The sequence below is a fragment of the Brevibacterium sp. LS14 genome (assembly GCF_012027885.1).
GTDB lineage: Bacteria > Actinomycetota > Actinomycetes > Actinomycetales > Brevibacteriaceae > Brevibacterium > Brevibacterium casei.
On sequence record NZ_SJXG01000058.1, the window covers coordinates 1 to 57,252 of the forward strand.

Annotated in this window: 53 protein-coding genes, 3 tRNA genes, 1 pseudogene and 1 other annotated feature (1 of these 58 only partly in view); of the genes and pseudogenes, 10 read left to right on the forward strand and 47 right to left on the reverse strand. The window is 68.1% G+C overall.

Annotated features, from left to right (window positions below):
- Nucleotides 1–55: 55 nt before the first annotated feature.
- A pseudogene (locus EZE58_RS13755) lies at nt 56–1,287 on the forward strand (IS3 family transposase).
- Nucleotides 328–456 (forward strand) — a sequence feature (AL1L pseudoknot). It overlaps the preceding pseudogene by 129 nt.
- A 599-nt stretch (nt 1,288–1,886) precedes the next feature.
- Here the strand turns inward: EZE58_RS13755 and EZE58_RS13760 are convergent.
- The 7 genes from EZE58_RS13760 to EZE58_RS13790 all read right to left on the reverse strand — a co-directional run bounded on the left by EZE58_RS13760 (nt 1,887) and on the right by EZE58_RS13790 (nt 9,353).
- A complete protein-coding gene (locus EZE58_RS13760) occupies nt 1,887–3,173 on the reverse strand; it encodes an MFS transporter (protein ID WP_063249763.1) in 1,287 nt (428 codons plus the stop codon).
- Nucleotides 3,174–3,188: 15 nt separating this feature from the next.
- Entirely contained in the window at nt 3,189–4,475 is a 1,287-nt protein-coding gene (clpX, locus tag EZE58_RS13765; protein WP_009375390.1) for an ATP-dependent Clp protease ATP-binding subunit ClpX, read from the reverse strand.
- 272 nt (nt 4,476–4,747) lie between these two features.
- Nucleotides 4,748–5,389, reverse strand: a complete 642-nt coding sequence (locus EZE58_RS13770; protein WP_063249760.1) for an ATP-dependent Clp protease proteolytic subunit — start codon at nt 5,387–5,389, stop codon at nt 4,748–4,750.
- A gap of 26 nt (nt 5,390–5,415) precedes the next feature.
- Nucleotides 5,416–6,012, reverse strand: a complete 597-nt coding sequence (locus EZE58_RS13775; protein WP_009375387.1) for an ATP-dependent Clp protease proteolytic subunit — start codon at nt 6,010–6,012, stop codon at nt 5,416–5,418.
- A 238-nt stretch (nt 6,013–6,250) separates the two neighbouring features.
- Nucleotides 6,251–7,615 carry a trigger factor gene (tig, locus tag EZE58_RS13780; protein ID WP_063249758.1) on the reverse strand — a complete coding sequence of 455 codons (1,365 nt, stop codon included), beginning with the start codon at nt 7,613–7,615 and terminating at the stop codon, nt 6,251–6,253.
- Between the two features lie 203 nt (nt 7,616–7,818).
- Entirely contained in the window at nt 7,819–9,126 is a 1,308-nt protein-coding gene (locus tag EZE58_RS13785; RefSeq protein ID WP_063249755.1) for a hypothetical protein, read from the reverse strand.
- Between the two features lie 153 nt (nt 9,127–9,279).
- A tRNA-Gly gene (locus EZE58_RS13790) sits at nt 9,280–9,353 on the reverse strand.
- A 126-nt stretch (nt 9,354–9,479) separates the two neighbouring features.
- Between EZE58_RS13790 and EZE58_RS13795 the strand changes: the two genes are divergently transcribed.
- Together EZE58_RS13795 and EZE58_RS13800 are read left to right on the forward strand one after the other, a co-directional pair.
- Nucleotides 9,480–9,553, forward strand: a tRNA-Pro gene (locus EZE58_RS13795).
- 120 nt (nt 9,554–9,673) lie between these two features.
- A complete protein-coding gene (locus tag EZE58_RS13800; protein ID WP_082834905.1) occupies nt 9,674–10,912 on the forward strand; it encodes a PQQ-dependent sugar dehydrogenase in 1,239 nt (412 codons plus the stop codon).
- Between the two features lie 86 nt (nt 10,913–10,998).
- Here EZE58_RS13800 and EZE58_RS13805 read toward each other — a convergent pair whose 3' ends face one another.
- The 3 genes from EZE58_RS13805 to EZE58_RS13815 form a co-directional block, all read right to left on the reverse strand.
- The gene (locus tag EZE58_RS13805) at nt 10,999–12,111 is read right to left on the reverse strand and encodes an alcohol dehydrogenase catalytic domain-containing protein (protein WP_167560735.1); all 1,113 of its coding nucleotides are present in this window, start codon (nt 12,109–12,111) and stop codon (nt 10,999–11,001) included.
- A gap of 37 nt (nt 12,112–12,148) precedes the next feature.
- Nucleotides 12,149–12,622, reverse strand: a complete 474-nt coding sequence (locus tag EZE58_RS13810; RefSeq protein WP_009375377.1) for a ribose-5-phosphate isomerase — start codon at nt 12,620–12,622, stop codon at nt 12,149–12,151.
- Between the two features lie 110 nt (nt 12,623–12,732).
- On the reverse strand, nt 12,733–13,338 hold the full coding sequence (locus tag EZE58_RS13815) for a disulfide bond formation protein DsbA (RefSeq protein WP_167560737.1): 606 nt from the start codon (nt 13,336–13,338) through the stop codon (nt 12,733–12,735).
- Nucleotides 13,339–13,503: 165 nt separating this feature from the next.
- Here EZE58_RS13815 and pepN point away from each other — a divergent pair, with 165 nt between their 5' ends.
- The 3 genes from pepN to EZE58_RS13830 are packed head-to-tail and all read left to right on the forward strand — an operon-like array spanning nt 13,504 to nt 17,793.
- Nucleotides 13,504–16,164: an aminopeptidase N gene (gene pepN, locus EZE58_RS13820; protein WP_167560739.1), complete on the forward strand. Its 2,661-nt coding sequence runs from the start codon at nt 13,504–13,506 to the stop codon at nt 16,162–16,164.
- 13 nt (nt 16,165–16,177) lie between these two features.
- Entirely contained in the window at nt 16,178–17,392 is a 1,215-nt protein-coding gene (locus EZE58_RS13825; RefSeq protein WP_167560741.1) for a mechanosensitive ion channel family protein, read from the forward strand.
- Entirely contained in the window at nt 17,389–17,793 is a 405-nt protein-coding gene (locus tag EZE58_RS13830) for a globin (protein ID WP_167560743.1), read from the forward strand. The genes EZE58_RS13825 and EZE58_RS13830 overlap by 4 nt, the downstream gene beginning before the upstream one ends.
- Nucleotides 17,794–17,857: 64 nt before the next feature.
- On the opposite strand, the gene EZE58_RS13835 is transcribed toward EZE58_RS13830, so the two are convergent.
- Both EZE58_RS13835 and EZE58_RS13840 read right to left on the reverse strand, forming a co-directional pair.
- Complete coding sequence (locus tag EZE58_RS13835) at nt 17,858–18,517, reverse strand: hypothetical protein (RefSeq protein ID WP_167560745.1); 660 nt, start codon at nt 18,515–18,517, stop codon at nt 17,858–17,860.
- Nucleotides 18,514–19,047: an acyl-CoA thioesterase gene (locus EZE58_RS13840; protein ID WP_119296290.1), complete on the reverse strand. Its 534-nt coding sequence runs from the start codon at nt 19,045–19,047 to the stop codon at nt 18,514–18,516. The genes EZE58_RS13835 and EZE58_RS13840 overlap by 4 nt, the downstream gene beginning before the upstream one ends.
- A gap of 85 nt (nt 19,048–19,132) precedes the next feature.
- Here EZE58_RS13840 and EZE58_RS13845 point away from each other — a divergent pair, with 85 nt between their 5' ends.
- Both EZE58_RS13845 and EZE58_RS13850 read left to right on the forward strand, forming a co-directional pair.
- The gene (locus EZE58_RS13845; RefSeq protein WP_063249816.1) at nt 19,133–20,044 is read left to right on the forward strand and encodes an acyl-CoA thioesterase II; all 912 of its coding nucleotides are present in this window, start codon (nt 19,133–19,135) and stop codon (nt 20,042–20,044) included.
- Nucleotides 20,041–20,289 (forward strand): hypothetical protein, encoded by a 249-nt coding sequence (locus EZE58_RS13850; RefSeq protein WP_063249742.1) that lies wholly within the window; start codon nt 20,041–20,043, stop codon nt 20,287–20,289. Before EZE58_RS13845 ends, EZE58_RS13850 begins: the two co-directional genes overlap by 4 nt.
- A gap of 198 nt (nt 20,290–20,487) precedes the next feature.
- Here EZE58_RS13850 and ettA read toward each other — a convergent pair whose 3' ends face one another.
- The 10 genes from ettA to EZE58_RS13900 all read right to left on the reverse strand — a co-directional run bounded on the left by ettA (nt 20,488) and on the right by EZE58_RS13900 (nt 30,186).
- Nucleotides 20,488–22,170, reverse strand: a complete 1,683-nt coding sequence (ettA, locus tag EZE58_RS13855; protein ID WP_009375351.1) for an energy-dependent translational throttle protein EttA — start codon at nt 22,168–22,170, stop codon at nt 20,488–20,490.
- A gap of 44 nt (nt 22,171–22,214) precedes the next feature.
- Nucleotides 22,215–22,868, reverse strand: coding sequence for a hypothetical protein (locus tag EZE58_RS13860; RefSeq protein WP_167560747.1), 654 nt, complete (start codon nt 22,866–22,868; stop codon nt 22,215–22,217).
- 246 nt (nt 22,869–23,114) lie between these two features.
- On the reverse strand, nt 23,115–23,942 hold the full coding sequence (locus tag EZE58_RS13865; protein ID WP_095375850.1) for a single-stranded DNA-binding protein: 828 nt from the start codon (nt 23,940–23,942) through the stop codon (nt 23,115–23,117).
- Nucleotides 23,943–24,118: 176 nt separating this feature from the next.
- Nucleotides 24,119–25,699, reverse strand: coding sequence for a GTPase (locus EZE58_RS13870; protein WP_063249738.1), 1,581 nt, complete (start codon nt 25,697–25,699; stop codon nt 24,119–24,121).
- The gene (locus EZE58_RS13875) at nt 25,696–27,393 is read right to left on the reverse strand and encodes a dynamin family protein (RefSeq protein ID WP_205772287.1); all 1,698 of its coding nucleotides are present in this window, start codon (nt 27,391–27,393) and stop codon (nt 25,696–25,698) included. The genes EZE58_RS13870 and EZE58_RS13875 overlap by 4 nt, the downstream gene beginning before the upstream one ends.
- A gap of 77 nt (nt 27,394–27,470) precedes the next feature.
- Nucleotides 27,471–27,544: transfer RNA gene (locus tag EZE58_RS13880), tRNA-Arg, on the reverse strand.
- A gap of 105 nt (nt 27,545–27,649) precedes the next feature.
- Nucleotides 27,650–27,859: a hypothetical protein gene (locus EZE58_RS13885; protein ID WP_009375340.1), complete on the reverse strand. Its 210-nt coding sequence runs from the start codon at nt 27,857–27,859 to the stop codon at nt 27,650–27,652.
- 68 nt (nt 27,860–27,927) lie between these two features.
- Nucleotides 27,928–28,248 carry a thiamine-binding protein gene (locus tag EZE58_RS13890; RefSeq protein WP_009375338.1) on the reverse strand — a complete coding sequence of 107 codons (321 nt, stop codon included), beginning with the start codon at nt 28,246–28,248 and terminating at the stop codon, nt 27,928–27,930.
- Between the two features lie 81 nt (nt 28,249–28,329).
- Nucleotides 28,330–28,728 (reverse strand): MOSC domain-containing protein, encoded by a 399-nt coding sequence (locus EZE58_RS17740; protein WP_346773189.1) that lies wholly within the window; start codon nt 28,726–28,728, stop codon nt 28,330–28,332.
- Nucleotides 28,729–28,995: 267 nt separating this feature from the next.
- Nucleotides 28,996–30,186 (reverse strand): acetyl-CoA C-acetyltransferase, encoded by a 1,191-nt coding sequence (locus tag EZE58_RS13900; RefSeq protein WP_095375847.1) that lies wholly within the window; start codon nt 30,184–30,186, stop codon nt 28,996–28,998.
- A gap of 219 nt (nt 30,187–30,405) precedes the next feature.
- Here EZE58_RS13900 and EZE58_RS13905 point away from each other — a divergent pair, with 219 nt between their 5' ends.
- On the forward strand, nt 30,406–32,007 hold the full coding sequence (locus EZE58_RS13905; RefSeq protein ID WP_167560751.1) for a cell division protein: 1,602 nt from the start codon (nt 30,406–30,408) through the stop codon (nt 32,005–32,007).
- A gap of 154 nt (nt 32,008–32,161) precedes the next feature.
- On the opposite strand, the gene EZE58_RS13910 is transcribed toward EZE58_RS13905, so the two are convergent.
- The gene (locus EZE58_RS13910) at nt 32,162–32,458 is read right to left on the reverse strand and encodes a hypothetical protein (protein WP_240941346.1); all 297 of its coding nucleotides are present in this window, start codon (nt 32,456–32,458) and stop codon (nt 32,162–32,164) included.
- Nucleotides 32,459–32,488: 30 nt separating this feature from the next.
- On the opposite strand from EZE58_RS13910, the gene nucS reads away from it, so the two are divergent.
- A complete protein-coding gene (gene nucS / locus EZE58_RS13915) occupies nt 32,489–33,184 on the forward strand; it encodes an endonuclease NucS (protein WP_009375331.1) in 696 nt (231 codons plus the stop codon).
- Nucleotides 33,185–33,297: 113 nt separating this feature from the next.
- Here nucS and EZE58_RS13920 read toward each other — a convergent pair whose 3' ends face one another.
- The 24 genes from EZE58_RS13920 to EZE58_RS14035 form a co-directional block, all read right to left on the reverse strand.
- Nucleotides 33,298–33,981, reverse strand: coding sequence for a hypothetical protein (locus EZE58_RS13920; RefSeq protein ID WP_167560753.1), 684 nt, complete (start codon nt 33,979–33,981; stop codon nt 33,298–33,300).
- A gap of 749 nt (nt 33,982–34,730) precedes the next feature.
- The gene (murA, locus tag EZE58_RS13925) at nt 34,731–36,044 is read right to left on the reverse strand and encodes a UDP-N-acetylglucosamine 1-carboxyvinyltransferase (protein ID WP_101623870.1); all 1,314 of its coding nucleotides are present in this window, start codon (nt 36,042–36,044) and stop codon (nt 34,731–34,733) included.
- Nucleotides 36,044–36,511, reverse strand: coding sequence for a DUF2550 domain-containing protein (locus EZE58_RS13930; RefSeq protein WP_040340974.1), 468 nt, complete (start codon nt 36,509–36,511; stop codon nt 36,044–36,046). Before EZE58_RS13930 ends, murA begins: the two co-directional genes overlap by 1 nt.
- Nucleotides 36,512–36,534: 23 nt before the next feature.
- Nucleotides 36,535–36,795: a F0F1 ATP synthase subunit epsilon gene (locus tag EZE58_RS13935; protein ID WP_009375325.1), complete on the reverse strand. Its 261-nt coding sequence runs from the start codon at nt 36,793–36,795 to the stop codon at nt 36,535–36,537.
- 3 nt (nt 36,796–36,798) lie between these two features.
- On the reverse strand, nt 36,799–38,250 hold the full coding sequence (gene atpD, locus EZE58_RS13940) for a F0F1 ATP synthase subunit beta (RefSeq protein WP_009375323.1): 1,452 nt from the start codon (nt 38,248–38,250) through the stop codon (nt 36,799–36,801).
- Between the two features lie 27 nt (nt 38,251–38,277).
- On the reverse strand, nt 38,278–39,210 hold the full coding sequence (locus tag EZE58_RS13945; protein WP_095375843.1) for a F0F1 ATP synthase subunit gamma: 933 nt from the start codon (nt 39,208–39,210) through the stop codon (nt 38,278–38,280).
- A gap of 31 nt (nt 39,211–39,241) precedes the next feature.
- Entirely contained in the window at nt 39,242–40,876 is a 1,635-nt protein-coding gene (gene atpA, locus EZE58_RS13950) for a F0F1 ATP synthase subunit alpha (RefSeq protein WP_167560755.1), read from the reverse strand.
- 84 nt (nt 40,877–40,960) lie between these two features.
- Nucleotides 40,961–41,767, reverse strand: a complete 807-nt coding sequence (locus EZE58_RS13955; protein WP_095375901.1) for a F0F1 ATP synthase subunit delta — start codon at nt 41,765–41,767, stop codon at nt 40,961–40,963.
- Complete coding sequence (locus EZE58_RS13960) at nt 41,767–42,318, reverse strand: F0F1 ATP synthase subunit B (RefSeq protein ID WP_095375842.1); 552 nt, start codon at nt 42,316–42,318, stop codon at nt 41,767–41,769. The genes EZE58_RS13955 and EZE58_RS13960 overlap by 1 nt, the downstream gene beginning before the upstream one ends.
- A gap of 11 nt (nt 42,319–42,329) precedes the next feature.
- Entirely contained in the window at nt 42,330–42,557 is a 228-nt protein-coding gene (gene atpE / locus EZE58_RS13965) for a F0F1 ATP synthase subunit C (RefSeq protein ID WP_095375841.1), read from the reverse strand.
- Nucleotides 42,558–42,636: 79 nt separating this feature from the next.
- Nucleotides 42,637–43,383 (reverse strand): F0F1 ATP synthase subunit A, encoded by a 747-nt coding sequence (gene atpB / locus EZE58_RS13970; RefSeq protein ID WP_167560757.1) that lies wholly within the window; start codon nt 43,381–43,383, stop codon nt 42,637–42,639.
- Nucleotides 43,384–43,646: 263 nt separating this feature from the next.
- Nucleotides 43,647–44,102 carry a hypothetical protein gene (locus tag EZE58_RS13975; RefSeq protein ID WP_095375839.1) on the reverse strand — a complete coding sequence of 152 codons (456 nt, stop codon included), beginning with the start codon at nt 44,100–44,102 and terminating at the stop codon, nt 43,647–43,649.
- Complete coding sequence (locus tag EZE58_RS13980) at nt 44,099–45,208, reverse strand: MraY family glycosyltransferase (protein WP_009375302.1); 1,110 nt, start codon at nt 45,206–45,208, stop codon at nt 44,099–44,101. The genes EZE58_RS13975 and EZE58_RS13980 overlap by 4 nt, the downstream gene beginning before the upstream one ends.
- The gene (locus tag EZE58_RS13985) at nt 45,209–45,859 is read right to left on the reverse strand and encodes an L-threonylcarbamoyladenylate synthase (protein ID WP_009375300.1); all 651 of its coding nucleotides are present in this window, start codon (nt 45,857–45,859) and stop codon (nt 45,209–45,211) included.
- Nucleotides 45,860–46,813: a peptide chain release factor N(5)-glutamine methyltransferase gene (gene prmC / locus EZE58_RS13990; RefSeq protein WP_167560759.1), complete on the reverse strand. Its 954-nt coding sequence runs from the start codon at nt 46,811–46,813 to the stop codon at nt 45,860–45,862.
- Nucleotides 46,797–47,870 (reverse strand): peptide chain release factor 1, encoded by a 1,074-nt coding sequence (prfA, locus tag EZE58_RS13995; protein WP_063249734.1) that lies wholly within the window; start codon nt 47,868–47,870, stop codon nt 46,797–46,799. Before prfA ends, prmC begins: the two co-directional genes overlap by 17 nt.
- A gap of 1 nt (nt 47,871) precedes the next feature.
- The gene (gene rho, locus EZE58_RS14000) at nt 47,872–49,833 is read right to left on the reverse strand and encodes a transcription termination factor Rho (RefSeq protein ID WP_167560761.1); all 1,962 of its coding nucleotides are present in this window, start codon (nt 49,831–49,833) and stop codon (nt 47,872–47,874) included.
- A gap of 243 nt (nt 49,834–50,076) precedes the next feature.
- On the reverse strand, nt 50,077–50,985 hold the full coding sequence (gene thrB / locus EZE58_RS14005; RefSeq protein WP_167560763.1) for a homoserine kinase: 909 nt from the start codon (nt 50,983–50,985) through the stop codon (nt 50,077–50,079).
- Nucleotides 50,982–52,103 carry a threonine synthase gene (gene thrC / locus EZE58_RS14010; RefSeq protein WP_346773190.1) on the reverse strand — a complete coding sequence of 374 codons (1,122 nt, stop codon included), beginning with the start codon at nt 52,101–52,103 and terminating at the stop codon, nt 50,982–50,984. The genes thrB and thrC overlap by 4 nt, the downstream gene beginning before the upstream one ends.
- Nucleotides 52,100–53,407, reverse strand: coding sequence for a homoserine dehydrogenase (locus EZE58_RS14015; protein ID WP_167560765.1), 1,308 nt, complete (start codon nt 53,405–53,407; stop codon nt 52,100–52,102). Before EZE58_RS14015 ends, thrC begins: the two co-directional genes overlap by 4 nt.
- Nucleotides 53,408–53,453: 46 nt before the next feature.
- A complete protein-coding gene (gene lysA / locus EZE58_RS14020; protein WP_095375834.1) occupies nt 53,454–54,917 on the reverse strand; it encodes a diaminopimelate decarboxylase in 1,464 nt (487 codons plus the stop codon).
- A complete protein-coding gene (locus EZE58_RS14025) occupies nt 54,918–55,781 on the reverse strand; it encodes a DALR anticodon-binding domain-containing protein (RefSeq protein ID WP_167560767.1) in 864 nt (287 codons plus the stop codon).
- A 46-nt stretch (nt 55,782–55,827) separates the two neighbouring features.
- Entirely contained in the window at nt 55,828–57,003 is a 1,176-nt protein-coding gene (locus EZE58_RS14030) for an MFS transporter (protein WP_095375832.1), read from the reverse strand.
- A 44-nt stretch (nt 57,004–57,047) separates the two neighbouring features.
- Nucleotides 57,048–57,252, reverse strand: the 3' portion of a protein-coding gene (locus EZE58_RS14035; RefSeq protein ID WP_167560769.1) for an FtsX-like permease family protein. It continues 2,333 nt past the right edge of the window; only the last 205 of its 2,538 coding nucleotides appear in the window; its start codon lies off the right edge, out of view; it ends in the stop codon at nt 57,048–57,050.

Genomic DNA, 57,252 nt, shown 5'->3' on the forward strand with positions numbered 1-57,252 from the left:
ATGAATCGCCCCGGGGATAATAGAGGCAGGGAGATTGGAAGAAGGAGATTCTCTCTTGCCAGTGAAATACACCGACGAACTCAAGGCTCGCGCCGTCGAACTCGTCATTCATGCTCAGGCCGATCCGGAGACGGCGAACGGGGCAATCACCCGTGTCGCCGGCGAGCTCGGTCTGAGCAAAGAGACCCTGCGAGTCTGGGTCCGTAAGCACAAAGACTCCGGCAAGGCCACACCGACTGAGTCAGTCGATTTGGAAGCGGAGAACCGTCGGCTGCGGGCGGAGTTGGCTGAAGCGAAGCGGGCCAACGAGATCTTGAAGAGAGCGTCGGCTTTCTTCGCGGCGGAGCTCGACCGCCCATCGAAGTGATTGTCGTCTTCATCGACGACAATCGTCACGAGTTCGGAGTCGAGCCAATCGTACGCGCCCTGTCCGGGACTGCGGCACGGATTGCTGTGAGCTCGTATTACGCGTTCAAGAAACGCGAACCATCGGCCAGGGCCCGCCGAGACCAGGCGCTGATGGTCGTCATCCAGGATGTCTATGAGGCGAACTACTCGTGTTACGGGGTGCGGAAGATGTGGAAGGCGATCAACCGCGAGTACGCGGATCAGTTCGGCCCGGTGGCCCGCTGCACGGTGGAGCGGTTGATGCGCCAGTTAGGCATCGACGGTATTCGACGCAGGAGGAAGCGCCCGAAGACGGCTTCGGCTAGGGCTGAGGAGTGTCCGGATGATCTTGTCGAGCGTGAGTTCGCAGCACCGGCACCCAATTGTCTATGGGTCGCGGACATCACCTATGTTCCGACGACTGCTGGGTGGGTATACACGACGTTCATCCTCGATGTCTTCCACAGGGAGATCGTCGGCTGGCAGGTGACGAACCACATGCGGGAGTCCCTGGCCAGGGACGCTCTGACGATGGCTCTCGCTGCGAAATATCGGGCCGGTGAAGACGTTTCCGGGCTGGTGCACCACTCGGATCGCGGGGTGCAATTCCGATCGATTCGCTATGGCGAGACCCTGGCGGAATCCGAGGTCGTGGCGTCGGTGGGGTCGCGTGGGGATTCGTACGACAACGCCATGGCCGAGGCGCTGAACTCGGTCTACAAGGCCGAACTCATCGACCGGAAGGGGTGGTCGGGGTTGATCGAGGTGATGGCGGAGACGTCGAAGTGGGTGGCTTGGTACAACCAGTCCAGGTTGCATTCAGCGATTAACTACCGACCGCCCGTCGAGGTCCATTCCGAATGGATCAACCAGTCCGGGACAGAACCCGCGGCTGCTTAGGAAACCAAGAATAGGAGCCTCTACGAAACCCGGGGCTTGACACTATCCAGCGACCGACGCGCCCAACCCGACTACACTCTCAGCTGCGAAGAGCCACTTTGATCCCGAACTTCTTGAGGTGCTCGTTCCTGAGCTCGCCGCTTGACAGGGATTCCTTCCGATCGTGAGTCATACGCACCTCACCTCCTTGATCGCTTTGTGCCGGTCATGGACAGCGATTCACCCGGTAGGCTGACCGGCTGACGCGATGTGCGCAGGGCCGATAGCGAGGGAGAGTGCGGCAACTGCTGCCGTAGCTGCGAAAAGCGTCCTTGGAAGTGTCATTCCTGTCGTTTCTTGTGAGGTGTTATGCACCAACGACGCTACATCGATCATTACCTGCTGGCGGCCCTGTTAAGGAATTGATGAAATATCGACGTCTCATGACAATCGCGCACATCCGCGGGCTTGTCAGGAAAGCGGAGATCTCACCAGCATTGGTTCCACAGGAACGTAATATATCCGCGACCTTCTCATCGATTCGTGTTCGGATATCGCTGTACATCAGCGTTGCTTCTCGCGTCGTCACCCCGAGGCGCACGTCCCCGCGGGGACGTCGGCTACGCCACGGTGCGAAGGTCGTCCGGTCCCCCGCGGTCGACGCTGTAGCGGCGGAACGCCGGGAAGACCGCAGCGCAGATGAGGACGAGGACGATGACGGCGATGCCGCCTCCCGCCGAGGCGATCGTCGTGTTCGTAGCCTCCGCTGCGTAGCCGTGAACGATGTCCGCGATCCGCGGGCCGCCGGCGACGACGACGATGAAGACTCCCTGCATCCGCCCGCGCATGTCATCGCTCGCCGCCTCCTGGAGCATCGTCGAGCGGAACGCCGCGGAGATGATGTCGGCTCCCCCGCCGAGGGCGAGGCCGAAGAGGGCGACGATGAGAGCCGCCGTCCAGAAGCCGGAAGCGAACTCGAGTGAGAAGCCGAAGATCCCCATCGCCGCACCCCAGACGAGGATCGCGACGATGACCGCGAGGCCTTGGCGTTCGACTTTCGACACCCACCCGGAGAAGATGCCCGCCAGAGCACTGCCTGCGGCAAGTGAGGCGAAGAGGAGGGAGAAGACGATGCCGCCTTCCGGGGGCCCGCCGAAGGTCTCGGTCGCGATCTGCGGGAACAGTGCTCGCGGCATCCCGAAGACCATGGCGATGACGTCGACGAGGAGGGAGACCATGACGACGGTGTTCGTCCCCAGGTAGCGGAAGCCGTCGACGACGCCCTTGAACCCGGAGCGCGTGTCCGGCTGCTTTCCTGGGATGAGCGCGGGCAGTTTCACCACGGCATAGAGGGTGGTGGCAAGGAAGAGCGCGTCGAGGATGTAGAGCATCTGATACCCGAAGACGGGGATGAGCGCTCCGCCGATGACGGGACCGGCGACCGCACCCAGGGTCGCGACCGTCATGTTGAGCGAATTCGCCGCCGGCAGGAGCGCGAGCGGCACGATCGTCGGCAGCAGCGCCCCTCGCGCCGGCTGGTTGAGACCGAAGAAGGCCTGTTGGAGTGCGAAGACGCTCAGCAGCAGCCACACATTGTCGATCCGGATGATCGCGAGCACCGCGAGCAGGGCACTGGTGACGATGAGCCCGGCGGTGGAGACGATGAGGAGCTTGCGCCGGTCGATGACGTCGGCGAGCGATCCGCCCCAGAGTCCGAAGACGATGAGGGGCACGAGGCCGAAGACCCCGCTCAGACCCACGTACCCGGACGAGCCGGTGATGTGGAAGATCTGGGCGGGGATCGCGACAACGGTCATCTGCGCACCGAGGACGGTGACGATGTTGGCCAGCCACAGCCGGCGGTAGTTGTCGTATCTGAGCGGTCTGGTGTCAGCGAACAGCTTCATCTGCGCGTGACACGCTCAGGCAGATTTCTTGCGCGTCCGCGTCTCTTCCCGGGGAACGAGGGTGGGGGCGACATTGCTCTCGACGACGTCCTTGGTCACGACCACCTCGGCGACGTCCTCACGGGAGGGCACGTCGAACATGATCGGCTGGAGGACCTCTTCCATGATCGAGCGCAGTCCGCGCGCACCGGTGCCGCGCAGGAGCGCGAGGTCGGCGATCGCCTCGAGCGCCTCGGTCTCGAAGCTGAGTTCGACGTTGTCGAACTCGAACATCCGCTGGTACTGCTTGACCAGGGCGTTCTTCGGCTCGGTGAGGATCGACATGAGTGCTGCGCGGTCGAGGTTGGAGACCGTCGCGAGGACAGGGAGGCGGCCGATGAACTCGGGGATGAGGCCGAACTTGAGGAGGTCCTCGGGCAGGATGTCCGCGTAGAGGTCCTCGTCGTCGTTCTTCGACTGGAGCAGCGCTCCGAAGCCGATGCCGTGCTTGCCCTTGCGGCCGGCGACGATCTCCTCCATCCCGGCGAAGGCACCGGCGACAATGAAGAGGACGTTCGTCGTGTCGATCTGGAGGAAGTCCTGGTGCGGGTGCTTGCGCCCGCCCTGCGGCGGCACGGAGGCCTGCGTGCCCTCGAGGATCTTCAGCAGCGCCTGCTGCACGCCCTCACCGGAGACGTCACGGGTGATCGACGGGTTCTCGGACTTGCGGGCGATCTTGTCGATCTCGTCGATGTAGATGATGCCGTGCTCGGCGCGCTGGATGTCGAAGTCCGCGGCCTGGATGAGCTTGAGGAGGATGTTCTCGACGTCCTCGCCGACGTAGCCGGCCTCCGTGAGCGCGGTCGCATCGGCGACGGCGAAGGGGACGTTGAGACGCTTCGCGAGAGTCTGGGCGAGGTAGGTCTTGCCGGAGCCGGTGGGACCGACGAGGAGGATGTTCGACTTCGAGATCTCGACGTCGGACTCGGACGACCCGAGCGTCTTCGCATCGTCACTGCCCTGGAGGGCGCGGATGCGCTTGTAGTGGTTGTACACGGCGACCGAGAGGGCCTTCTTCGCCGGATCCTGTCCGACGACGTACTCGTGGAGGAAGTCGAAGATCTCCCGCGGCTTGGGCAGTTCGAGCTCGGCATGGTCGGCCGTCGACTCGCTCAGCTCCTCTTCGATGATCTCGTTGCACAGGCCGATGCATTCATCGCAGATGTACACCCCAGGTCCGGCGATGAGCTTCCGAACCTGCTTCTGTGATTTGCCACAGAAGTTGCATTTGAGCAGATCTGCTCCGTCCGCACTGCGAGCCACTGTCACAACCTTTCGCCAGGGCACTTGGCCCCAACTCTACCGCTCGTGTTTCCTGTACCTCAATAGCTTCCCACATGACACTGACACAGTCCCTGCGCGGTGTCACACGGTGTGTCGTCGCATCCAGGGCGCCCGGAGCCGACGCTCCTGGTCGGACGGTATGGTCGGACCGTGCGCGGACGACGAGCGGGCCCGGGCGATCAGTGATCGCCCGGGCCCGCTGCGAGAGCGCTCGGACTCCCCGGCGGGAGGTCAGACTCCCCTGCGGGGAATCAGGCTCCCTTACGTGAGGTGAGCACCTGGTCGACGAGACCGTAGTCCTTCGCCTGCTCGGCGGTGAGGAAGAGGTCGCGTTCGATGTCGTTCGAGACCTGCTCGGCCGTCTTGTTCGAGTGGTTCGCGAGCGTCTGCTCGAGCCACTGGCGCATCCGCAGCACCTCGGCGGCCTGGATCTCGATGTCCGAGGCCTGTCCCTGTCCCTGACCCTGCATCGAGGGCTGGTGGATGAGGACGCGGGCATTGGGCAGAGCGAGGCGCTTGCCCGGGGTGCCCGCGGCGAGCAGCACTGCCGCGGCCGAGGCTGCCTGGCCGAGGCACACCGTCTGGATCTCCGGCTTGATGTACTGCATCGTGTCGTAGATCGCGGTGAGCGCGGTGAACGAGCCGCCCGGCGAGTTGATGTAGAGGGTGATGTCGCGGTCGGGGTCCTGCGATTCGAGGACGAGCAGCTGCGCCATGATGTCATCGGCGCTCGTGTCGTCGACCTGCACGCCGAGGAAGATCACGCGATCCTCGAACAGCTTCGTGTACGGGTCCTGGCGCTTGAAGCCGTAGGGCGTGCGCTCCTCGAACTGGGGCATGACGTACCGTGAGACCGGCATCTGGCCCGCGGCCCCGCCTGGCATGAGATTCATCGAGTTCATTCTTCTCTGTCTTCCCGTCAGTTGTCGGTGACTTCGGACGACTGGGTCACGACATCGTCGATGAAGCCGTATTCGAGGGCCTCCTCGGCGGTGAACCAGTGGTCGCGGTCGTTGTCTTTGAGGATCTGCTCGAGCGACTTGCCCGTCTGCTCGGCGGTGAGCTCAGCCATCTGCTTCTTCATGTGGAGGATGAGCTCGGCCTGGATCTTGATGTCCGTGGCCGTTCCTCCGATGCCGCCGAGCGGCTGGTGCATGAGGATGCGCGCGTGCGGGGTCGCGTACCGCTTGCCCTTGGCGCCGGAGGAGAGCAGGAACTGACCCATCGAGGCGGCCATGCCCATCGCGACGGTCGCGACGTCGGGCTTGATGTACTGCATCGTGTCGTAGATCGCCATGCCCGCAGTCACCGAGCCGCCGGGCGAGTTGATGTAGAGCCAGATGTCGGAGTCGGGATCCTCGGCTGCCAGCAGCATCATCTGCGCGCAGATCGCGTTGGCGTTGGAGTCACGCACTTCCGAGCCCAGCCAGATGATCCGCTCCTTGAGCAGACGGTTGAAGATGTGGTCGTCGAGGCCCATGCCCCCACCGGCGTCGAGGCCGACGGGCGCTGTCATGTCGTGTGCGCTCACGTTTCTCTCCTGATTGGTCGTGATCGGTTGCTATGGACTCTAACTGGTCGGCAGTCCCTTTTAGTCCCCCCGCTCACCCGTGTTCGCCCTCAGCGTGATACGGGGGTGATCCGGTGTGCGCGGGGACTGCGCCCCCGCCTCGGCGAGGGGTGTGAATGACGAAACGGCGGGCCCGGGTCTCCCCGTGCCCGCCGTCGCACTCACTCGCCGAGGCGGTCAGTGGTCACTTCTGCTCAGCGTCGTCCTGCTCGTCTGCGGCAGGTGCCTCGGCATCGTCGGCTGCGTCGTCCGCGGACTCCTCGGCGTCGCCGGCGGGAGTCGTGAACTCCTCCATGTCGACGACGTTGCCGTCGGTGTCCTTGACGACCGCGCCGGCCAGTGCCGCCGCGAGCGCCTTGCGCCGGGAGACCTCGCCGACGAGGGCGTTGACCTGGCCGGAGTTGTCGAGCATCTGCGCGAACTCGTTCGGGTTCATCCCGTACTGCTGCGAGGCGGAGATGAGGTATTCGATGAGCTCGGGCTGGGTGACCTCGACGTTCTCGGCTTCGGCGATGGCGTCGAGGACGAACTGCGTGCGCAGGTTGCGCTCGGTCTCCTCGGTGACCTCGGCGCGGTGCTCGTCGTCGTCGACCCGGTTCTCGGACTCGAGGTGGCGCTCGACCTCGTCGGCGACGATCTTGGCCGGGACCGGCACGTCGACGGCGGCGATGATCGCTTCGAGGACCTTGTCACGGGCCTCGGCACCCTGGGCGAACTCCTTCTGCTTGCCGGCCTGGACCTTGAGGTCCTCACGGAGTTCGTCGATCGTGTCGAACTCGCTGGCGAGCTGGGCGAAGTCATCGTCGGCCTCAGGCAGCTCGCGCTCCTTGACGGCCTTGAGGGTGACGGTCACAGCACCGGACTCGCCTTCGTGCTCGCCGCCGGCGAACGTCGTCTCGAAAGTCGTCGACTCCTCGGCGGAGAGGCCTTCGAGGGCCTCGTCCATGCCCTCGAGCATGGTGCCGGCGCCGACCTGGTAGGAGATGTCGGAGGCCGAGTCGATCTCCTCGTCGTCGATCTTCGCGACGAGGTCGAGGGTGACGAAGTCGTCCTTGGCGGCCGGGCGGTCGACAGCGGTGAGGGTGCCGAAGCGCGAGCGCAGCTGCTCGAGCTCGTTCTCGACGTCGGCGTCGGTGACCTCGATGGGGTCGACCTCGACGGTGATCGAGTCGTAGGCGGGCAGGGTGATCTCGGGGCGGACGTCGACGTCGACGGTGAAGACGAGGTCGCCGTCCTCGGTGCCGTCGAGGCCGGGGACCTCGGAGATCTCGACCTCGGGCTGGCCGAGCGGCTTGAGGTCGTTCTCCTCCACCGCGTCACGGTAGAAGCCGTCGAGTCCGTTGTTGATCGCTTCCTGGATCACCGTCGGGCGTCCGATGCGCTGGTCGATGATGCGCGCGGGGATCTTGCCCTGCCGGAAACCGGGAACGGTGACCTGGGCACCGATGGTCTTGTAGGCCTCGTCGACGCTCGGCTTGAGTTCGGCGTAAGGGACTTCCACGCTGATCTTGACCCGGGTCGGGTCGAGTTGCTCGACGGAGCTCTTCACAGTGTGACCTTTCAGAATCGACAGTCATGCTCGGGGTCGGCACGACCCTGCAGGGTCATGGGACCGGTGAGTGGACGGACATGGACCATGTCCGCGCAATGCAGTCACCCATCCTACTTGACCGGAGCGCCAAAACACGAAACCCGCCGAGGCGGCCGGACCCGGGTTCGCGCCCGGCGCAATCGCCGGTGCGGACAGCCCACTCAGCCGCGGAGCGCGTCGAGGGCGAGGACGACGTTCGCGGCTGTCCATGCCAGCGGTGCCACGGAGACCGGCATCCCCTCGCCGTCGACCTTCTCCGGCAGCGAACCGGACGCGGTCCGATGGCCGGCGAGCCAGTCGAGGACCGCCTCGGCGCGGGCACGCTCCCCCAGGCGGGCGTACCCGAGGGCGAGCAGGGAGGTCGACGGGGTCCAGCTCGCGTCGTCGAGGATCCAGCCGGTCCCCGGTCGGATGCCGCCTGCGGGCTGCCGCAGCCGTTCGCCCATCCGGTCGAGAGCCGCGGCATCGACGAGGTCGGGACCCATCCCCGCAGCGGGCAGGTAGGCCGCCGCGGAGTCGAAACCGCCGGAGCTCGGGTAGCGCTGCAGTCCTCCGGCACCGAAGGTGCGGGCGAACGTCTCCGCGAACGCTTCCGCGACCGCTGTCCTCTCGCCGAGCCGCTCGGCCGTGCCCGCGTCACCGAGGGTGGTGAGAGCGCGGAGTCCGATGAGGGTGGGCGCGGCGATGCCGAGGGTGATCCGGCCCTCCCCGACCTCCCAGTAGTCGGGTGAGACGGGTGGCAGGGTGCGACCGCTGCCGGTGAGCTCGTCGAGCAGCGCGGCCGAGCGGTCGATCATCGGCTCGAGCTCGGAGAGCGGACGCGCTGAGGCGGCAGCCACCTCGGCGATGGACCAGAGGACGAGACCGACGGCGTCGAGCTGGGGCGCACGGTCGTCGGGGACGGACCCGGTCTCCGGGTCGTAGCGGGCGGCGAACCATCCGTCCTCACCCTGGAGGGCCTGGAGGTGGCGCAGCTGGCCCCACGCGAGCTCCGCGTGTCCGACTGCGGCAAGGGCGGCGGCGACGAACGCCGTGTCGCGCGGCCAGATGTAGCGCCACGCCCCTGACCAGCTCGCCACCGGTCCGGGCAGGTCGTCGCTGAGGATCCAGAGGTCGAGGAGTGCGGAGACGGCGAGGTCGACGAGGCGCTCGGGAACCTTCGCGAGCCACGGCACGGCGACGGCGAGAAAGTCACGTTCGCGTTCGGCGGCCGCACGGGTGCCGGTTCCCGGCAGGACCCGGGAGCGCGGCGGCAGGTCGCGGGCGGCCGCAGAGGAGAGGGCGGCGCGTTCGGAGTCGGAGACGTAGGCGGCGGCCACCGAGCGGACGGGATCGGACTTCTTCAGGGACTCGATCCGGGCAGGCAGCCCCGGGGCGGCGAGTCCGATGCCGAAGAGCCCGGCTCCGGTGAGGGCCCCGGTGAGCACGCGGCGGCGCGCAAGGGGACGCTGGGCGGATCCGGGGGCCATGGATGCCTCTCTGCAGGAGACGACGGGCGATGCACGGGCCGCCGCGACGAGTGACCGGGGTGGGCGTCAGACTATCGCGCGGAAGCATCGGCGGACCAGAGCAGAGCGTCCGGGAATGCAGAAACCGGCCGGACCAGGTGGTCCGACCGGCGGTGGAGGGGATGACGGGAATCGAACCCGCACCATCAGTTTGGAAGACTGAGGCTCTACCATTGAGCTACATCCCCGTGCTGCGAGTATGACTATATCCGAGGTCCTCACCAGCCGCCAAATCGCCCTTTCGTGACGTGCCTCACCCACCGCCGCAGACATTGGGCAGAGGCTGTGCGGGTGTGATTAGATTGATTCCGTCGCGGGATGTGGCGCAGCTTGGTAGCGCATCTGTTTTGGGAACAGAGGGTCGCAGGTTCAAATCCTGTCATCCCGACGATGTGAGCCGTTCGGACCAGAGGGTCCGGACGGCTCTTTTCGTCGCGACGCAGGCTCTCGCCCTGAGGTGGGGTCGTCGGCGACAATGGTGTTCCGACCACCCGGGAAAGGACCCGCGATGGCGCCTTCGTCCGCATCTCCCCGCCCCCTCATCTCCACGACACCGCCCCGCACCTCCACGACACGGCCCCGCACCGGCGCGCTGAGCAGAACCCGCTCTCGCTCCGGCAGCACCGCGCCGACACGATGCGCCGCCCTCGCCACCGCTCTCACCCTGGTTCTGTCGGCCTGCACGACTCCGGACTCCGACCGAGGGTATGGCCCCGAATCGGCGCCTGCCGAGGGTTCGACTTCGGCGGAGCCGACCGCCTCGGCGGGGGCCCCGGACATCGCCGAACCGGAGACCGTCGTCGAGGGACTCGCCGCCCCTTGGTCGATCGCATTCGCCGGCGACGTCGCGCTCGTCAGCGAACGCGACTCGGGGCGGATCCTCGAACTCACCGAGACGGCTCCCGCTCAGGCGCGCGAGGTCGGGACCGTTCCCGGGGTTGCCGCCTCCGGCGAAGGCGGTCTGCTCGGCCTCGCGACAGACGAGGACTTCCTCTACGCCTACTTCACCGCGGCCGAGGACAACCGGATCGTGCGCTTCCCCCTCGACGGCGAACCCGGCTCATTCGCCCTCGGCTCCCCCGAGGTGCTCCTCGACGGCATCCCGAAGGCCGGCAACCACAACGGCGGGCGCATCGCCTTCGGCCCCGACGGCAAGCTCTACGCGACGGCCGGCGATGCCGGCGACCGCGAATCCGCGCAGAACCGCGAGGCGCTGTCGGGGAAGATCCTCCGCCTCGACCCCGACGGATCGGTGCCCGAGGACAATCCTTTTCCCGGCTCCCCGGTCTACTCCTTCGGCCACCGCAACCCGCAGGGCATCGCGTGGGACGAGACCGGACGGATGTACTCGAGCGAGTTCGGGCAGAACACGTGGGACGAGCTCAACATCATTGAGGCCGGCGGCAACTACGGCTGGCCGGACGTCGAGGGCATGGCCGACCCGGGAGAGGGCTCCGACTTCATCGATCCGGTGCAGCAGTGGTCGACCGGCGAGGCGAGCCCGAGCGGCATGACGATCACCGGAAACACGATCCTTATCGCCAACCTCCGCGGGCAGTCCGTGCGCGAGGTCCCCGTCTCCGACCTCTCCCAGTCCCGCACCCGCTACGAGGGAGAGTACGGACGCGTCCGCGATGTCGTCACGACTCCCGACGGTCAGCTGTGGATGCTCACGAACAACACGGACGGTCGCGGCAGTCCCGCCCCCGGCGACGATCGGATCCTCCGGATCCCGCCGCCGGACTGACGGCGCCGTCCCGATGATCTCGTCCGGATCACCGCGTGACGTCGATGACCTGCCGCCTCACGCCGTGACGTCGATGACCGGTCGACTCACCGGGTGAAGTCGATGACCTGCCGGATGACGCGCCCCTCGGCGAGGGCGTCGAAGGCCGTGTTGATCTCGGAGAGCGCAACGGTGTCGGAGATGAGCTCCTCGACCGGCAGCTTCCCCTCCCGCCACAGCTGCGCGTAGATCGGGATGTCCCGGCTGGGCACGGCCGAACCGAGGTAGGACCCGACGACCGTGCGGGCCTCGGCGGTGAGCGTCACCGGGGTGATGCGGGCTTCCGCGTCCGGGGAGGGCAGGCCGACGGTGACCGTCGTCCCGCCGACGGCGGTGGCCGCGAATGCGGTCTCGAACGCGCGCGGATGACCGACGCATTCGATGACGATCGGGGCCTTCCGCTCCCCCAGGGTCTCGGGAGTGTACGCCTCGACGGCTCCGAGTTCCTTCGCAGCCTCGAGTTTGTCGGGGTTGGCATCGACGCCGATGACGCCGGCGGTCTCGATCGAGAGCGCCGTGATGAGGGCGGCCATCCCGACCCCGCCGAGGCCGACGATCATCACCTCGTCCTCAGGTCCGGGGGCTCCCGCGTTGAGCACGGCCCCTCCGCCGGTGAGCACCGCACAGCCGAGGACCGCGGCGATCGGGGCGGGCACATCGTCGCCGACGGGCACGAGGGAGGCCCGGTTGACGACGGCGTGCGTGGCGAACACGGAGGCGCCGAGGTGGTGGAGCACCTCGGCGCCCTTCTCGTCGTGGAGGCGGACCCTGTGTCCGTCGAAGGGCAGGGTGCCGGCCGCGTTCGTCGCGCTGCCGGGGATGCACGGCAGCTTGCCGTCGGTGAGGCAGTTGGCGCACACCCCGCAGCGGGGCAGGAAGACCGTGACGACCTGCTCGCCGATCTCGAGGTCGTCGACCCCCTCGCCGAGGGCCTCGACGACGCCTGCGCCTTCGTGACCGAGGAGCATCGGCAGGGGCCGCGGGCGGTTGCCGTTGACGACGGAGAGGTCGGAGTGGCAGACCCCGGCGGCGGTGAGCCGGATGCGGACCTCGCCGGGGCCCGGGTCGTCGAGGTCGAGCGGTTCGACCGTCAGCGGCCGCGAGTCGGCATAGGGCTGCGGGCGCCGCATCTCCCGCAGCACCGCCCCCTCGATCCTCATGCCCGGCCCCTCACACCGGCCCTCGCGCCCGCGATGTTCACAGCCCGGCCTGACCGTCGTCCTCGTAGGCGGCCATGATGCCGATGCGTCGCGAGTGCCGCTCGTCGCCGGAGAACGGCGTGGTGAGGAAGGCGTCGACGATCGCCAGCGCCTCGGCCTCCGAATGCTGGCGGGCGCCGACGGCGACGATCTGCGCATCGTTGTGCTCGCGGGCGAGCTTGGCGATCTCCGGATTCCAGGCCAGTGCCGCCCGCGCCCCGGTGACGAGGTTGGCCGCCATCTGCTCCCCGTTGCCGGAGCCGCCGATGACGACGCCGAGCGAGTCGAGTCCCGCCGCCCGATCGTCGACGACGGCCTGGGCGGCGGCGATGCAGAACGCCGGGTAGTCATCGAGGGCGTCGTACTCGAGCGCACCGTGGTCGATGACCTCATAGCCGGCCTCGCCGAGGTGGCCCTTGAGGATCTCCTTGAACTCGAACCCAGCGTGGTCGGTTCCGAGGTGGACCTTCATCATGTTCCTTTCGTTCCCGGCCTGGCCGGGGTGCGGGTCCCGGGCTGTCCGGGCTGCGGTGGTTCCCGGGGGTGCCGGGAGACGGGCGCCGCCCCTGGGCGGCGGTCTCGTCAGTCGAAGACGGGACCCTGGTCCCGGGTGCGCTTGAGCTCGAAGAAGCCCGGCGTCGAGGCGACGGCGAGGACGCCGTCGAAGAGGCGACCGGCGTCCTCGCCCTTCGGAGCGGGCGTGACGACGGGACCGAAGAATGCGGTGCCGGCGACCCGGCAGACCGGGGTGCCGACGTCGTCGCCGACGAGCGCGAGCGCCTCGTCGTGGGAGGCCTGCAGGGTGGCGTCGTAGTCGTCGCGGTCGGCGTAGTCCATCAGGGAGGTCGGAAGATCGAGCTCAGCGAGCGCCTCGGCGACGGCCTTGTCGAAGTCCTTCTCCCCACCGGGGTGGATGCGGGTGCCGATCGCGGTGTAGAGCGGTTCGGCGATCTCCTCCCCGTGTTCGGCGATCGCCGCTGTGACCACGCGCATCGGTCCCAGGGTGCGGTCGATGAGCTCCCGGTAGTCCTCGGGCAGCTCACGATCCCGGTTGAGGATGTTGAGGCTCATCGGGTGGAAGCGGACGTCGACATCGCGGACCTTCGCGACCTCGAGGGCCCACCGGGAGGTCATCCACGCCCAGGGGCACGCCGTGTCGAACCACAGGTCAAGGGTCTCTCTGCTCATTCTCACTCCTCGTTCTCAGCGGCGGCGGGGGCCGCAGCGGCCTCCGCGATCTCCGAGGCCAATCTACCAAGTCGGCGCCCACCCGTCCCATGGGTCCGCGTCACCGGGCGTCCATGACAGAATGACGACAAACACACCCGGACCCGATGCGGAGGTCGCCAGCCAGTGCCCCAGTACAACCTCACCCGTGAAGAAGCCAGGTCGCGTTCGTCCCACATCACCGTGCAGAGCTACGAGCACACCCTCATCCTCACCGGGGTCGGCGAGTCCTTCCGCGTCCGGTCCCGGATCCGGTTCACCGCCGATCCCGAATCCGAGACCTTCATCGACGCGATCACCGCAAGCGTCGAACGCGTCCAGCTCAACGGGCTCGACCTCGAGATCGGCGAGGTCGTCTCCCCCTCCCGCATCACCCTCGCCGGGCTCGCCGCGGAGAACGAACTCGTCATCGACGCGCACTTCTTCTACATGAACACCGGTGAGGGCCTGCACCGCTTCGTCGACCCCATCGACGACGCGGTCTACCTCTACTCCCAGTTCGAGGTCCCCGATGCTCGCCGCGTCTTCCCGGTCTTCGAGCAGCCCGACCTCAAAGCGCCGTTCTCCTTCACCGTCATCGCTCCGGAGCAGTGGACGGTCGTCTCGAACTCTCCGACCCCGACCCCTGGGGACCCTGCGGAGATCCTCTCCGACCTCGACGCCGAGGAGGCCGCGGCCGAGGACATGGCCGTGTGGCAGTTCGCCCCGACCACCCCGATCTCGTCCTACATCACCGCGATCGTCGCCGGCCCCTACCGCAGCGTCCACTCCGAGCTCGTCTCCTCCGACGGACAGCCCGTGCCGCTCGGGCTCTACTGCCGTGAGTCCCTCTTCGAGCACCTCGACGCGGAGAACCTCTTCGCCGTCACCCGCGCGGGCTTCGAGTTCTTCGAACGCGAGTTCGGGGTGCCCTACCCGTTCGAGAAGTACGATCAGCTCTTCGTCCCCGAGTTCAATGCCGGGGCGATGGAGAACGCCGGTGCGGTGACGATCCTCGAGAACTACATCTTCCGCTCCCGGCCCACCGAGGCACTCGTCGAGCGCCGCACGGTCACCGTCCTCCACGAGCTCGCCCACATGTGGTTCGGCGACCTCGTGACGATGCGCTGGTGGAACGACCTGTGGCTCAACGAGTCCTTCGCCGAGTTCATGTCGACGCTGGCCACGGCCGAGGCGACGAAGTACTCCGATGCCTGGACGACGTTCGCGACGATCGAGAAGTCCTGGGCGTACCGGCAGGACCAGCTGCCGAGCACCCACCCCATCGTCGCCCCCATCGAGGACCTCGCCGACGTCGAGGTCAACTTCGACGGCATCACCTACGCCAAGGGCGCCTCGGTGCTCAAGCAGCTCGTCGCCTGGGTCGGCCGCGCCGAGTTCTTCGCGGGCCTGAAGACCTACTTCGACACGCACGCGTGGTCGAACACGGAGCTGGGCGACCTGCTGCGCGAACTCGAGGCGACGAGCGGGCGCGACCTCACGACATGGTCGAAGCTCTGGCTCGAGGAGTCCGGGGTCAACCTCATTGAAGCCGACGTGGCCTACGGTCCCTCCGCCGACTCCGGCGCCGAGGTGGTCGAGCGGCTCACGGTGACCCAGAAGCCGTGGACGATCGAAGGACAGCCGGAGCCGTCCCTGCGCCCGCACCGCCTGGCGATCGGCTTCTACTCCGACAACGGCGAGGGGCGCCTCGTGCGCACCCACACCTTCCCCCTCGACCTCGACTCCGCCGAGGCGGACGTGCCCGAGGCCGTCGGTGTGCCCCGGCCGGCAGTCATCGTCGTCAACGACGCCGACCTCACGTATGCGAAGGTCCGGTTCGATGCGGAGAGCTTGGCGACCGCGACGGCACGGCTGTCGGACTTCGACGACTCGCTCACCCAGCTCCTCGTGCTCAGCACGCTGTGGGACGGGGTGCGCGACGCAGAGATCCCTGCCCGGGACTACATCGACACGCTGCTGAGCCACCTCGCCGCGATCACCCACTCCTCGGGCCTGCTCACGCAGATGCGTCAGCTCGAGACCGCGGTCGGGGCCTACCTGCCCCCGGCCGAGCGCGCGGAAGCCCACACGCGCATCGCCGACCGCCTCGGCGAGCTCTTCGAGGCGGCCCCGGCGGGCACGGACCAGGCGTTCCAGTTCTTCCGCGGGATCATCCGCCACGCGGAGTCCGAGGAGCAGATCGAGACGCTGCGCAGGTGGCTCGACGCGCAGGAGGTCGGAGGCATCACGATCGACACCGATCTGAGGTGGGATCTGCTCATCGCCCTGTCCAACCACGAGGCGGTCGACGAATCGGCGATTGCGGACATGGCCGCCGCCGATCCCAGCGCCACCGGCCAGCGGCAGGCGGCGACGGCCCGGGCCGCTCGGGCCACCTCGGCGGCGAAGTCGAGCGCCTTCACCCGGATGATCGACGAGATCGAGATGCCGAACTCGGAGCTCGGAGCGCTTGCGGCCGGGTTCGCGATGGGACTGCAGACCGGTGACGGGGAGCTCATCCCCGCCGAGGCGCCGCTGCAGGACTTCGCGACCGAATATTTCCAGCGGATCTCCGGCTGGTGGGAAACCCGCACGCTTGAGATGGTGCAGACGATGACCCTGCGGCTGTTCCCGCCGGCGAGTGCGCAGACCGTGGCCGCGGCCCGGACCTGGCTCGAGGAGCACCCGGCGGCACCGAAGGGTCTGCTGCGGCTGATGCGGGAGAACCTCGCCGATGCCGAGCGGGCGCTGGCGGCTCAGCGGACGTCCAGCGACATTGAGGACCTGTCCAAGAACAGCCGATAGGGTCGATGGCATCATGACACCTGACTCACTGCAGACCACCCTGCTCTCCGCCGCGCAGATCGACTGGAGCTTCCTCCTCGACGTCCCGCTGCGGGTGACGATCGTCATCGTCGGCGCCCTGCTGCTCAACTTCCTCATGCGCATCGTCATCCGACGGTTCGCCGCGAGCGTGGCCAAAGGCACCGTCGACAGTTCGAAGCCGAACTCGCGCTTCTCCACCTCGGCGATGGAGTCGCAGTTCACCGGCATCGATCAGGCGACGATCCGGGAGAGACGGGCGCAGCGAGCGGAGACCGTGGGGCGGATGCTCTCCTCGGTGACGTCGATCGTCATCGCGATCGTCGCCGGCCTCATCGTGCTCAGCGAACTCAACTTCAACGTCGGCCCGATCCTCGCCTCGGCCGGCATCGCCGGTGTCGCGATCGGCTTCGGCGCGCAGGCACTGGTCAAGGACTACCTGTCCGGGTTCTTCATGGTCATCGAGGACCAGTACGGGATCGGCGACTCGGTCGACCTCGGCGAGGCGATCGGCGTCGTCGAGGACGTCGGACTGCGCACCACCCAGGTCCGCGGCCTCGACGGCACCCTGTGGCATGTGCGCAACGGTGAGATCCTCCGCGTCGGCAACCAGTCCCAGGGCTGGGCGCGGGCCGTCCTCGACATCCCCATCGCCTACAACACCACGGTCGCGACCTACGCCTCGGTCATCGAGGACACGACGAAGGAGATCGAGAAGGACCCGGAGATCGCCGACGCCATCCTCGAACCGCCGGAGATCTGGGGCGTCGAGTCCCTGTCGGCCGAATCGCAGGTCATCCGCACCGTGCTCAAGACGAAGCCGAACCAGCAGTGGAAGGTCGCGCGCGCCTTCCGCGCCGAGCTCAAGCGGCAGATGGACCGTCGCGGCATCCACATCCCGATCACCCAGGAGACGGTCTTCCGCACCCTGCCCGACCCGAGCGAGGCCGTGCGGATCAAGTCGATGGACGATTCGGTCACCGACGCCGACGCGCACGAGAAGAAGTCGCACCGGGAGTCCGCCGACGACGATGGTGCCTCGACCGACGACGATGGTGCCTCGACCGGCGACGCCGCCCAGCACGCTGCCGGCGCGGGCGCTGCCGGCGCGGGCGCTGCCGGTGCGGGGGCTGCCGGGGCGGGCGCTGCCGGGGCGGGCGCGAAGGGGACCTCCACCGGGGACGGTCCACGGACGGGAAGCAGGAGATGAGCCAGGACACGAGCGCGGACACGATCTTCGCAGCGGTCGGCGGGCACGAGACGTTCACCCGCCTCGTCGACGCCTTCTACGCCAACGTCGCCGCCGATGAGCCGCTCATCGCGATGTACCCGGAGGGCCACGAGCTCACCGGCGCCAAGCTCCGGCTGCAGATGTTCCTCGAACAGTACTTCGGCGGGCCGACGACCTACCAGGAGGAGCGCGGCCACCCGCGGCTGCGGATGCGCCACTTCCCGTTCCCCATCGACTTCGACGCCCGCGACCGCTGGCTGCGGGCCATGCGCGCGGCCCTCGACGAGGTCGCGCTGCCCCCGCTCTACGACGAGCTCTTCTGGGACTACTTCCAGCGGGCGGCCACCGCGATGGTCAACACGAACAGCACCGGGGCCTGAACAGGTCCGGCATCATCGCGATCGTCGGGTGAGCAGGTGACCGCCGCTCGCGTGGGCGAATCCCTCAGCTCGCCTTCCGGGTGAGCAGGTGACCGCCGGGGGTGACGAGGCGCAGCCATCCTGAGCTCTCCATCACCGGGACATCCGCCTCGGCGCCCGGCGGAACGAACCGCAGGCCGTCGGCCGCGAACGCGAGCCCGCTCGGCAGGGCCGTGCCGCCGGCAGCCTCGATGGGCCGGGACCACACCGAGGCCCGCAGGGCCTTGACCGCATGGGAGCCCGCGCCCTCGGGGGTGCCCTCCCCCACCTCGGCGATCCCCGCCTCGGCGGCCGACCTCAGCTGTTCCGCGGTGACGGCGTCCGTGTTCTCCCACGGCCCTCGGGGCGGGGAGATGCCCGCCCAGGAGACGAGCATCGTCGTCGGCGGCAGCGGCACAGCGGTGCCGCCGTCCTGCCGGGCGAAGCGATCGGTGAGGCCGGCGAGGGGGACGACCTCGTCGAGGCCGTCGAGTTCCGGGCTGGCCAGCTGCTGCATGCGCATCGCGAGCACGAGCGGGGTCGAGTCGCCGATGCCGTGGGGGTAGAGCGGGGCGACGGAGACGACGAGGACGGACGAGACGACCTGGAGGCGCATCGCCCCGTCGCGGTCGAGGCGGTGGGCAAGGGACGTGAACGCGACGAGGTCGCGCAACGCCATCTCATCGGCGATCTCCAGAGTCGTCATCGCCGCAGGCTCCGCAGTCGGACCGGTTCGCGCACGACGCCCGAGAGTTCCGCGGCCTCCTCCTCCGTGAGGCGGCGGGGTCGTCCCGTGGTCCGGTCGACGAAGGCGATGACGGTCTCGGCGACGGTGTAGACCCGCGAACCGTCGGGTTCGACGACGACATAGCCGATGGTCACCGAGGCGGGACTGACATCGCTGATGACGAGGTCGACGGCGATCGGGCCGGGACGGTAGCCGATCGGGCTGCGGTACTCGACGGCGTGCGAGGCGACGAGGAGTTCGGTCGTCGCCGAGGCCGCCCCGAAGACCTCGGGCATCGGAGTGCCGGAGACCACCTCGGCGGCACCGGGGGCGGCGACAGCGTCGCGGCTCTGCGTGGGCGAGCCGAGGGCACGCACGCGGGCTTCCTCGAGCAGCTGCATCTGGGTGACGTTGTTGACGTGCCCATAGGCGTCCATGTCACCCCATCTCAGTTCGAGGAGGACCCTGGTGCAATCGTCGAGAAGGGGATTCGTGGTGCCGTTGTGCATGTGTCCATGATGCCATCTTCGATCGCGTGGCGATGTCCGCGATAGGATCGGGAGTTGTCACCCGTCCCTGCCCATGGAGGCCCATGTGAGCGATTCCCAACCGACACCTGCCGAGGCGAACGTCGCACGCCTGCACGAACTCCTGCAGCTGCGTCGGCTCGACTCCGATGCCGGGCCGAGGGAATCCGACCTCTTCGTCGGCCCCAGCCAGTACAAGCCCGATGGGCGGGTCTTCGGCGGACAGGTTCTCGCTCAGTGCATCGTCGCCGCCGCCGCGACCCTGCCGCCCGACCGGCTCATCCACTCCCTGCACGGGTACTTCCTCCGCGCCGGCGATGTCGCCGAGCCGATCGAGTTCGGTGTCGAGCGCCTCCGCGACGGCCGGTCGTTCTCCGCCCGGCGCGTCCACGCGTACCAGAAGGATGCGCCCATCCTCTCGCTCATCGCCTCGTTCCAGGAGGAGCAGGCGGGCTTCGAGCACTCTGAGACGATGCCCACCGGGATCCCGGGGCCCGAGGACTCCCCCGACCTGCGCGAACTCCTCGCCGCCGTCGATTCCGTCCAGGTCACCGAATGGCTCAACCGGCGTCCTTTCGACATCCGCCCGGTCGAGCCCTTCGGCGTTCCGGGTGCGACGACGATCGACACCGAGCTGCCCGAGCAGCACATCTGGTTCCGTGCCAGCGCCCACTTCGGCGATGACCCTGTGCTCAACGCCGCAGCCTTGGCATACGCGAGCGACTTCAACCTCCTCGAACCCGTGCTGCGCCGGCACGGACTCTCGTGGGGCAGCCCGGGCCTGCGGGTGGCGAGCCTCGACCATGCGATGTGGTGGCATCGACGCGTCCACGTCGACGACTGGATGCTCTACGTCCAGGAGTCCCCGGCCGCCCGGGGCGGTCGCGGACTCGGCTACGGGCGCATCTTCTCCCACGACGGAGAGCTGCTTGCGACCGTCGCCCAAGAGGGCATGGTCCGAGTCAAGGACGCCCCGTGAGCGACGAGAAGACAGCGATGATCGAGATCCTCTCCTCGATCCTCAGCCGGCTCGTCAACGTCGCCCTCTGTCTCGTTCTCACTTCGATCGCACTGCTCATGCTCCGCGATCGCACGGACCTCCACCTCGGCGTCGTCGCCCTGCTCGCCCTCGTCATCGGCATCCTCGGCACGATCGCCGTCCGCTGGGTGCTGCGCCTCCTCCACCGCCTGTGGCGGCGGATCTTCGACTCGTTCGCCCGCTGAGGGCGACGGACCGCCCGGAACCGGTGCAGCCGGCGGGCACGCAGGCGCAACGGCTGACCGCCTCGGCGCCGGTGCGGCTCACCTGACCAGCGCCGGCGCGGCAGACGGACGCGGAGCCGGGTATGCGATCGGGCCCCAGCGGATTCCGCTGGGGCCCGATGCGGTACCGGTCGGGGTGCGCTCCCGCCGGCTGAGTGCTCAGTCGCGCGTGAGGCGACGGTGGGTGACCCGGTGAGGACGCGCGGCCTCCTCGCCGAGGCGGTCGATCTTGTTCTTCTCATACGCTTCGAAGTTGCCCTCGAACCAGTACCACTTGGCCGGGTCCTCGTCGGTGCCCTCCCACGCGAGGATGTGGGTCGCCACGCGGTCGAGGAACCAGCGGTCGTGGGAGACGACCACGGCACAGCCGGGGAACTCGAGGAGCGCGTTCTCGAGCGAGCTCAGGGTCTCGACGTCGAGGTCGTTCGTCGGCTCGTCGAGGAGGAGGAGGTTGCCGCCCTGCTTGAGGGTGAGCGCGAGGTTGAGGCGATTGCGCTCACCGCCGGAGAGGACGCCGGCCTTCTTCTGCTGATCGGGTCCCTTGAAGCCGAACGCGGAGACGTAGGCACGCGAGGGCATCTCCACGGCTCCGACCTGGATGAAGTCGAGTCCGTCGGAGACGACCTCCCACAGCGACTTGTCCGGATCGATGCCGCCGCGTGACTGGTCGACGTAGGAGATCTTCACGGTCTCGCCGACCTTGAGGTCTCCCCCGTCGAGCTCTTCGAGGCCGACGATCGTCTTGAACAGCGTCGACTTGCCGACGCCGTTGGGTCCGATGACGCCGACGATGCCGTTGCGCGGCAGCGAGAAGCTCAGACCGTCGATGAGCAGGCGACCGTCGAACCCTTTTTCGAGGTCCTTCGCTTCGATGACGATGTCGCCGAGGCGGGGGCCGGCCGGGATCTGGATCTCTTCGAAGTCGAGCTTGCGGGTCTTCTCGGCTTCGGCTGCCATCTCCTCGTAGCGGGCGAGGCGTGCCTTCGACTTCGTCTGCTTCGCCTTCGGGTTCGACCGCACCCATTCGAGTTCGTCCTTGAGGCGCTTGGCCAGCTTCGCGTCCTTCTTGCCCTGGACCTGCAGGCGCTCCTGCTTCTTCTCGAGGTAGGTCGAGTAGTTGCCCTCGTACGGGTAGAGGTGGCCGCGGTCGACCTCGGCGATCCATTCGGCGACATGATCGAGGAAGTACCGGTCGTGGGTGATGGCGATGACGGCGCCGGGGTACGTCTTGAGGTGCTGCTCGAGCCAGAGCACCGACTCCGCGTCGAGGTGGTTCGTCGGCTCGTCGAGGAGGAGCAGGTCCGGCTTCTCGAGGAGGAGCTTGCACAGGGCCACGCGACGGCGCTCACCACCGGAGAGGACGCTGACGTCGGCGTCCGGCGGCGGGCACCGGAGGGCGTCCATGGCCTGTTCGAGCTGCGAGTCGAGGTCCCACGCATCGGCGGCGTCGATGGCCTCCTGGAGCTTGCCCATCTCCTCCATGAGGGCGTCGAAGTCCGCATCGGGATTCGCCATCTCCTCGGAGATCTCGTTGTAGCGGTCGAGCTTGGCCTTGATCTCGCCCACGCCCTCTTCGACGTTGCCGAGCACGGTCTTGTTCTCGTTGAGCGGCGGCTCCTGCATGAGGATGCCCACCGTGTATCCGGGGCTCAGCCGGGCTTCGCCGTTCGACGGCTGTTCGAGGCCGGCCATGATCTTGAGGATCGTCGACTTGCCGGCGCCGTTGGGACCGACCATGCCGATCTTCGCCCCGGGGTAGAAGGACATCGACACGTCGTCGAGAATGACTTTGTCACCGTGCGCCTTGCGCGCCTTGTGCATGGTGTAAATGAATTCGGCCATAGTGGCCCCAGATTATCGGTTGGGCACCCCATGTGCCAATTGGTCTAGCCTCCGCCGAGCGAGGGCGAATCACCCTCCGAGGAGCCTTCGGACGACCCCTCCGAACCGCTCGAGGACGAGCCCCCACCGGAGGAGGAACCGCCCGAATCCGAGGATCCCTGAGAGGGCTCGGGGCTGTTCGTCTCCGCGTCGTCACCGGTGATGTTCTCCCCCGGCATGTGGCCGGCGCCGTTGTCGTCGCCGTCCTGGTCGCGCTGTTCGCCCTTGGGAGCATCGACGCCTTCGGGGCGATCGACCGCGCCGAGGAGGCACGCCCCGGTCGACTCGGTCGGCGGCATGAGCTCAGCAGTGGCTTTGCCCTTGCGGATCTCGCCGATCACGCAGCCCTTCTTCGTCTTCACACCGAAGACCTTCGAGGGCACCTCGTTGCCCAGCGGCGAGGCGTCGAGAGTGGCCTCGAGCTGATCGGGCTTGTATCCGGCGTCGATCATCGTGTCGAAGAACTCCTTCGTCGAGGGGATCTTCTCTTCGTCGCCGGTCAGCGGCTCGACGGCTTTGAGGACCTTGTCGACTTCGGCGGCAGGCTTCTCCTGCGACTTCTTGGGTGTCGGCGCGGTGTCGTCGTCCAATCCGAGCAGGGAGCACCCTGAGAGGGCGAGGGAGAGGGCTGCGACACCCAGGAGGGGAACGAGACGCATGGATCACCTCGGTGAGGACGAACACGAACTCCTCCACTCTAGCTGATCGCGCCTCCCCTCCCGTCACCGACGCCCGGACCCGCTTCCTCCCCGGCGACTGTCTTGTCGACCGTCCCGGCGTCGGCGTCCCGGCGGCTGTCCTGTCGTCCGCGTCCCGGCGTCTGGCCGGCTGCTCCCGCCGCGTCCCGGCGGCTGTCCTGTCGTCCGCGTCCCGGCGGGGCGCCGGTCAAGTCCGGCCCCGGGGGCTCAGAACGGTGCCGCAGCGGCGGCGGTCGCACCGGCGATGTCGTCGCGCTCGCTCGGGGTCGAGTCGTCGTCATCGAGCGCGGCTGAGTCGTCGCTGTCGTCTGCCACCGCTTCATCGCCGTCAGCGGATTCGTCATCACCGCCCGCGGGTGCGCCGCTCTGCCACGTCGGGTACGTGCCTGCCCGCGTGGCATCGACACTGTCCCCTGCCTCGGCGTCGTCGGCGGACCCACCGGCAGCATATCCGGACGACTCGGCACCGTAACCGGAGGTTTCGTTGCTGTAGCCCGACGACGCGGTGCCGTAACGGGAGGTCTCGGTGCGCGCTCCGTCGGTACTCCCGGCAGCGCTGCGTTCGAAGGAATCTGTGCGGCCGGCAGCCCCTGTGTTCTCGCGCGGGAGTGCGTCCCACCCTGATCCGGAGCCCTCCGCCTCCTGCGCCGGGGCCGACTGCCTCCCCGACGCCGTTCCCTGGGCCTTGACGTAGTTCGCGGTTCCGAAGCGGAGGTCCGGACCGAGATGATCGGCGATGATCGTCGGAGCGATTCCCGAACGCTCCTGGGACTCCCATTCGCGGATGCGCAGGTGACCTTGGATGACGACGCTCATACCCAAGGTGACCGAGGAGCCCACGTTGCTCGCCAGCGACCCGTAGCAGTCGACGCCGAACCACGAGGTCGTGTCGCTGACGAACTCACCGGTCTGCTTGTCCACCCGCCAGTGGTTGACGGCGAGCCGGAAGGACGCACATGGGCGTCCGGTCGGCAGGGTCCGGGCCTGTGGGGCCGTCGCGACGGTGCCGCAGACGGTGATCGGGATGTTCGACATTGCTCATTCCTCGCTCTGCTCTGGGTCGGCGGGAACTGTCTGGTCGCTCCCGCCAGGGGTCCCTCCAGCACAGCGCGGCCGACGCTGAGCTGTCGAGCATGCGAAAAGGCCCTGTGGACGACGGTTGTGCGTCCACAGGGCCTGAGCACACGAGTGAGCGTGCCTGTGAGGATGAGTCAGGCGAGTCGCTGATACGCATCGCGATGGGTGGCGATGACCGCATTGACCGGCTGCAGGTACGAACTCTGCGCCGCGTGCGCGACCGCCGAGCGCAGGTCGGCGTCGACGGCGGCCGCAGCCTCGTCTGCCCCTCTGTTCCGGGCTGACTTGGCGACGACCGAGGTGATGATCGAGCCGAGGATGCCGAGGACGAGGACCCCGATCGAGGCCGCCCACGCCCACCACGGCATCGCCCCTGGAGTCGCGACGGCGATCGCGGCGACGACGATGAGACCGAGGGCGCCGATGATCGTGGCGAGGAAGAAGATGATCTGCAGGGCGTTGGCAACCGCCCACCACCCCGGCGTCCGCCGCTCGATATCCACAGCCGTGACGGCCGAGTCGAGGGTGTCGGCGAGCTGGTTCGTGCTTGCCCGTTCCGCTTCCGCGGCCGCGGTCTGCCATGGCCGAGGCAGCGTCGAGACGGATTCGGTGATGAGGTCGTGGGCCATGAGCCGGACCTGCGAGCTCTGCGTCTTGCTCGTCGCCGGGACGGAGGCGCGGATGAGTTCGTCGCGGGTCAGACCGTGCTTCGCGCCGAGCGGGTCGGGGGCGTTGCGCTGCATCCACGCGAGCAGCGGGTATCCGGTGCGCCGGTAGGCGCGTCGGATGTAGTCGTCGTGGACTGTCTGTGCGACGGCCTCGACACCGGCAGCCTCCGACATCGTCTCGACGAGGTGCGATGCTCCCGGCAGTTCGTCGGGGGTGGCCACTGGCTCGCCGAGTTCGGCGCGGATGCGCCGCGCCATCGCCTGCATGTCGGAGAGGAGGCGTTCGGCGGCTGCCTGCTTGGAGTCGAGGGTGTCGGCGAGGATCGACCGGATCTCCGGGATGCCCTCCCGGGTCACGGCAGAGGACAGGCGCACCTCGGTGTCGGTGAGTCCGTCCTCGTTGAGCAGCTGGCGCAGATGGGCGGCTGCGGCCTTCTGCTCCTCGACGCTGAGCTTGTCGACCTGGTTGAGGACGACGACCATGTTCGAACTGTTCTCGGCGAGCTTGGTCAGGTACTCGGAGTGGAGGGAGAAGTCAGCGTACTTCTGCGGGTCGACGACCCAGAAGACGACGTCGACGAGGCCGACGAGGCGGTCGGACTCGACCCGGTGCTCGACGGCCGTGGAGTCGTGGTCGGGCAGGTCGAGGAGGATGAGTCCGTGGAGACGGCGCTGGTCGTCGCCGTCGAGCGCCGATTCGCGCCATGTCCGACTCCGCTCGGGGACCCGCAGCCAGTTGAGGATGTCCTGTCCGCCCTCGCCCCAGACGCATGCCGTCGGGCGCGAGGTCGTAGGCCTGCGCACGCCGACGCGGGCGATGTCGAGGCCTGCCACGGCGTTGAACAACGACGACTTGCCCGAGCCGGTCGACCCGGCGAAGGCGACGACGGTGAAGTCCTCGCCGAGGTCGAGTCGGTCGTCGGCCCTCTCGAGCAGGCTGGAGGCATCGGCCCGCACGTCGGGGCTGATCCTGTCGTCCTCGAGCGCCAGCGCGTGGCGGATACCGTCGGCGAGCCGGCGGATCTCGGACTGGGCCGAATCGTTCACAGTGCCTCCTCGAGGCGGGCACCGGCAGTGCGGAGGGCTCCGGACTGCCTGGTGGGAACCGCTGTCAGTCGTAGTGCTTGGTCGAATGGGGTGCGGCAGTCGCCGATGATGCCGGCGGCCGCGGTGAGGAAGCGGTCGCGGATCGAGCCGATGATGTCGACGGCCTCCTGTTCGCCGAAGATCGTTCCGGCCAGGCTCAGTGCCACTCCGGCGCCCGACCGTGAGGCACTGTCGTTCGACGAGGTGTGCGCCGGGTCCCAGAAGGTCGCGTACTCGAGGACGGCGCAGACCCCGCTGACGCCGAACGAGAGGATTCGAGCCTTCGACTTCTTCCCTTGGCCGATGTCCCGGACGAGGGCGTTGACATCGTTCGACCACCCGCTCACCGCGGCTTTCACTCGATCCTCGAGTTCGCTGGTGGGTTCGCGCAGCGCCGCCTCGGAGGTGACGAGGGCCTCGCCTGCCGGTGTGCGCCGCCAGTCGTCGGCGACGACGTCGACGACGTCGACGGCGGCCTCGCGCAGGGTGATCGCCGCACTCCGGAGGATTGCGATGTGGAGCGGGGCGGCGGCGTCGTGCTTGCCGGTCACCGCCGCGGAGATGCGGTCGCGCATCCGCGCCATCGTGGGCTCGAGTCCGCGGAAGAGCTGACCCGTGCCGACGAAGTCCTGCCAGCGGGCGTTGACGGCGCCGTGGAGGATCCGGCCGTCGGTGACGACGGTCGCCAGCGATTCGTGGGCGGAGCGGAAGCGCGCATCGACGATCCGCTCGAGGTGGGCGTGGGCGTCCTCCTGGGATTGCGCCGCCTCGGCGAGGGCATCGACCCGGCCGGGCAGGGAGGCGATCGCACCGGACAGCGTGCGGCGACGGATTCGCCCGCGGGACTCGGACTCGGCACTGACCTCGCGGATCCACGACTGGATCGGATAGACAGCGGCGTGCGGAAGCCGGCCGTCCTCGAGCGGGAGTTCGGCGACAGAGAAGATCGGTGACTGCGCGAGCCCCGCCTCGGAGAGGAGGTGGGAGAGGTGGTGCCGGACTTCGCGGTTCGCCTCGGGGGGAACGCGGTCGAGGACGAGCGCGACCGAGGTGCTGCGGGCGGCGGCTTCGCGCAGGAGCGCCCAGGGAGCCGCGTCGGCGTAGCGGTTGGCGGTGGTGACGAAGAGCCAGAGGTCGGCGCACATGAGGATGCGGCGGGCGAGGTCGCGGTTGGACTCGGCGATCGAGTCGATGTCGGGGCAGTCGAGGACGGCGGTGCCCGGCGCGATGTCGGCGTCGGGGATGAGCACGAGCGCCGGGGACGTCGTCTCCGGGTCGGAGCTGCGGGGCAGATCGCCGAGGAACGTCGCGGTCTCGAAGTGCTTCGCATCGGCCGGGTTGTGGATGACGATCGGGTTGGCGGTCGTGGGGCGACGCACGCCTGCGGGGCTGACGGTGCGGCCGATGAGCGAGTTGACCAGTGTCGACTTCCCCGCCCCCGTCGAACCGCCGACGGCGATGAGGAAAGGAGCCGGCGCGCGGTTGATCCGCGGGAGGATGAAATCGTCCATCTCCGAGCTCAGGGATCCAAGCAGTCGGCGGCCGTCTGCCGCGTCGTCGGTCTGCAGGGTGAACCGGGTCTCGGAGATCTTCTTCGCGATATCGCTCAGTGCTCCGCCCACCGGTGGCGTCACGGCATTTCCGCTGTCTGTCATCACGCATCCACTTTCCACGTTTTCACAGCTGAGCACCACCAGGCACGCCGTGACGGGGTTCAATTGCCTGCGCACTGCGCCCCCGGCGGGGCTCGAACCCGCGACCTACCGCTTAGAAGGCGGTTGCTCTATCCGACTGAGCTACGGAGGCCCACACATCGTAACCGATGGGCAGCGGGCAGACGAAAGCAGCCCCGCACCGACCACTCCGGCCATGTGGCCGGGGTCGGAGCGGGGCCGTCGGAGACGACCGGGGTCAGTGGGTGCTGCCGGCCTTCTCGAGCGCCTTGCGGACCGTGATGATCGCGAGGATGACGACGCCCGTGAGCGCGAGGATGACCGCGGCGGCTTCGACGCCGAACGCGACCTCGGCCGCGACGGGGAAGAATCCTGCGATCATGAACCCGAGCAGGGCGATCATGGTCAGAGCAGTGGCAGTGGTGAAATACGCGGATCCATTCTTCATGGGTCATCCTCCTTCGTCCTTGAGTCGAGGATAGACCCATTTGAGATCTGCGTCACTGCTTTTCTGCGTCAGCCGTCGTTTCTCCGCCGCGCGTCGATCGCCTGCTCGAGGCGGTCGACCTTTCCCTCGATCTCTCCCTCGTGTCCGGGACGGATATCGGCCTTGATGACGAGCGAGATCCGGGACCCGAACGGCGCGACCGCCTCGGTGGCTCGACGGACGACGTCGAAGACCTCGTCCCACGACCCTTCGATCTCGGTGAACATGCTCGTTGTACGGTTCGGCAGCCCGGAGTCGCGGACGACTTCGACCGCCGCGGCCACGGCCTCATGGACCGAGCCGTCGGGGCCTTCGCCGCCGCTGGGGGCGACAGAGAATGCGAGCAGCATGGTGGTACCTCCTTGGTGTTGTGATGCCGTTGGTCATGGAGTGACAGCTGGGGGCCGCACCGTCGATGGTCGGAGGCCGCCTCAGACGGGAGCCAGGGGCCGATGCTCCCCCGTCGGCAGGTCGACGTCGACAAGATCACCGGGGCGAATCACTCCGCCGCGTGAGACGGTCCCCATCACCCCCGCGCGCCGCACGACCTCGCCCTCGCCGTTACGGGAGACAACGTGGCGAAGGAGACCGGACTGCCACGAGTCGATCTGGGCGCACGGGTTGCGCAACCCTGTGACGGTGATGACGACGTCGCCGATCATCAGGCGCGTGCCGACGGGAAGCCCCAGAAGGTCGAGGCCGATCGTTGTGATGTTCTCTCCCAATTGACCAGGTCCCACGGCGAAGCCGACGCGCTCGAGTTCCGCGAAGAGCTCTGCGTGGAGGAGATGGACCTGCCGGAGATTGGGCGCCGAGGGCGTCCTCTGCAACCGTGAACGGTGTTGGACGGTGGCCCCTGCATGGGCATCGCCGCGGACGCCGACACCCTCGATGAGTTCGATCGACGCGCGCGCGGGTTTGGAGAAGGCGTGCTCCTTATCGCAACTGACACCCAAGACCCGCGGAGCACTCGGTTCTTCCGACCCGGACGCAGCCAGGGCGGGGCGCGTCGGCGTGACGTCGCCCCGCTCCGCTGACTCTGGGCTCATCGGCAGGGTCTCCTCGCGGACCTCGGCATCCCGTCGCTTCCCCTGGACTCAGCCCTGTTCGGGAACGGTGATGATGAGCGAATCACCCTGGCCGCCGCCACCGCAGAGGGCAGCGACACCCGTGCCGCCGCCTCGGCGCTGGAGTTCGAGGGCAAGGGTGAGGACGATGCGGGCACCGGAGGCCCCGATCGGATGTCCGAGTGCGATCGCTCCCCCGTTGACGTTGACCTTCTCCGGATCGATGCCGAGGTCCTTCGTGCTCGCGAGGCCGACGGCGGCGAACGCTTCGTTGATCTCGTAGAGGTCGAAGGAGTCAGCGGCCACGCCTTCGGACTCGGCGGCCTTCCGGATCGCCTGCGAGGGCTGGTGCTGGAGGGTCGAGTCGGGTCCGGCCGTCCAGCCGTGGGCGCGGATCTCAGCGAGGATCGGCGCACCGAGCTCCTCAGCCTTCTCCCGAGACATGACGACGACGGCGGCCGCGCCGTCGGAGATCTGCGAGGCGTTGCCCGCGGTGATCGCCCCGTCCTTGCGGAAGGCCGGGCGCAGCTTCGCCATCGATTCGACCGTCGTGTCCGGGCGCACGCCCTCGTCGGTGTCGACGGTGACGTCGCCCTTGCGGGTGCGGATCGTCACGGGCACAACCTCGTCCTCGAACGCGCCCTTCTCCCAGCCGGCGGCAGCCCGCTGATGCGACTGCGCGGCGAAGGCGTCCTGCTCCTCACGGGAGAACTCGGACTCGCCCTTGTTGGCCTCTTCGGTCAGTCCGCCCATGGCCTGGTCGGTGAAGGCGTCCCAGAGACCGTCGTAGTCCATGTGGTCCTTGGCGACGACGTCACCGTACTTGTACCCGGCGCGGGACTTCTCGAGCAGGTGCGGGGCGAGCGTCATCGACTCCTGCCCGCCGGCGACGACGACGTCGTACTCGCCAGCGCGCACGAGCTGTGCCGCCTGGGTGATCGCGTTGATGCCGGAGAGGCAGAGCTTGTTGATCGTGATCGCGGGAACGCTCATGGGGATCCCCGCCTCGGCGGCGGCCTGTCGGGCCGGACCCTGACCGAGGCCCGCCTGGAGGACCTGGCCCATGATGACGTAGTCGACCTGGTCTCCCGAGATGCCCGCCTTCTCGAGGGCTCCCTTGATCGCTGCGGCACCGAGGTTCACCGCCGTCTGCGTTCCGAGCGCTCCCTGGAGCCGCCCGAACGGGGTGCGGGCACCGGAGACGATCACTGCTTCAGTCATGTTTCCTCCTCGAAGGACTGTGGCTCCGCGAACAGCGGGACGCGTGCAGCGGAGAGCTGTTGAGTACAGGGTAGTCGAGGCCGATGTGGCCTCCGTCACCGGGGTCGCCGAGGCGGTCGTCCGCAGGGGGATTCGGACCCAACACTCATCTTGAGTCCGATAGAGTAGGGACCGCGCAGGCATGACCAGATCCCCTTGACATGACAGGAGTCAGCTTCAGTGACGCCCACCGAAGAATTCCGCACAGCGATGCGCGGGTACGAGAAGAGCGAAGTCGATTCCCGACTGCAGCAGCTGCGCACGGAGATCGAATCCGTGCGGAAGGCGCTGTCGGATGCGCGCAGTCAGGTCATCAACGCCGATCGCGCGAAGCTCCAGATCGCCGGCGAGCTGTCCGAGGCGAAGGCTCAGCTGAAGAAGGCCGCCAATGAGAACGCCGAGGCGGCCGGTCCCCCCGGAAGCCGCATCGACCACCTCCTCAAGATCGCCGAGTCCCAGGCCCGGGAGACCCTCGCCCAGGCGAACTCGGATGCGGAGACGATCCGGAACAAGGCCCGCGCCGAGGCGGCGTCTGCTCGTGCGCGCATGCACACCGAGAGCAATGACACCCTCAACAACGCCCGGTCCGAGGCCGACGCGATCATCAGCTCCGCCGAGCTGCGCGCCGAGGAGGCCGTGAAGTCCGCAGAGAAGCGCGCGGCCGAGCTCAAGGCCACCGCCGAACGCGAGGCGGCGCAGTCGAAGGAGGCCAACGACGCCGCGTCGAAGGAGGCCCGCGAAAGCCTCGAGCACGAACTCGCGGAGCTGCGCGCCGCCGCCGAGAAGGAGGCGACCGACCTCCGCGCCGAGGCGAAGACCCAAGCCGATGAGACGATCGCCGCAGCCCAGGCTCAGGCCGACGAACTGCTCGCGGCCGCGAAGTCCCGCGACGAGGCCTCGAAGAAGTCCGCGAACGACCTCGACGTCGAACTCGCCACGAAGCGTCAGGAGGCAGAAGCCGAGCGCAAGAAGCGCTACGACGCCGCCCAGGCGGAGAACCGGAAGCTCATCGACGAGGCTCAGGCGCGCGCGGCGAAAGCCGACGCGGATGCCAAGGCCGCCGCGGAGCGCGCCGAGACGACCCGCGCCGAGGCCGTGACGAAGGCCGATGAGATCATCGCCGACGGCAAGGCCCGCGCACAGACGCTCATCTCCGAGGCTCGGGCCACCGCCGAGGCGACGATCGAGGAATCGGCCGCCGAAGCCAAGCGCAACGTCCAGTCCGCGCAGTCCCAGGTCGACCTGCTCACCAAGCAGCGCAAGACGATCACCGCTCAGCTCGACCAGCTCCGTTCGCTCTTCGCGATGCCCGGTGTGATGGGCGGCGACGCCGTCGATCCCGCGAAGGCGGAAGCGGCCACGCACGCGACCGAGCAGATCGCCGATGGGGAGGCTCTCGCCGACCTCATCGCCGCCGATTCCGCCGAGGAGGCGGCCGAGAAGTCGGCTGCCGACGGCGGGAAGTCCGGTGCCTCGAAGACGGGAGCCGCCGAGGCGGACGCCCAGAAGTCGCCGACCGCCGGCGCGAAGTCCGCTGGGTCGCAGTCCGAAAGCTCGAAGTACGGCGACTCGACCGCAGAGCAGTCGCAGACCGCTGAGGAATCGGCGGAGACCGAGGCGTCCGAGACAGTCTCCGAGGAGCTGCCCAACGGTGCCACCGACGCCGAGACGATCGCGATCGATGCGCAGGTCTCCGGTTCGCCGAAGTCCGGCGGCTCCGGTCAGGGTGGAAACCGTCCGGCCAACTCCAAGGCCGCACGGTCGCGTAACTCACTGCGCTGACGATGCTCAGGCGCTGAGCGCATTCGGCCGCGTACGGCGACGTCGGCCGAGCGCGCGGCGACGCGAGCACTCACAGGCACGAGAGAACGGGGCCCGCTCACCAGAGCGGGCCCCGTTCCGTGTCAGCGGAGTTCTGTGGCAGCGGAGTTGCGTGTCAGCGGAACCTCTCGAAACACCTCGAGTGCCAGTGCCGACGAGAGTCGACGCCGATGTCGACGCCGTGGGAGGCCTCCTGACGCCAGGCGACGATGTGCGCGGTGGCCGCAGAGACCTGCTGTCCGCAGCCCGGGCACACGTAGACCTTGCCGCTGGAGTTGGCGGCCACACGCTGGATCGACCAGGTTCCGTCGGGCAGGTCGCGGCTCACCTGCAGGCCGCTCACGGACTCGGTGAGGTCGCGCGCGGGTGCGCTCCACTTGTTCCTGCGACGCGAGGAGTTCGAACGTGGCATGGGGCGATTCTCTCACGTAGTCTGGGACGCGTGCGTCTCGTGATAGCTGAATGCTCTGTCGATTATGCCGGTCGTCTGACCGCGCATCTGCCCCTGGCCACCCGTCTCATCATGCTCAAGTCCGACGGGTCGATCCTCATCCACTCCGACGGCGGATCGTACAAGCCGCTCAACTGGATGACTCCCCCGTGCGCCGTCCAGGTGGCCGAACCGACCGACGAGCAGGCCGAAGCAGGTCTGAGCGAGATCTGGACGGTCTCGCAGACGAAGACCGGCGACCGACTCGTCATCTCGATCACTGAGGTGCTCTCGGACACGAGCCACGACCTCGGCGTCGATCCCGGTCTCGTCAAGGACGGAGTCGAAGCGCATCTCCAGGAACTCCTCGCCGAACACATCCATACTCTCGGCACGGGATACAGCCTTGTCCGCCGCGAATTCATGACGGCAATCGGTCCGGTCGACATCCTCGCCCGCGATGCGACCCAGAAGTCGGTGGCCGTGGAGATCAAACGGCGGGGCGACATCGACGGCGTCGAACAGCTCACCCGCTACCTCGAACTGATGAACCGAGATCCGCTCCTCTCCCCCGTCACCGGCGTCTTCGCCGCGCAGGAGATCAAACCGCAGGCGCGCACCCTCGCCGAGGACCGCGGCATCCGCTGCGTCGTCCTCGACTACGATGCGCTGCGCGGGATGGACGATCCGGAGACCCGCCTCTTCTGAGCACGCGTCGTCTCTCCCGGACCGCGCCACCGCTCGGTCAAGGCGCAGCGCGGATAGCCGGCCGAGCATCGCCTGCTATCCGCGCTGCCCCTTGACTGACGACTGGATCGCCCTCACTGAGCGCCTTGCATCGGGCCTGCGAGTCGGTCTCGAGCGGCGATCTCCGTCTCGCGGATCCGCACCGCCTCTTTGATCCTGAGGAAGAGGTCTGCGCTGAAGAGATCGGCCCATCGAATGCGGAAGACCATCCACCCCTCGTTCCGCAGAGCGTATTCCCGTTTCCGTTCGCGTTCGAAGACTCGGTGCGGATCACCGTCATCGATGTAGTACTTGCCGGCGCCATCGAACTCGGCAATGACCTTGACCGCCTCGTTGCCGAAGTCGGACCGAGCGAGGAAGCGACCATCGGCGTCGCAGACGACGAGTTGCGGTTCGAACCCCGGTATCGAATACTCGACGAATCGAACGGCGCAGATCGACTCTGCCACCGTTTCACGCCGTCCGTCGATGTTCTCCAGCACCGCTGTGATCCGCGACTGGCGGGTCCGCACTGGATGCGCCGCCTGGTGCGCTCGGAACTCCTCGAGAGTCACCCGCCCCAAGTGCACCGCGGCATCCGCAACAGCCACGGCGAACGCCAACGGACAATCCCTGGCGACATCGAGGAGCGTCTGCACCACCGTCGTCACTGGGATCCCTTCGACGATCTCCACGGTGTCGGGTTGCAGAGACCGTCGACGGACCACGAGATCCCTCTGGCGGACCGAGCTGCGCGGGCTCGCGACTTCGACGTACACCTCACCCTTATCGACATACGGCACGGGCAGGCCGTGGACGAGCAGCGCACTGCGATGGGAGAACACTGCGTCGTGCGGCAGATCGGGGACGAATGACCGGACGAGAATCCTCAGATCCTCTCCGCGCTTGAGCATCCCCGCGGTCTCATGGGGCAACGCGGTCTCCTTCGCCCCCGCGATCGCTGCGACGAAGGCATGCGACGGATTGTCGCACGCACGCGTGACAACGTATCGTCCCCGCCGGAGTCGCCGCAGGCAGCAATCGACGGCAGATCTGATCTGATGGCTGTTCCAGCCTGCCGCCACCAGATTCGAAGTCTCCAAGCACGCAAACATGCAATTAAGGATGGGCGAGAACGCATCCGGACCGCAAGAGGCTCAAAACGCCCTGTGGATAACCACTGAGCATCGAACGCGCCTGTGGACAGTCAACCGGCACGAGAACGGCGGTGGTTTCGGTCCAGGCGCAGCGCGGATAGCCAGGCGTGCAACACCAGCGATCCGCGCTCAGCCTGGAGTGAGCGCCCGGGTGGTGTCGGTCCAGGCGCAGCGCGGATAGCCAGTCGTGCAACACCGGCGATCCGCGCTGAGCCTGGAGTGAGCGTGCGGAAGTGCTGGGAGTGTCGAAAAGTGCTGAAGGGCTTGAACGACGGGCGACCGAGCCAGTGGGCGCTCAGTCGAAGCTGTGACTGCAGCCCCGGGAGACCCCGCTCAGTCGCCGCTGTGACCGCCGCCCCGGGAGACCCCGCTCAGTCGAAGCTGAGACCGTCGGCGCGGGTGACGCGCTCGACGTCGGCGCCGAGCGCCCGGAGCTTGTCGACGAAGCCCTCGTAGCCACGGTCGATGTGGTCGACGCCGGAGACTTCGGTGACGCCGGAGGCCCGGAGCCCGGCGAGGACGAGCCCGGCACCGGCGCGGATGTCCGAGGCCTCCACCTCGGCGCCGGAGAGCTCCTCGACCCCGGTGACCAGGGCGTGGTTGCCGTCGATGCGGACCTTCGCACCGAGGCGGGCGACCTCCTGGACGAAGCGCCAGCGAGCCTCGAAGAGGTTCTCTGAGAGCAGGCCGACGCCGTCGGACACGGAGTTGAGCGCAATGACGAAGGGTTGGAGGTCGGTCGGGAAACCGGGGAACGGCATCGTCGCGACCCTGATCGCGTGCGGACGCTGCGGTCCGACGACGCGGAACGCGCGCCCGAGCGTCCCGTCACCGAGTTCGACCTCGCCGAGGTCGTCGACCGTCGCGCCGGCATCGCGGAGTTTGATGGCGACATTGGGCATGATCTCGAGTCCGACACCCCGCACGACGACGTCGCCGGCGCTCAGCGCGGCGGCGAAGGCGTAGGTTCCGGCGACGATCCGGTCCCCGACCGTGCGGTGGTCGACGGGGCGCAGCTCGTCGACACCGGTGATGGTGAGCTCCGCCGTCCCGATGCCCTCGATCCGGGCACCCATCTGGACGAGCATGAGGCAGATGTCGACGATCTCCGGTTCCTTCGCGGCGTTCGCGATCGTCGTCGTCCCCTGCGCCAGGGTTGCCGCCATGACGAGGTTCTCGGTGGCACCCACCGACGGGAAGTCGAGCGCGATGTCCGTGCCGGTCAGCCCCGTCGGGGCCTCGGCGACGAAGTAGCCGTGGTCGAGGCGGACCTGGGCGCCGAGCGCCTCGAGCCCGGCCTGGTGCATGTCGAGACCGCGCGAGCCGATCGCATCGCCGCCGGGCAGGGCTACGTGGGCGGCGCGCATCCGCGCGGTCAGCGGGCCGAGGACGGAGATCGAGGCCCGCATCGCGCGGACGAGTTCGTAGTCGGCCTGGATCCCCACCGCGGCGGGGACGTCGATGCTCACGGTGCCGGCGTCGGCATCGTAGTCGACGGTGCAGCCGAGGCGGCTGAGGAGTTCGACCATGATCCTCACGTCGAGGATCGCGGGAACGTTGGTGATCGTCGTGCGTCCCACAGCGAGCAGGCTCGCCGCCATGAGCTTGAGGACGCTGTTCTTCGCGCCCCTGACGTCGACGGTGCCGCGCAGCTGCGTCGGACCGGTCAGGCGGAGGACTTCCATCAGGTGAACCGTCCCATCGTCGGATTGAAGCCGGGCGGCGAGGACTCGAGCCACGAGGCCATCGTCGACAGGGACTCGGTGTCCATCGCCAGGGAGACCGAGCGCGGTCTCCCGTTCGCCTTCCCGTAGGAGCAGTCGACGACGACGGCATCGGGAAGGACGGAGTACTGCTCCCCCGACGTCGGTTTGCGTCGGACGAGGATGTCGAGATCGGCGCGCGGCAGTCTCACGGCCGCGCGCCGGTTGAGGGCGAACACGGGATACCAGTCCAGGGAGGACACGGCGAACACCGCGACGCCCAAACGCCAACGTGGGCGGGAACTGGATTCCTCGCCCACGTTGATGGAGCAGTCGAACGCACCTGACAGCTTGGAGATCGACCTGCGCCTGATCGTCACGACGACGATGAGGGCAAGCGCCAGTCCCACCAACGAGAGCAGAACGATCAGCAGGACAGAAGGGTTCACGTTTGCCAAGTGTAATTGACTGTTCAGAGAAGTTCGGCCTGATCAGCCGCGATGATGACGCGATTGTTCTCGACCGAGAGAAAGCCCCCATCGGCCTGGACCCGGATCGTCTGATCCGAGGTCGTGAGAATCCTCGCCTCACCATCGGCCACGACACCGAGAACGGGTTCGTGACCAGGCAGGATGCCGATCTCGCCTTCCAGGGTGCGGGCGACGACGCGCTTGGCCTCGCCGACCCACACCTCCTGGTCGGCTGCGACGACGTTGACATCGAGGACAGCCATGGCTTACTTCTTCTGCATTTCTTCGTAGTTGCGCATGACATCGTCCATGCCGCCGACGTTGAAGAAGCACTGCTCCGGAATGTAGTCGACCTCGCCGGAGACGATCTTCGCGAAGCCCGCGACGGTGTCGGCGACGGGAACGGTCGAACCCGGAACACCGGTGAACTTCTCAGCGGTGTACGTGTTCTGCGACAGGAACTGCTCGATGCGACGCGCACGGTGGACGACGAGCTTGTCCTCTTCCGAGAGCTCGTCGACGCCGAGGATGGCGATGATGTCCTGCAGCTCCTTGTTCTTCTGCAGGATCGCCTTGACCTCGTTGGCCACGCGGTAGTGCTCCTCACCCACGACGAGCGGGTCGAGGATGCGCGAGGACGAGGTCAGCGGATCGATCGCGGGGTAGAGACCGCGCGAGGCGATGTCGCGGTTGAGCTCGGTCGTCGCATCGAGGTGGGCGAAGGTCGTCGCCGGAGCCGGGTCGGTGTAGTCGTCGGCCGGGACGTAGATCGCCTGCATCGAGGTGATCGAGTGACCGCGCGTCGAGGTGATGCGCTCCTGGAGCACACCCATCTCGTCGGCGAGGTTGGGCTGGTAGCCCACGGCCGAGGGCATGCGACCCAGCAGGGTCGAGACCTCGGAGCCGGCCTGGGTGAAGCGGAAGATGTTGTCGATGAACAGGAGGACGTCCTGGTTCTCGACATCGCGGAAGTACTCCGCCATCGTCAGCCCGGCCAGCGCGACGCGCAGACGCGTGCCCGGCGGCTCGTCCATCTGACCGAAGACGAGAGCGGTGTCACCGAAGACGCCGGCTTCGTCCATCTCGAAGATGAGGTCGTTGCCCTCACGGGTGCGCTCACCGACACCGGCGAACACCGAGGTGCCCGAGTGGTTGTGCGCGATGCGGTAGATCATCTCCTGGATGAGGACGGTCTTGCCCACACCCGCGCCGCCGAAGAGGCCGATCTTCCCACCCTGGACGTACGGGGTGAGCAGGTCGATGCTCTTGATGCCGGTCTCGAGGACCTCCTGCTTCGACTCGAGTTCGTCGAAGGCCGGAGCCGGACGGTGGATCGGCCAGCGCTCCTTGATGTCGAGGGTCTCACCCTCGGCGAGGTTGAGGCAGTCGCCGGTGGTGTTCCACACGTGTCCCTTGGTGACGTCGCCGACGGGCACCGTGATCGGCGAACCGGTGTCGGTGACCTCCTGGCCGCGGACGAGTCCGTCGGTCGGCTGCAGGGAGACGGCGCGGACGATGCCGTTGCCGAGGTGGAGGCTGGTCTCGAAGGTGAGCTTGCGCGTTCCCTCGGCGAGTTCCACGGTCGTGGTCAGGGCGTTGTAGATCTCCGGCACGGAATCGAGCGGGAACTCGACGTCGACGACCGGGCCGATGACCCGGGAAATGCGACCGAGGGCTGTGCCCTGTGCCGGGGAGTTATCCGTAACTGTGGCAGTCATGGTCTCTTTCTTCTCTGCTCGTACCGGTCAGTCGCCGGCTGCCGATGCCGCAAGGGCGTCGGCCCCACCGACGATCTCGGTGAGTTCCTGGGTGATTTCCGCCTGACGGGCCGTGTTGGCCAGCCGGGTGTAGGTCTTGATGAGGTCGTCGGCGTTGTCCGTCGCCGTCTTCATCGCCGCCTGACGCGATGCCTGCTCCGAGGCCGAGGCCGAGAGCAGCGCCGAGAGGATCCGCGAGTCGATGTACCGCGGCAGGAGGGCGTCGAGGACGGCCTCCGCGCTCGGCTCGAACTCGTAGAGCGGCATGCTGCCCGCACCTGAGGATCCCGACGCACTCGCCGAGGTGGTCGCCTCGTCGGCGTCGACGACCTCGAGGGGCAGCAGACGCCGGTACTCCGGGTCGTGCTTGACCGAGGAGACGAACCGCGTGAAGACCATGTAGATCTCCTGCACTCCGCCGTTGTCGGCATCCGCCTCGAACGCCTTGAGCAGCGCTTCGCCGATCCTCCGGGCGTCTTCGGCGGTCGGGTTCTCGGAGAACCCGGTCCAGGCCTCGACGATCGGACGATCACGGAACGTGTAGTAGCTCTCAGCCTTGCCGCCGACCGTGAAGAGTGCGACCTCTTTGCCCTCCTGGCCCAGCAGCCGCACGAGCTCTTCGGCCTCACGGATGAGGTTGGCGGAATAGGCTCCGGCGAAGCCCCGGTCCGGACCGATGACGAGCACCGCCGCGCGGGTGACATGGTCCGGTTCCGTCGTGAGCACATGATCGACGTCGGACTCGCTGGCGACAGCCGAGACGGCGCGGGTCAGCGCGTTGGCATACGGGCTGGCCGCCTGCGAACGCGCGATCGCCTTCTGGATCCGGGACGCGGCGATGAGCTCCATGGCCTTGAAGATCTTCCTCAAGGACTGAGTCGAGCGGATCTTCTGTTTGAAGACCCTCTGCTGGGCTCCCATCAGTTCTTCCTTTCGCCGTTACAGACGCGCCTCAACGCTTCTGCCGAACGATCTGCTCCTGCTCGACCTCATCGGACGAGGCCACGGACGAGTCCTCGGTGCCCGCGCGCGAACCCTGGTTCTCGTCGGCGACCCAGTTCTCGTTGTACTCCTTGAGCGCCTTTTCGAGCTGCTCACGGACGTCGTCCTCGAGCTTCTTGGTCTCGCGGATGACGGTGAGGATCTCGGTCTTGCGTTCGAGGGTGTCGAGCAGTTCGGCCTCCCAGCGCAGGACGTCGTCGACGGCGATATCGTCGAGGTAGCCGTTGGTTCCGGCGAAGATCGACACGGTCTGCTTCTCGAACGGCATCGGCGAGTACTGGGGCTGCTTGAGCAGCTCCATGAGACGGGCGCCGCGGGCGAGGTCGCGCTTGGTCGCATCGTCGAGGTCGGAGGCGAACATCGCGAACGCCTCGAGCGAACGGTACTGCGCGAGCGAGAGCTTGAGCGTACCGGAGACGCTCTTGAGCGCCTTGGTCTGCGCGGCACCGCCGACTCGGGAGACCGAGACGCCGACGTCGACAGCGGGACGCTGACCGGAGTTGAACAGATCCGACTGGAGGAAGATCTGTCCGTCGGTGATCGAGATGACGTTGGTCGGGATGAACGCGCCGACGTCGTTGGCCTTGGTCTCGATGATCGGCAGACCGGTCATCGATCCGGCACCGAGGGCGTCGGAGAGCTTCGCACAGCGCTCGAGGAGGCGCGAGTGGAGGTAGAAGACGTCACCCGGGTAGGCTTCGCGGCCCGGTGGGCGGCGGAGCAGGAGGGAGACGGCGCGGTAGGCCTCGGCCTGCTTCGAGAGGTCGTCGAAGACGATGAGGACGTGCTTACCGTTGTACATCCAGTGCTGGCCGATGGCCGAACCGGAGTAGGGGGCGAGGTACTTGAAGCCGGCCGGGTCGGAGGCCGGAGCGGAGACGATCGTCGTGTACTCGAGCGCGCCGTTCTCTTCGAGAGCGCGGCGGACGTTGGCGACGGTCGAGCCTTTCTGGCCGACGGCGACGTAGATGCAGCGGACCTGCTGCGACGGATCGCCGGTGGCCCAGGCGTCACGCTGGTTGATGATCGTGTCGATCGCCAGAGCGGTCTTACCGGTCTTGCGGTCGCCGATGATGAGCTGACGCTGACCGCGGCCGATCGGGATCATGGCGTCGACGGCCTTGTACCCGGTCTGGAGCGGCTGGCGGACTTCCTGGCGGTCCATGACGCCCGGCGCCTGGAGCTCGAGCTCACGGCGTCCTTCGGTCTCGACCTCGCCGAGGCCGTCGAGCGGACGACCGAGCGGGTCGACGACGCGGCCGAGGTAGCCGTCGCCGACGGGGATCGAGAGGACCTCACCGGTGCGGTAGACGTCCTGCTCCTCGGCGATGCCTGCGAAGTCGCCGAGGACGACGACGCCGATCTCGCGCTCGTCGAGGTTCTGGGCCAGACCCAGAGTGCCGTCTTCGAACCGGAGGAGCTCGTTGGCCATGGTGCCCGGCAGACCCGAGACGTGGGCGATGCCGTCACCAGCGGTGACGACCTTGCCGACCTCGGTCTTCTCCGAGCTCTCGGGGTTGTACGACTCAACGAACTTCCCCAGAGCGTCCCGGATCTCCTCCGGGCGAATTGTCAGTTCCGCCATTGTGGTTTCCCTGCTTCCTTTACTCAGAACGTGTGTCCGGCGACCGGTGGGCCGCCTGTGCCGCCGGATCTGCCGGCTGGCGAATCAGCTTGCGAGTTTGCGCTGGACCTCTGCGAGGCGATCCGCAATGGTCGAATTCATCACCTCGTCGCCCACCTGCACCCGGACGCCCCCGATGACCTCGGGATCGACCTGGACGTTGAGGACGAGTTCGCGACCGTAGTTCTTCGCCAGAGCAGCGGCGAGACGCTCGGTCTGCTGCTGGCTCAGCGGCGCGGCCACGGTGACCTCGGCGACGGAACGCTGCTGGCGAGCGGCGAGGATGTCGCTGAAGTGGTCGAGCGCGATCGCCACGCGAAGTCCGCGCGGATGCACCGCAGCGTGGTCGACGAGGGTGACCGTGTCGGGCTCGGCCCGACCTGCGAGCAGATCGGCCACGAGGCTGCGCTTCGCGTCGGCACCGGCATCGGAGTCGAGTGCGCGGGCGAGCTCATGGTCGGACTCGAGGAGTCTGGCGAAGCGGAAGAGCTCCTCTTCGACCTGACCGAGCTGGCCGACCTCCTGCGCAGCCGCGGCGATCGCCGTGACGCCGGCGACCTCGAGGCTGGTGACGAAGTCCTGCGTACGCGCCCAGCGCTGAGACACGGCCACCGAGGCGATGCGCAGCGCCGCCTCGGGGATCTGAGCGCCGAACACGGCCTGCAGCAGACCCTGCTTCTTCTCCGCGGGCTCCGAGGAGTCCGCGAGTGCCTTGCGCAGGCCGAGGTTGTCGGCGAGGACGCCGACGACGCCGAGCAGCGACTGCCCGATCTCACGCGCGTTGCCGCCTGAGATCTCAGCGTTCGCCGCTTCGAGAACGGCCTGCAGGGAGACTCTGCTCGACTGGAGCATCACGCCCCCTTGACCGGCTGGCCGGACGACTGCGTTTCGAGATCGGCGATGAAGCGATCGACGACGCCAGCGGAGCGCTGGTCATCGGTGAGCGATTCGCCGACGATGCGCGATGCGAGATCCGTGGCGAGCGTACCCACCTCGGAGCGCAGCTGCACCATGGCCGACTGGCGTTCGGCATCGATCTGCGTCTGTGCCTGCGCGATGATGCGGTCAGCCTCGCTGTGAGCCTGGGCCTTCATCTCGGCGATGATCTGGGCGCCCTCTTCCTGAGCCTCGGCGCGCAGCCGTGCGGCTTCCGCACGACCGTCGGCGAGCTGCTTCTGATATTCGGCCAGAGCCTGATCGGCTTCGGCCTGCACCTTCTCAGCCTTCTCAATGCCACCCTGGATGCGCGCGGCGCGCTCGTCGAGGGTCTTGTTGAAGGCGGGGAGGACGTACTTCCAGACAACCAGGAAGACGATCAGCAGACAGACGGCACTCCAGACGATGTCATACAGCGCGGGGAGAAGCGGATTCTCAGACGCTGCAACGAGTTGTACCGGAGTCATGTCTCATGACCTCACTGAGTAAGGAAGAACGGGGTGGCGATGCCGATGAGGGCCAGCGCCTCGATCAGAGCGATACCGAGGAACATGTTTCCGCGGAGCGTACCGGCCATCTCGGGCTGGCGAGCGGTTCCTTCGATGGTCTTGCCGATGACGATACCGACGCCGATACCGGGGCCGATGGCGGCGAGGCCGTATCCGACGGTGCTGATACTGCCGGTGACTTCAGCGAGCATATCCATTGAATGCTTTTCCTTTCATATGGCGGTCGGGGGGTTGGCCCGACCTTGTAACACCTGGGTTACAGACTCAGGGGACGACTCAGTGGTCGTCCGAGATGGCGGCGTTGATGTACACGCACGAGAGCAGGGCGAAGATGTAGGCCTGGAGGATGACGACCAGCATCTCGAGGAGGAAGACGAAGAATCCGCCGGCGAAGGTGAGGATCGCGAAGAACTGGAAGCCGTTGCTCGCGTCGAAGAGGAAGAAGCTCGTCGCGGAGAAGCAGAGGACGAGGAGGAGGTGGCCGACCATCATGTTCGCGAAGAGTCGGATCGCGAGCGTGAACGGCTGCGTGACGAACTTCGTGATGAACTCGATCGGGATGAGGAGGATGTGCATCGGCCACGGAACGCCCGGAAGGATGAGCGCGTCCTTGAGGTAGCCGCCGAGGCCCTTCTGCGCGATGCCCGCCCAGTGGTAGGTGATGTAGACGACCGCGGTGAGCACGATCGGCAGACCGATGACGCCGGAGGCGGGCATGTTGAGGAACGGAATGAGCTTCGTGACGTTCCAGAAGAGGACGCCGAAGAAGATCGCCACGATGAGCGGCATGAACTTCTTCGCCTGCTCCTTGCCCATCGTGTCCTCGGCGATGCCGACGGTGACGAACTCCATCGCGAGCTCCATGGCCGACTGGAAGCGGCCCGGGATGAGCTTCATCCGCTTCGCCCAGATCGCGAGGACGACGACGACGGCGATCGTCGCAAGGATGCGGATGAGCATCACGCGGTTCATCTCGAACGGCGTACCGACGAAGGCGAACGGTGCGGGAAAGAACTCCGCCATGGAAGGGGCCTTGAAACCGCCTTCAGCGGCTTGGATCATTGTCTGCGCGGCGTTGAGTGTACCCACGTTTATGTTTCTCTCCCATGGTCATTGGCCCAAGATGGCCTGGCCTTCGGCTGCGCGATGAGTGCGCGGCGAGCGGTTCAGGAGCGACATGGAGCGACACGGCTCCAGCACCGGAACTACTCTACCAATGGTAGAGAGCGCCGACAAATCCATGGATCTGCGCTGTGCGAACCCTGGCAGCCCCCTGTCGCCGGTGTTCAGCGGCCCGTGCCCGCCTCGGGATCGACGTAGGGCACACGGCCTCTGACGACAGTGAGCGCTTCGACGAGCGAGGATCCGATGACGGCGACGACGATCGTCGCGAACGCCACCGTGCCGTCGAGCCACGCCGCGTCCTTGAGCCGCCAGATGACGATCATGAAGACGAACGCCTTGAAGAGGAAGCCCATGCCGAGGAAGCCGGCGATCGCGGTCAGGCCCATATTGCGCCCGAAGTACATGATGATGAGGGTGACGATGATGAAGATCGCCGCCAGTCCCCCGCCGACCGCTCCCCCGGCGAAGCCGCGGGGTCCGGCGACGAGCCATCCGATGCCCATGCCGCCTGCCGCGACGACGGCGACGAGGATCGCCCCGCGGATGAGCATCGTCCTCCACACGCGGGTCCAGGCGGCCTGGACCGCGGTCTCCTCTGCAGGCTGTCGATCGGTCACGAGATCTCCTCTCGGGCATGGCGGCGGATCCGCAGCGGGTAGAACGTGAAGACGAGGGTGATGGCGAAGAGCGTGCCGATGATCGCGATGACGAGCAGCGCCGGCATGAGGAGGAGCATGACCGAGCCGAAGGCGATGAGCGCCGTCCACGTGTAGAGGATGAGGACGGCCCGGGCGTGTGAGTGGCCGAGCCGGAGCATCCGGTGGTGGAGGTGCTTGGCATCGGCGGAGAACGGCGACTGTCCTGCCATGAGCCTGCGCACGACGGCGAGGCCGAGGTCGAGCAGCGGCAGGAACATCACGGCGACGGGAAGGATGATCGGCAGGTACGTCGCGAAGACGCGCTCCTGGCCGATGAGCGCGGGATCGACCTGACCGGTGACCCGGATCGTCGAGGCGGCCAGCAGGAGTCCGATGAGCATCGACCCCGAATCGCCCATGAAGATGCGGGCGGGATTGAAGTTGTGCGGGAGGAAACCGAGGCACGCACCGACGAGGATGGCGATGATGAGCGAGGCGAGGTTCGCGTACGAGTCCGGCGAGGCGTCGGTGGCCAGCCAGTACGAGTAGATGAAGAACGCGCTGCCGCCGATCGCCACGACACCCGCGGCGAGACCGTCGAGGCCGTCGACGAAGTTCACGGCGTTGATCGTCACGAGGACGACGAGGATGGTGATGATGATCGACATCCGCGGAGAGCCGATGATCACTCCGCCGAAGGGGATCGAGAGCAGGGCGACGCCGTTGATCGCCATGAAGCCGGCGGCCAGCGCCTGCCCGGCGAGCTTCGTGATCCAGTGCAGGTCCCAGATGTCGTCGATGACGCCGAGGATGCACAGCAGCGCCGCGGCGCCCGCCACGCCGATGATCGGCCCCATGTCGACGAAGATCCGGGCGAGGAACGGAGTCTGGGAGGCGAAGACGAGGCCGACGACGACAGCACCGAACATCGCGACCCCGCCCAGCCTCGGCGTGGGCACGGAGTGGACGTCGCGTTCGCGCAGGGGCGAGAAGATCAGTCCTCGTTCGGCGACTCTCCGGACCATGGGCGTGAGCAGGTACGCCACCAGTGCGGAGACGACGAGGATGAAGAGGTAGGCGCGCACTCAGCCGTCCAGGTCAGCAAGGTCGGGGACGATCTCGCGCAGCTCCTCGGCGCTGATCGGTCCCCGGCGGACGATGCGGGGGACGTCCCCGGAGAGGTCGACGATCGTCGACGACTGACCGGAGGTGCGCTCTCCCCCGTCGAGGTAGATCTCGACGTCGGTGCCGAGCATGTCCTGGGCCTCATCAGCGGTCGTCGCCGCGGGTCTGCCGGAGAGGTTCGCGCTCGAGACCGCGAGCGGACCGGTGCGCGAGAGCAGGGCGAGGGCGTGTTCGTCGTCGGGCATGCGCACGGCGACGGTGCCGTGGGTCTCCCCGAGATCCCAGTCGAGGGAGGGCTGAGCCGCGGCGATGATCGTCAGCGGTCCCGGCCAGAACCGCGCGGTGAGCGCGAGCACGGTCTCATCGACGCCATCGACGAGTCCGAACACCGTCTCCGACCTCGGCACGAGCACCGGAGGCGGCATGTCCCGTCCGCGTCCCTTCGCGGCGAGCAGGGCCGCGACGGCGGAGGCGTTGAAGGCATCGGCTGCGATCCCGTAGACCGTGTCGGTGGGGATGACGAGGAGGTTCCCCGCCTCGACCACGCGGGCGCACTCGTCGAGGACGAGGTCGCGGATGTCGGCCTGGGTGACGTCGAATCGACGGGACACTCATTCTCCGTTTCTCATCGGGGACGCCGCGGAGTCGCGACGGGCCACCGTATAGCGGTCGCGTCCAGTGTAGTCCGGGAACGTGGCCGCCCCGCTCAGCCCCGGCGTGCCGGCGACGATCTCACGCACCCCGGCCCCCTGGTCCTCGGCGTGCTCCATGACGAAGAGACCGCCCGGCCGCAGCAGCACCACCGCCTGCGCGATGAGGAGGGCGGGCAGCTCGAGTCCCGAGGCGCCCCCGTAGAGAGCGGCCGCGGGATCGTGATCGCGGACCTCGGGATCGCGGGGAACGGCGGCGTCGGGGACATACGGCGGGTTCGTCACGACGACGTCGACGGTGCCGGCGAGTTCCGGGTGATCGACTGCCACCATCGTCGCGTCACCGGCGAGGAGGTCGACGGTCGAGGTGCCGAGGTCGAGGTCGACGAGATTCGACTGCGACCACGACAGCGCGGGAGCCTCACGTTCGATGCCGATGACGCGGACCCCGGGGTGTTCGAGCGCGACGGAGAGGGCGATCGCTCCCGAGCCCGAGCAGAGGTCGACGACGAGCGGGGGTGCCCCATCGTCGCCGTGCGCGAGGTGATCGAGGACCTCGGTGACGAGGAGTTCGGTCTCCGGTCGGGGGACGAAGACGCCGGGACCGACCCGCAGGCTCAGGCGGCGGAAGTGGGCGACTCCGGTGAGGTGCTGGAGCGGGATGCGGCGCGCGCGTTCGGCGACGAGGCGGGCGAAACCGGCGGCGACCTCGGCCGGCACGGCGTCTGAGAAGAGGCGCCTGCGGGAGAGGTCTGTCTCGTCGACCTCCCACGCATGGGCGAGCAGCGCGGCGGCATCGGCGTCCGGCGAGGGGACGCCGGCCTCGGTGAGGACGCGCACTCCTGCCCTGAGCAGGGTGGGAACGTCCTGTTCGACCGCGCGGGTGCTCGGGTCCAGCTCAGTCTCCCAGGGCATCGAGTCGTGCGGCACGGTCGGCGTCGCGGTTCGAGCCGACCACGGGGTCGAGGTCGCCGGCGAGGACCTGATCGAGGTTGTACGCCTTGAAGCCGGTGCGGTGGTCGGTGATGCGGTTCTCCGGGAAGTTGTACGTCCGGATCCGCTCGGAGCGGTCGACGGTGCGCACCTGCGAACGGCGGATGTCAGCGGCCTCCGCCGCCGCCTCCTCGGCCTGCTTGGCCAGGATCCGGGCGCGCAGCATCCGCAGGGCCGCCTCCTTGTTCTGCAGCTGCGACTTCTCGTTCTGGCAGCTCGCGGTGATGCCCGTGGGCAGGTGGGTGATGCGCACGGCCGAATCGGTCGTGTTCACCGACTGCCCGCCCGGTCCCGAGGACCGGTAGACGTCGATGCGCAGCTCGTTCTCCTCGAGGCGGACCTCTTCGGGCTCGTCGACCTCGGGGAAGACGAGGACTCCCGCCGCCGAGGTGTGGATGCGTCCCTGGGACTCCGTGACGGGCACGCGCTGGACCCGGTGGACGCCGCCTTCGAACTTCAGCCACCCGTAGGCGCCGTCGTCGCCGGCCTTGACGGCGAGGGTGACGTCCTTGTAGCCGCCGAGGTCGGAGTGCGTGGCGGTGAGGATCTGCGAGGACCAGCCGTGGGAGTCGATCCAGCGCTGGTACATCCGCAGCAGGTCCCCAGCGAAGAGCGCGGACTCGTCGCCGCCCTCCCCCGCCTTGATCTCGACGATCGCGTCACGGGCGTCGTCGGGGTCGCGGGGAACGAGGAGATCGCGGAGTTCGGCCTCGGCCTCGGCCTGCTCGGTGCGCAGGCGCTCGGCCTCGGCGGCAAGGTCGGGATCCTCGGCGCTCAGCTCCTCGGCGGCGGCGAGGTCGTCGCCGAGGGCATCGACGCGCTTGGCGGCGGCGACGATGCGGTCGAGTTCGGAGTACCTGCGGGTGAGCTTCCGGGCCCGGCCGGCATCAGCGTGCACGGCCGGGTCGGAGAGCTCCTCGGACAGCCTCGCATGCTCGTCGACGAGCATGCTCACACTGGCCCTGAGGCTGTCAGTCATCTCAGTGTTCGTCGGTCGAGGACTTCGGCAGCGGCGTCGTCTTCTGCACCTGCATGAGGAACTCGGCGTTCGAGCCGGTCTCCTTGAGCTTGGACATGAGGAGTTCGACGGCCTGCTGCTGCTCGAGACCCGAGAGGAGGCGGCGCAGGCGCCACATCACCTTGGTCTCCTCCGGCGTCATGAGCATCTCCTCGCGACGCGTCGACGAGGCGTTGACGTCGACGGCCGGGAAGATGCGCTTGTCCGCGAGCTGGCGGGACAGACGCAGCTCCATGTTGCCGGTGCCCTTGAACTCCTCGAAGATCACCTCGTCCATCTTCGAGCCCGTCTCGACGAGCGCGGTGGCGAGGATCGTCAGGGAGCCGCCGCCTTCGATGTTGCGGGCGGCGCCGAAGAACTTCTTCGGCGGGTAGAGCGCGTTCGCGTCGACACCACCGGAGAGGATGCGGCCCGAGGCCGGCTGCGCGATGTTGTACGCCCGGCCCAGGCGCGTGATGTTGTCGAGGAGGACGACGACGTCGGAGCCCATCTCGACGAGGCGCTTGGCGCGCTCGATGGCGAGTTCGGCGATCGTCGTGTGGTCGTCGGCGGGACGGTCGAAGGTCGAGGCGATGACCTCGCCCTTGACGGCGCGCTGCATGTCCGTGACCTCTTCGGGGCGTTCGTCGACGAGGACGACCATGAGGTGGACTTCCGGATTGTTCTCCGTGATCGCGTTGGCGACCTGCTGCATGATCGTCGTCTTGCCGGCCTTGGGCGGGGCGACGATGAGGCCGCGCTGGCCCTTGCCGATCGGCGTGACGAGATCGATGAGGCGCGTCGACTGGAGCTTCGAGGTCGTCTCGAGGCGCAGACGCTCCTGCGGATAGAGGGGCGTGAGCTTCGAGAACTCGACGCGGCCCTTCGCATCGTCGACGCTCAGTCCGTTGACCGAGTCGAGGCGGACGAGGGCGTCGAACTTCTCACGCTTGCCCCCGCGCTCGTTCTCCCGCGGCTGACGGATCGCGCCGGCGACGGCGTCGCCCTTGCGCAGACCGTTCTTGCGCACCATCGAGGCCGAGACATAGACGTCGTTGGGCCCGGGCAGGTAGCCCGAGGTGCGGAGGAAGGCGTAGTTGTCGTGGACGTCGAGGATGCCGCCGACGGGGATGAGGACGTCGTCGCTGCGGATCTCCGGCTCGTCGCCGCCGCGTCCGCGGCGCTTGCGATCCCGTCCGCGACCGCGGCGGCCGCCGCGCTCGTCATCGTCGCGGTTGCGACGGTCGTTGTCGCGACGGTCGTTGCGATTGCCGCGGTCGTCGCCGCGGTCATCGCCCTCGCCCTGACGGCCGCGACGGTCATTGCCGCCCCGCTCGCCCTTGCGGTCGTTGTCACGGTCTCCCTTGCGGTCCTCGCCCCGGCGGTCGTTGTCCCGGCGGTCGTTGTCCCGGCGGTCGTTGTCGCGGTCGCCCTTGCGGTCGTCGCCGCGGCGGTCGTCGTCACCGCGGCGGCCTCGACGGTTTCCGCGCTCAGCGGAATCGTCACGCGCCTCGGCGGACTGCGTCTCGGCCTCGGCGTCACCGCCGCGGGAGCGCGAACGACTCCGGCGGCTGCGCTGGCGGTCCTGACCCTGCTCGTCGCCCTCGGGCGCCTGGGTCTCGGTCTCGGTGCGGGCCTCGGGGGCGGTCGCCTCGGCGGACTGCGCGTCCTCGGTCTGCTGATCCGCGCGAGAGGCGGAGGCGGCGCTGCGGCGCGCGGGACGGCGGGAGCGCTTGGCGTCCTCGGTGGTCTCGGCCGGAGCCGAGTCGGCGGCGGGCGCGTTCGAGCCGCCCTGGTTGTTGATGGCGTCGATGAGTTCGCCCTTGCGAAGTCGACGGTATCCTTTGATTCCCATTCCGGCTGCCATCTCCTGCAGCTGGGGAAGGCGCAGAGCGGTCAGACTGCCGGTGCGCGGTGTGGAATCCGGGGTTGTGGTTTCAGACACGAAGGTCCTTCTCCCTCATTCGGCCGTGCGGCAAGAGCCGTAGTCCCACGGCGACGGAAACACCCTTGACGGTGCATTGTGAAAGTCGTCCTGCTAAAGACTGAGCAGGAGATGTTCCAGAAGAATCGATGTGGAGTCCGCGGCGACTGCCGCGGAAGTCCGCTCATCGGAGGAACACCGTTCAGTCTACCCGCAGCGAGCCGATCTTGCGAATCCCGTCTCACGCGAGTTCTGTGTCGTGTCTCACACGACGTCGGCGATGCGGCAGCCCTCCTCATCGATGTCGACGGTGAGGATGCGCACGCCGGGCGGGACCGCCTCGGCGGGAACGGATTCGGTGAGCGCGAGCACGGTCGGCCCGGCTCCGGAGATCACCGCGGGGATCCCGCGGGAGCGCAGGGCGTCGACGAGGTCCATCGAGCCCGGGTAGGCCGATCGGCGGGCCTCCTGGTGGAGGCGATCGACGGTCGCGTCGAACAGGGCGTCCCGGTCCTCGGTGAGCGCATGGACGAGCAGGCCCGTGCGCGCAGCGTTCTCCGCGGCGACGGCATGGTCGACGACCGCGGGGATGGCGCCGCGGGCGGTGAGCGTGTCCAGCCGCTCCTCGGGCACGAGAACTGTGACCGCAGACAGCGTGCGCACGGGGACGTTCCATGCCCGCGCGGGATCCGAGAGGGAGATCGTCAGTCCCCCGAAGATCGCCGGTGCCGCGTTGTCGGGATGCCCCTCGATCACGGCGGCGCGCTCGAGGATCTCCTCCGGGGTCAGCCCCCGCCCTCCGGCCGCCTCGGCGAGCCTGCCGGCCAGGGCGATGCCCGCGACCACGGCCGCTGCCGAGGACCCCAGTCCCCTAGAATGCGGGATCCGGTTGGTGCATTCGAGCGTGATCCTCGGCAGAAGCTCCGCGTGGGCATCCGGGGCGATCTCGGCGAGCACCTCGCGGAGGACCGAGACGATGAGATGGGAACCGTCCCGGGGCAGCTCGGCGGCGCTCTCCCCGGTGATCGTGACGACGGCGGTCGGATCGACCGGGGCGTCGTGGACGGTGAGTTCGAGGGTGTCGACGAGGCCGAGGGCGAGGCCGAACGAGTCGTAGCCGGGGCCGAGGTTCGCCGAGGTCGCCGGCACCTCGATCCGCAGACGCCGGATCACTCGTCCTCGAGCCCGAGTGCGCGGGCGGCGCTGACGGCGTCGACCGGCACGCGCACCGGTTCGATCTCCGACCCGTCAGCGGTGTGCAGCGCCCAGCTCGGGTCCTTGAGACCGTGGCCGGTGACGGTGACGGCGATCCGTGCGCCGGCCGGGACCCTGCCCGCCTCCGACATCTTGAGCAGACCCGCCACCGAGGCGGCCGACCCGGGTTCGACGAAGATCCCCTCCTCCCGCGAGAGGACCTTGTGCGCGGCGAGGATCTCCTCATCGGTGACCGAGTCGATGAGTCCGCCCGAGGCGTCGCGGGCCTCGATCGCCCGGTCCCAGCTGGCGGGGTTGCCGATGCGGATCGCCGTGGCGATCGTGTCCGGATCGGTCACGGGGTGGCCGAGGACGAGCGGGGCCGCTCCGGCTGCCTGGAAGCCCCACATCTGCGGCAGGCGCGTCGAGACGCCGATCCCGTGGTACTGGTGGTAGCCCTTCCAGTACCCGGTGATGTTGCCGGCGTTGCCGACGGGCAGGACGTGGATGTCGGGGGCGTCGCCGAGGACGTCGACGACCTCGAAGGACGCCGTCTTCTGGCCCTCGATGCGGTCGGGGTTGACGGAGTTGACGAGGTGGACGGGGTAGGACTCGGAGAGTTTCCGGCACAGGGTGAGGCAGTCGTCGAAGTTCCCGTCGACCTCGAGCAGCGTCGCCCCGTGGGCGACGGCCTGGCTCATCTTCCCCGGCGCGATCCTGCCCGCGGGCACGAGCACGGCGCACGTGAGTCCCGCCTTCGTCGCGTACGCGGCAGCCGAGGCGGAGGTGTTGCCCGTCGACGCGCAGATCACGGCCTTCGCCCCGTGCGCCTTCGCCTTCGTGATCGCCATCGTCATCCCGCGGTCCTTGAACGATCCGGTCGGGTTGAGGCCTTCGTACTTGACCCACACCTCGGCGCCGGTCATCGCACTGAGCTTCTCCGCGCGGATGAGCGGAGTTCCGCCCTCTCCGAGGGTGACAGACGGGATGTCGGCGGCGATGTCGAGCAGGCTGCGGTATTCGTCGATGACGCCCTGCCACTGGTGGCGGGGGTACTGGCTGTTCGTCACGGGGGTCTGGTCCTTCGTCTCGCTCACTGGCCCTCCGCCCGGATGACGGAGGCGACTGCGCGCACCACGTCGAGGTCGCCGAGGCGGTCGACCGTGCGTGAGAGCGCAGCGTCGGTGTTCTCATGGGTGGCCAGCACGAGCTTCGCGTGCTGGATCCCCTCCTCGTCGACCTCGCCGATGGTCTGGCGCATGAGCTCGATCGACGCACCCTCGTCGGCGAAGACCTCGGAGACCGCGGCGAGCACGCCGGGACGGTCGACTACGTCGAGGGTGATGTGGTAGCGGGTGGTGATGGCCGAGATCGGCAGCACCCTGCGTTCGGGGTGGAAGGGGCGTTCGTACTGTCCGCGCCCGCCGAGGACCTTGCGCCGGGCGACGGAGACGACGTCGCCGAGCACCGCCGAGGCGGTCGGGGCTCCACCGGCCCCCTGGCCGTAGAACATCAGCGACCCTGCGGCCTCGGCCTCGACGAACACGGCGTTGAACGCTCCGTGGACGGAGGCGAGCGGGTGGGTGCGCGGCAGCAGCGCCGGGTAGACCCGCGCGGAGAGTCCCGCACCGGCCGGTGAGTCCGTGACGCGTTCGCACACGGCGAGCAGCTTGATGACGAAGCCCTGGTCCTTCGCCGTCTCGACCATCTCCGAGGTGATGCCGGTGATGCCCTCGACGTGGACGTCGTCGATCGTCACCGGTGCGTGGAAGGCGAGGGAGGAGAGGATCGCGGCCTTGGCAGCGGCATCGTGACCGCCGATGTCCGCTGTCGGGTCGGCTTCGGCGTATCCGAGCTCCTGCGCCGAGGCCAGGGCTGCGTCGAAGTCCCAGCCCTGCGAGTCCATCTGGTCGAGGATGTAGTTCGTCGTGCCGTTGACGATGCCCATGATCCGATCGATCCGGTCTCCCGCGAGCGAGTCGCCGACGGGGCGGATGATCGGGATCGCTCCGGCCACGGCCGCTTCGTGCTCGAGGCGGACCTCGGAGTCGTCGGCGGCGGCCATGAGTTCGCCGTAGGCGGCGGCGAGCAGCGCCTTGTTCGCGGTGACGACGGACGAGCCCTGGGCGAGTGCACGGGTGATGAGCGTCTTCGCGGGCTCGATGCCGCCCATGAGCTCGATGACGATGTCCGCACCGTCGATCGCCGCCTCGGCGTCGGTGGTGAGCACGCTCGCATCGACACCGGGCCGCTCCTTGTCCGGGTCGCGGACGACGACCGCGGTGAGCACGAGCGGAGCGCCGATGCGCTCCTCGAGCGCCTCAGCCCGCGACTGGAGTCGGGCGGCGACTTCCGAGCCGACGACTCCGCATCCGAGCATGGCGACTTTCAAAGGCTGCATGGCTCACTCTCTGTTCTCAGTGGTTCTCGGTGGTTCGCAGGTGATCTCAGCGCTCTGCCGGATCAGGATTCTTCCCGTCGGTGGTCGGGTCCGCCATCCCCGGGTCGCTCGCGAAGAGCTGCGAGTACGTCTCCGGGGTGACGATCCACTCCACCCTATCCCGTGTCACGGCGAGCACCCCCGGCCGAGTGACATGATTGTAATTGCTCGACAGCGACCGACAGTAGGCGCCGGTGCCGGGAACGGCGACGAGGTCGCCGGGTGCCACGTCCCCGCCCATGTACTCGTCACGGACGATGACGTCGCCGGACTCGCAGTGCATGCCGACGACGCGGACGACGACGGGAGCGGCGGGCGAGTTCCGATTGGCCAAGGTACACGAATAGTCGGCGTCGTAGAGAGCTGTCCGAATGTTGTCGCTCATCCCGCCGTCGACGGCGACGTAGGTGCGCACACCTTCGTCGGTGACGACCTCCTTGACGGTGCCGACGCGGTAGAGCGTGAACACCGCGGGCGAGACGATCGCCCGGCCCGGCTCGATCGAGATCCGCGGGACGTTCGTGCCCAGTCCGCGGCACTCCTTGGCGACGACGGCGGCGAGTTCGGAGGCCATCTCGGCGACGGGGATCGGCGTGTCCTGCGAGGTGTAGCGGATCCCGAAGCCGCCGCCGAGGTCGACCTCGGGGAGGTCGACGCCGTGGGTGGCCATGATCTCGGCGCGCAGGGCGAGCACGCGGGCGGCGGCGACCTGGAAGCCGGAGATGTCGAAGATCTGGGAGCCGATGTGCGAGTGGAGCCCGTCGAGGCGCAGGTGGGCGGAGTCGACGACGCGCGCGGCGGCGGCGCTCGCCTTGCCCGCGGACACGGAGAGGCCGAACTTCTGGTCCTCGTGGGCGGTGGCGATGAAGTCGTGGGTATGGGCTTCGACGCCGACGGTGACGCGCAGCATCACCGGCGCGACGACGCCCTTGGCCGCGGCGATGGTCTCGAGACGGTCGATCTCGTCGAGGCTGTCGACGATGATCCGTCCCACCCCGTAGTCGAGGGCGTACTCGAGTTCGGCGACGGACTTGTTGTTCCCGTGCAGGCCCACGCTCGCCCCGGGGACTCCGGCGGCGCGGGCGATCATCATCTCTCCGAGCGAGCACGTGTCGAGTCCCAGTCCGGCCTCGTGCACCCACCGGGCCACTGCCGTGCAGAGGAACGCCTTGCCCGCGTAGAAGACGTCGGCGCCGGCGAGCCCGTGCTCCGGGGCGAATGCGGCCGAGTACGCCTGACGGAAGAGCTCTGCGCGGGAGACGAAGTCGTCGACGTCGAAGACGAATGTCGGCGTGCCGAAGCGTTCGGCGAGGTCGGTCACGGGGTGACCGGCGACGGTGAGGACGCCGTCTGAGTCCTTGGCGACGTTGTCCGACCACAGGCTCGGCATGACGGCGTTGACGTCGTCGGGATAGGGCAGCCACACGGGGGCGGGCGTCGCGTGCAGGGGGCCTGCGATGTGAGCGGGCATCTACATCCTCTCCGGGGCGCGCACGCCCAGCAGTCTCAGTCCTCGGGCGAGGACGGTGGTCACAGCATCGACGAGCACGGCCCGGGCGGCGTGGACGGCGGTGATGTCGGCGTCGAGAGTGGGGACGAGCGTGTGGCTCGCCGCCCAGTCGAGGTAGGCGTGGGCGAGGTCCGCGAGCGTTGTGGTCAGCGCCGCCGGGTCCCGCGTGCGCGCGAGGGTGTCTGCCGCCTCGGTGACGTGGACGAGCAGGCTCCGCTCGGCGGTGTCGAGGGTCTCGGCGCCGACGATCTCGGCTGAGTCCGGTCGGGCCCCTCCCACTCCGACGTCGCCCCTGGCGGTGCGCGGGCATCCGCCGGGTACTCCGGCGGCGGCTGCATTGCGGAGCAGTCGGCGGCCGTGGGCGTGGCTGCGGCGGATGAGGTGGACGGGATCGTCGTCGAGGGCGCGGGCCGGACCGTCGGGGGACTCGGGTGCCGGATCCCCGTCGTCGGCGGATGTGTGTGCGTCAGCGGCGGGGACTGCGTCAGCGCCCGGGTCCGCATCGTCGATCTGCTCGGCGATGATCGCGCAGACGGCGGCGAGGAGGCTCGCCGCGGTCACCTCGATGCCGAGGAAGCCCGGACCCGACACGGTCACCGCCGCGATGTCGGGATGGCGGCGAAGCGCCTCGGCGAACTGCTCGGCGACGTCATGGGCGTCGGCTCCGTCGAGGCGAGCCGCGGTGCGCAGGGCAAGGTTCGAATGCCAGTGACCGGGGGTTCTGCCGTCGGCACGACGCAGCACCGCACCATCGGCCGGATGCGCAGTCCGGGCGGTGTCGGCCGCCGCCTCGGCGAGGACGGTGCGCAGCTGTTCCGGGGTCACCCGTCAAGCGTACTCGGCACGCGATCCGCGCACCGAATCGCCCGGCTCAGATATGGCCGGCCCGGGTGGCGGGGACGGTGACGGCGAGTTTGATCCCGACGGAGGCGAGGACGAGGACGAAGGCGGGCCACAGACTCCCTCCGGCTCCCACCAGGAGGCCGAAGAGCAGGGGACCCGTCGCGGCGAGCAGGTAGCCGCCGCCCTGGACGAATCCGGACAGCGCCGCCGAGGCCTCGGGGCCGCGCGAGCGCAGGGTGATGAGGGTGAGCGCGAGCGGGAACGTGGAGATGCCGATGCCGAGCAGCACGGTCCACAGCACCGGGGCCGCCTGCGGGGCGAGCCAGAGGCCGAGGTAGCCTGCGGCGAGGCTGAGGCAGAAGGCGACGACGATCGCGGCCGAGGAGCGCAGCCTGGCGGCCATTGCCGGGAGGACGAAGCCGAGGACGAGCGGGATCGCGGTGACGAGGGCGAGCATGGCTCCGGCGAACGCGGAGTCGAAGCCTGCGCGGGTGAGCAGCGGAGGCAGCCACGTGAAGAGGATGAAGTTGTTGAACGAGGTCATGCCCGTCATCGTCATCAGCGCCCAGGCCCGCGGGGTCGAGAGCAGCCGGCGCAGCTCCCGGCCGCCCACGGATGCGGCTCTCACCTCGGTCTGCGGGGCGGGACGGCACGCGGCGATGACACCCCACACGGCGACTGCGAGGCCGGCGCAGGCGACCCAGACGAGCAGCGAGCCGCGCCAGCCGAGTTCGCGGGCGAGCGGGACGGCGACGAGCGGGGGCACGAAGGTCCCGAGCTGGAGGAGACCGACGTGGACGGTGGAGACGAACGCGACCCGGTCCGGGAAGTACGCCTTGACGATCGGGGGCACGACGACGTTGCCCAGCCCCATGCCCGCCAGCGCGAGGACGCTGAGGGCGAGGAAGAGGCCGGGGTCGGAGACGAGGGCGCGGACCCCGAGTCCGAGGGTGATCATGGCCATCGCCGCCACGGTCATCGTCATCGCGGAGAAGCGGGTGATGAGGCGCGGGGCGAGGAACCCGCAGAGCCCGTAGAGCAGCGGCGGGAGCATGCCGATGACGGCGAGGAACGTCCCGCCGAGGCGGATCTCGCCGCCCATCGTCTCGAGCAGCGGGGACAGTCCGGTGACACCGGGCCGAAGGTTGAATGCGGCGACGACGATACCGGTGAGGATGATCCCCGACGTCCACGCTGGTCTCATGTGTGCCTTTCTACCACTGAGGCCGTGCCCGGCTACCGGCAGGGTCAGGTCTCCTGCTTGAGCCCTTCGACCGGGGACAGCCGTGCGGCGCGACGGGCCGGGGCCAGCGCCGAGAGGATCCCGGCGATGACGGTGACGGCGAGGATGCCGAGCGAGGCGGGGATCGACCAGTCGACGACGAATGCCGATGAGAAGTCGACGGTGATGAGTCGGGTCGCGACGATGCCCAGGGCCCCGCCGAGGCCGAGC

Bases quoted from the DNA above. Each gene is read 5' to 3' on its own strand.
- EZE58_RS13825 (WP_167560741.1), top strand. From the start codon at position 16,178: ATGACACCTGACTCACTGCAGACCACCCTGCTCTCCGCCGCGCAGATC.
- lysA (WP_095375834.1), bottom strand. From the start codon at position 54,917: ATGCCCGCTCACATCGCAGGCCCCCTGCACGCGACGCCCGCCCCCGTG.
- EZE58_RS13800 (WP_082834905.1), top strand. From the start codon at position 9,674: ATGGCGCCTTCGTCCGCATCTCCCCGCCCCCTCATCTCCACGACACCG.
- EZE58_RS13835 (WP_167560745.1), bottom strand. From the start codon at position 18,517: ATGACGACTCTGGAGATCGCCGATGAGATGGCGTTGCGCGACCTCGTC.
- EZE58_RS13955 (WP_095375901.1), bottom strand. From the start codon at position 41,767: ATGCTCCAGTCGAGCAGAGTCTCCCTGCAGGCCGTTCTCGAAGCGGCG.
- EZE58_RS13785 (WP_063249755.1), bottom strand. From the start codon at position 9,126: ATGGCCCCCGGATCCGCCCAGCGTCCCCTTGCGCGCCGCCGCGTGCTC.
- EZE58_RS14015 (WP_167560765.1), bottom strand. From the start codon at position 53,407: ATGCAGCCTTTGAAAGTCGCCATGCTCGGATGCGGAGTCGTCGGCTCG.
- EZE58_RS13815 (WP_167560737.1), bottom strand. From the start codon at position 13,338: ATGAGCAGAGAGACCCTTGACCTGTGGTTCGACACGGCGTGCCCCTGG.
- EZE58_RS13760 (WP_063249763.1), bottom strand. From the start codon at position 3,173: ATGAAGCTGTTCGCTGACACCAGACCGCTCAGATACGACAACTACCGC.
- EZE58_RS13805 (WP_167560735.1), bottom strand. From the start codon at position 12,111: ATGAGGATCGAGGGGGCGGTGCTGCGGGAGATGCGGCGCCCGCAGCCC.
- EZE58_RS13840 (WP_119296290.1), bottom strand. From the start codon at position 19,047: ATGCACAACGGCACCACGAATCCCCTTCTCGACGATTGCACCAGGGTC.
- prmC (WP_167560759.1), bottom strand. From the start codon at position 46,813: ATGCCCTGGGAGACTGAGCTGGACCCGAGCACCCGCGCGGTCGAACAG.
- EZE58_RS13860 (WP_167560747.1), bottom strand. From the start codon at position 22,868: ATGCGTCTCGTTCCCCTCCTGGGTGTCGCAGCCCTCTCCCTCGCCCTC.
- EZE58_RS13945 (WP_095375843.1), bottom strand. From the start codon at position 39,210: ATGGGAGCCCAGCAGAGGGTCTTCAAACAGAAGATCCGCTCGACTCAG.
- atpB (WP_167560757.1), bottom strand. From the start codon at position 43,383: ATGGCGGAGTTCTTTCCCGCACCGTTCGCCTTCGTCGGTACGCCGTTC.
- EZE58_RS13885 (WP_009375340.1), bottom strand. From the start codon at position 27,859: ATGAAGAATGGATCCGCGTATTTCACCACTGCCACTGCTCTGACCATG.
- EZE58_RS13900 (WP_095375847.1), bottom strand. From the start codon at position 30,186: ATGACTGAAGCAGTGATCGTCTCCGGTGCCCGCACCCCGTTCGGGCGG.
- EZE58_RS13770 (WP_063249760.1), bottom strand. From the start codon at position 5,389: ATGAATCTCATGCCAGGCGGGGCCGCGGGCCAGATGCCGGTCTCACGG.
- atpD (WP_009375323.1), bottom strand. From the start codon at position 38,250: ATGACTGCCACAGTTACGGATAACTCCCCGGCACAGGGCACAGCCCTC.
- EZE58_RS13960 (WP_095375842.1), bottom strand. From the start codon at position 42,318: ATGACTCCGGTACAACTCGTTGCAGCGTCTGAGAATCCGCTTCTCCCC.
- EZE58_RS13810 (WP_009375377.1), bottom strand. From the start codon at position 12,622: ATGAAGGTCCACCTCGGAACCGACCACGCTGGGTTCGAGTTCAAGGAG.
- EZE58_RS13935 (WP_009375325.1), bottom strand. From the start codon at position 36,795: ATGGCTGTCCTCGATGTCAACGTCGTCGCAGCCGACCAGGAGGTGTGG.
- EZE58_RS13865 (WP_095375850.1), bottom strand. From the start codon at position 23,942: ATGTCGAACATCCCGATCACCGTCTGCGGCACCGTCGCGACGGCCCCA.
- atpA (WP_167560755.1), bottom strand. From the start codon at position 40,876: ATGGCGGAACTGACAATTCGCCCGGAGGAGATCCGGGACGCTCTGGGG.
- EZE58_RS13890 (WP_009375338.1), bottom strand. From the start codon at position 28,248: ATGCTGCTCGCATTCTCTGTCGCCCCCAGCGGCGGCGAAGGCCCCGAC.
- EZE58_RS13775 (WP_009375387.1), bottom strand. From the start codon at position 6,012: ATGACAGCGCCCGTCGGCCTCGACGCCGGTGGGGGCATGGGCCTCGAC.
- EZE58_RS13875 (WP_205772287.1), bottom strand. From the start codon at position 27,393: ATGACAGACAGCGGAAATGCCGTGACGCCACCGGTGGGCGGAGCACTG.
- prfA (WP_063249734.1), bottom strand. From the start codon at position 47,870: ATGACTGACAGCCTCAGGGCCAGTGTGAGCATGCTCGTCGACGAGCAT.
- EZE58_RS13830 (WP_167560743.1), top strand. From the start codon at position 17,389: ATGAGCCAGGACACGAGCGCGGACACGATCTTCGCAGCGGTCGGCGGG.
- murA (WP_101623870.1), bottom strand. From the start codon at position 36,044: ATGGAAGTCCTCCGCCTGACCGGTCCGACGCAGCTGCGCGGCACCGTC.
- atpE (WP_095375841.1), bottom strand. From the start codon at position 42,557: ATGGATATGCTCGCTGAAGTCACCGGCAGTATCAGCACCGTCGGATAC.
- EZE58_RS14030 (WP_095375832.1), bottom strand. From the start codon at position 57,003: ATGAGACCAGCGTGGACGTCGGGGATCATCCTCACCGGTATCGTCGTC.
- ettA (WP_009375351.1), bottom strand. From the start codon at position 22,170: ATGGCCGAATTCATTTACACCATGCACAAGGCGCGCAAGGCGCACGGT.
- EZE58_RS13910 (WP_240941346.1), bottom strand. From the start codon at position 32,458: ATGCCACGTTCGAACTCCTCGCGTCGCAGGAACAAGTGGAGCGCACCC.